We start from the raw sequence: 55992 nt of genomic DNA, 5'->3' as shown, positions 1-55992 counted from the left end.
CGCGGATTGACGCACCAACGGCACCCCAAACTCTCGAAGGCAAAATGCGCAATACGATCGACAGCAAGAACTGGTGGACCCTGCCCACGGGGCCACGAAATACCATCTGCGATGTCGCGGGGGTTCGTGTGGGCAGCCAAGACCTACGCGGGGAGGGGCTTTGCTCCGGGGTGACGGCGGTTCTGCCGCATGAAGGTGATCTCTTTCGCAATCCGGTGCCTGCGGGCGTCGCCGTGTTGAACGGTTTCGGCAAAAGCGCGGGCCTGATGCAACTGGCCGAACTGGGTCAGATCGAGACGCCGATCCTGCTGACCAACACCTTTGGTGTCGGCCCCTGTAGCACGGCGCTGATCCGGCGGGCGATTGCAGAAAATCCGGAGATCGGGCGGGGCCTTTGCACGGTCAACCCGCTGGTTTTGGAATGCAACGACGGCACGGTGAACGACATTCAGGCGCTGGCGGTGACCGAGGATCACGCGCAGGCGGCGATGGCGGCTTGCGGGCCAGCGTTTGCGCAGGGCACGGTCGGGGCCGGCAGCGGGATGAAGACCTTCGGCTATGCTGGTGGTCTCGGCTCCGCTTCGCGGCGGGTCACCCTGCCGGGCGGCGCGGGGTTCGACATTGGCGCGCTGGTCTTGTCGAACTTCGGCCAGCAAAGCGCGCTGCGGGTCTTTGGCCAACAGCTGCCGCCGCCGGGGCCGGGGGATGACCCCGACAAGGGCTCGATCATCATCATTCTGGCGACCGACGCGCCGATGGGGTCGCGGCAGTTGACCCGCATGGCCCGGCGCAGCGCCGCAGCCTTGGGCCGGTTGGGCAGCCATATTGGCCATCAAAGCGGCGACATCGCGCTGGCCTTTTCGACCGCCAACCGCATCACCCGTGGCGGGGCTGATACGCAGAGCGTCGAGCGGCTGAACGAAGACCGGATGGATGCCTTCTTCAACGCCGCGGTCGAAACGGTTGAGGAGGCGATCCTCAACGCGCTTTGGCATGGCGTCCCGCACCGGGGCTATGATGGCAGCCTTTTGCCCGCCTTCCGCGACCAGATGGCCGAGGTCTACCGCGATTAAGCCGCGCTCACCGGGTCCATGGGGGCGAGGTCGAGCCCCCCGACCTGCGCCAGATGGGCCAGCAGCGCGTCGATCCCCTCGCCGGACTTCAACGCACAGAAGACCGTCGGCAGGTCCGGGCGCATCCGCGCGCTGTCGCGCTGCATGACCTCGAGCGAGGCGCCGACATAGGGGGCGAGGTCGGTCTTGTTGATGACCAGAATGTCGGATTTGGTGATCGCCGGGCCGCCCTTTCGGGGGATCTCCTCCCCCGCCGCCACATCGATCACATAGAGCGTCACATCCGCCAGTTCAGGGCTGAAGGTGGCCGACAGGTTGTCGCCGCCGCTTTCGATCAAGACCACTTCCACATCCGGGTGCCGCGAAACCATCTCCGCCACGGCGGCAAGGTTGATCGAGGCATCCTCGCGAATTGCCGTATGCGGGCAGCCGCCGGTCTCGACCCCGATGATACGATCTTGCGGCAGCACCTGCATGCGCATCAGCGCCTCGGCATCCTCTTGGGTGTAGATGTCATTGGTGATCACGCCGATCGACAGCCGATCACGCAGCGCGCGGCTGAGCGCGGCGGTCAGAGTGGTCTTGCCCGCGCCCACCGGGCCGCCGATGCCGACGCGCAAAGGGCCGTTGTTGCGTTTCATGTGCGGAAAATCCTTGAATATTGGGTTTCGTGTTTCATCGCGGCGATGTCGCAGAGAAAGGCGGTGGAGGAGAGATCGTCGAGCGTGCCTTCCTCTGCCGCTGCGGCGACCTCAAGACAGAGCGGCGCGAGGTCGCGAATGACGATCTGCCCCTCGGTCTGCCCCAAGGGGATAAGGCGCATGCCCGCGGTGGCGAGGTTGGCGGTGAAGGCGTGCAAGAACATCTCAAGCGTTTGGCGCAGCGGCAGCCCTAGCAGCCGTGCGGCGCGTCCGACGGAGACGGGATAGCAAAGTGGCGGCATGTCGTGCTGCCAGATCGCGGCGCTGGCGCGGGCAAAGGCTTCGCCCTGTAGCACGGTCTCTTTCAACCGCTCGGCAGAGGCGGCAAAGGCGCGGGCCTGCGCGTCGATCTCCGACGGGTCATCCACGCGATAAGCCGCCGCAAGAAACAGCGCATCCGCCTGTCCCGCCCCATGCCGCAACACGCCGCCCAGCCAGTCGGCCAAGCTGTCTTGCCCCGTTACATCCCCGTTCTGCACCGCCCATTCCAGCCCATGGCTATAGGCGAAGGCCCCCACCGGGTAGGAGGGCGACAGCATCTGCACCAAGGTCAAAAGGGCGTCGGCCTGTAGGGTGTCAGCCATGCGCATGATCATGCGGGTGGTCGTGATCGTGAACGGCGTGGTGAACATGGCCGTGGTCATGCCCATGGGTGCGCCCATGGCCATAGGCACCGCCTTCGGGGCGGAAAGGGCCGGTGATCTCTCGCGTGGTGGCACCGATCTGGCCGAGCATCTTGGCGATCACATGGTCGCGCTGAATGACCAGCCGGTCGGCGTCGATCTGGCAGGGGGTATGGCGATTGCCGATGTGCCACGCGATGCGGGGCAGGTCGGGGCCGGTCACCTCCAGCAGAGCTTCGTCGGCGGCCACAACTTCGATGAGACGCCCGTCGGCCAGCACGAAGGCATCGCCGTGGTCGAGCGAGGTGGTCTGCGCCAGATCGACCAGGAACGCCAGCCCGTCCGCCGTGGTCAGCACCTTGCGGCGTAGAAAGCGCCCGTCATAGGTCAGCTCGACCCGGTCACTGGCATCGGACCACGCTCCGGCGCGGCGCATCTCTTGGCAAAGGATTGGGGTCATCTCGGTCTCTTCAAAACAGGAAATAGCGCTGCGCCATCGGCAGCACGGAGGCAGGTTCACAGGTCAGCAATTCACCATCCGCGCGGACCTCATAGGTTTCGGGGTTCACCTCGACCTCGGGCAGCGCGTCGTTCAACTTCAGGTCGCGCTTGCCGATCTCGCGGGTGTTGCGCACCGCAAGCGTCTGTTTGGCAAGGCCGAGGCTGCCGCCCACCCCCGCGGCCTCTGCCGCTTCGCTGACAAAGACCACGGCGGAATTCTCCACCGCCCGGCCATAGGCGCCGAACATGGGCCGCGAATAGACCGGCTGCGGCGTGGGGATGGAAGCGTTCGGGTCGCCCATCTGCGCGCAAACGATGCTGCCGCCAAGCAGGACCATCTCGGGCTTCACGCCGAAAAAGGCGGGGTTCCAGAGCACCAGATCGGCGCGCTTGCCCTCTTCGATGCTGCCGATATGGGTCGAGATGCCATGAGCGATGGCGGGGTTAATGGTGTATTTCGCGATGTAGCGGCGCACACGGAAATTGTCGTTGTCGCCCGTGTCTTCGGGCAGCCGCCCGCGCTGCTTTTTCATCTTGTCGGCAGTCTGCCATGTGCGGATCAAGACCTCTCCGACCCGGCCCATGGCCTGACTGTCAGAGGCGATGATCGAGAACGCCCCCATGTCATGCAGAATGTCTTCGGCGGCGATGGTCTCTCGCCGGATGCGGCTTTCGGCAAAGGCCACATCCTCGGGGATCGATTTGTCGAGGTGGTGACAGACCATGAGCATATCCAGATGCTCTTCCAACGTGTTGACCGTGAAGGGCCGCGTGGGGTTGGTCGAGGAGGGCAGCACATGCTCTTCGCCGCAAATCTTGATGATATCCGGCGCATGACCCCCGCCCGCGCCTTCGGTGTGGAAGGCATGGATCGTGCGGCCCTTCATGGCTTTCACGGTATGTTCGACAAAGCCGCTTTCGTTCAGCGTGTCGGTGTGGATCATCACCTGCACGTCCATCGCATCGGCCACGCCAAGGCAGCAGTCGATGGCCGCCGGGGTGGTGCCCCAATCCTCATGCAGTTTCAGCGCGCAGGCGCCTGCGTTAATCTGCTCTTCCAGTGCGGCGGGTTGCGAGGCATTGCCTTTCCCCGCGAAGGCAAGGTTCATCGGAAAGGCATCGGCGGCCTGCATCATGCGCCCGATATGCCAGCCGCCCGGCGTGCAGGTGGTGGCCAATGTGCCATGCGCAGGGCCAGTGCCGCCGCCGAGCATGGTGGTCAGCCCCGAATGCAGCGCGTCTTCGATCTGTTGCGGGCAGATGAAATGGATATGGCTATCAAAGCCCCCGGCGGTGAGGATGCGCCCCTCGCCCGCAATCACCTCGGTCCCCGGCCCGATGATGATATTGACCCCCGGCTGCGTATCGGGGTTGCCTGCCTTGCCGATCTTGGCGATGCGCCCGTCTTTCAGCCCGACATCGGCCTTGTAGATGCCGGCATGATCGACGATCAGCGCATTGGTGATGACCGTGTCCACGGCGCCGCCCGCGCGGGTGACCTGCGACTGGCCCATGCCGTCGCGGATCACCTTGCCGCCGCCGAATTTGACCTCTTCGCCGTAGGCCCGGCCCTCGCCGGTGGTCAGGTCACGCTCGACTTCGATAATAAGGTCCGTATCGGCCAGCCGCACCCGGTCGCCCACCGTGGGGCCGAACATGGCGGCATAGTCACCGCGTTTGATCTGTGCAGGCATCAGAGGTCTCCCATCACCGCGCTGTTAAAGCCAAAGACCCGCCGCGCCCCGCTGATCGGGATGAGCGAGACCTCGCGCCGTTGGCCCGGCTCAAAACGCACCGCAGTCCCCGCCGCGATGTCGAGGCGCAGGCCCCGCGCGGCGGCGCGGTCGAACTCAAGCGCGGGGTTGCTCTCGGCAAAATGGTAGTGGCTGCCGACCTGCACCGGGCGGTCGCCGGTATTGGCGACCATCAGCGTGATCGCCGTGCTGTCGGCATTGAGGGTCAACAGGCCCTCCGCCGGAATGATCTCTCCCGGGATCATGCTTTGGCGGTCTTCAGACGCCGCAGGACGAGGATCCCCCCCGACAGCGCAAAGGCCGAGGCGGCGATCAGGTAGACGGCGAGCGATCCATCACCCTCTCCGCCGTGGCTGTGGGGGAGCGGCGCGCTATGGGCGAAGGCCGCCATGGCGAGCGACATAAGCGGCAGGGCAAGAAGGGGGGCAAAACGCGGCATGGGATATCCTATCTGATGGGGTTGTGCACGGTGACCAATTTGGTCCCGTCGGGAAAAGTGGCTTCGACCTGCACCTCGGGGATCATCTCGGCCACCCCCTCCATACAGTCGTCGCGGGTGATGACATGGGCACCGGCCTGCATCATATCGGCCACGCTGCGGCCATCCCGCGCGCCTTCGACCACGGTGTCGGTAATGAGGGCGATGGCCTCCGGGTGGTTCAGCTTGACCCCCCGCGCAAGGCGCTTGCGGGCGACCTCGGCAGCCGTGGAGATCAGCAGTTTGTCTTTTTCTCGCGGAGTCAGTTGCACGTCAGGTCATCCATGATCGGGGAAGGGTGTCACCGCTCAACGTGCCCAAAATCGGGACGAGCGATTGGCGAAGGTCGAAACTATCTGCGGCGAGGATCCGGGCAACCAGCAGGTCAGGGCCGATCAGGCTGGCCCCGGCGCTGTCGGGCAATTGGGCGCGGAGCCGGGGCAGCCGCGCTTCGGCATCGGGGGCCACATAGATCAGCGTGGCAAGGGCGCCCGCGCCCGCCGCGATATGAGGGGCCGCCAGATGGGCGGTGACATCGCCGCTGAGTGTCATCGCGTCGTGAAAAAGCGGCTGGCCCGCGCGGTTGATCTCGATCCGGTCGCGGAAATACGCATGACGCAGGGTTTCGCCCATAGCGGCGCGGCCAAAGACCAGCGGCTCCACCAGCAGGAGAGAGGCGTCTTGCGCCAGGTCGACCGTCAGATGCCGCCGCAGGGCGCATCCGTCGTAGAGAATGGTCTCTTGGGGCAGCCAATGCAGCGTCGCGCCGGAGTCGACGGTGAGGGTGTTGCGCAGCGCCGCCACTTGCCCCGGTTGCGCGCGATAGGCGCGTTCGGCGGCCTGCGTGGTGAGGCTGAGCGCCGCTTGCGCTTCGGCACGGGCGGTCAGGGAAAAACTATCGCCGCCCGTGATGCCGCCTGCGGAATTGATGACGATTGCCTGCAACAGCGCGGGGTCGGGGCGGGGGAAGAGCAGCTTCATCGCGCCCGACTGGCGCAATTCGCCGATTGTCGAACCGCCCCGCGCAGCCTTGGCCGAGACCATCGCAGCACCAATAGCGCGCGGCTGCACCGGGGTCGCTTGGGGGCTGTTTATGCTGCTGTCGATGAGAATGAGGAACGCTCCGCCCAGTAAAGTCTGATGATTTTTTAATCACCATAGAGACGGGGGAGAGTCATCGCCGAGGCGGTTCGGAGCCGCATACACGGCGGATTTGCCTGAAAAATGGGCAGCAATTCGCAGTGCTGTCCGAAACTTGGGCACTCCGCGCTTGGGGCGGCGGCCCCGGGGAGGGAGGGCCGCCGCTGTCGTCAAATCCCGATCACGGGCGCAGCATGACCTTGCCACCACGGCCCGTGGTGAGCGCGGCTTTCATCGCCTCGGTCACCTCGGCCAGCGGGTAGATGCCGCCGGTGTCGAGGGGCAGTTGGCCCTTCGCGGCCAGTTGCACCAATTCGCCAATCAGGCGGCCCCGCGTCTCAGCCGCCATCTCGCCGCTGACGCGCGAGCCCCAGAAACCTTTGACGGTGATGTGTTTCATGATCAATTCACCCGAAGACATGGAGAGCGGCTGGCCCGTCGCCGTGCCGAAGACGATCAATTCACCGTCCTTGCCCAGCAGTTCGACCAGCTGGCCGCCCAACTCGCCACCGACGGAATCGATGGCCGAGACCGCGCCCTCTTTGCCGATCAACTCACGCGCTTTGCTTTGCCAATCCGCATCTTCGGTGGAGAGGACATGTTCCGCGCCGGTGTCGCGCATCTCTTCGGCGGCGCCTTCGCGGCGGACGAGGTTCAGCAGGTTGACACCGCGCGCCTTGGCCAGCCCGACCATGATTTTGCCGACCGCGCCATTGGCGGCGGTTTGGATCAGCCAATCGCCTTCGCCGACCTTGAGGGTCTCCAACAAAGACAGGGCGCTGAAGGGCATGGCAATCAACTGCGCGCCCGCTTCGTCCGAGATTGCCTCGGGCAGGGGCAGCAGGCCCGCGGCAGGGGCGGTGAAATACTCGGCCCATGCGCCGTGGAACCCGGCAGCCGTGACGCGTTTGCCGATCAGCGCCTCATCAACACCTTCGCCCACGGCTTCGACAATGCCAAGCGCTTCGGAGCCGCCGATGGCGCCGGGCAGGTCGGGCTTGTAGCCATAGTTGCCGCGCACGGTCCAAAGGTCGTGGTTGTGGATGGGCGAGAGCACCATGCGCAGCAGCGCTTCGCCTGCGGCGGGCGCGGGCTTGTTAGTTTCGCGGGTGGTCAGAACCTCGGCGGGCTCGCCGAATGTGTCGTGGATGGCAGCGAACATGCTGTTTCCTTTCAGGTTGGGAATTGGCCCCCGGTGGGGGAGAGTTGGGCAGAGGTTTCAGCGCGCGCCATGCGCAGGGGCGCATCGCTGCGCGCCAGTTTGGCCAGCACCGCAGCGCCGAGCCATTTCGCATAGAGCATGCGGGCTGTGGTCTCAGGGTCTTCGAGCACACGAACGGTCCCATCCTCTGCGGCTTGACGCAGCAATTGGGCAATCCGGGCGACCAAAGCATCGACACCCTGATCCAGCGTTTCGCGCATCGTCTCCGACAGGTCGGCGACTTCGGATCCGAGTTTCACCACCAAACAAGCGCTGGCGATCCCCGGGGCGCTGGATTGGCTGAGCCATGCATCCCAGAAACTGTCGAGCTTGTCGCCCGCCGTTCCCGGAGCCGCGATCAGCGCATCGACGCGGTCGAGATAGGCCTCGACGTAATCGGCCAGCATCGCGGTGCCAAAAGCCTCTTTCGACGCGAAGTAATAGTAGAAAGAGCCCTTGGGCACGCCGCTTTCGCTCAGAATGCGCGACAGGCCAACGCCAGAGAACCCGTGCCGCAGCACGAGGCTGCGCCCTATGTCCAAGATACGTTGCCGCGTCTGATCTGATTTCTTTGCCTCTGTCATACCCGGGCATCTAAGAAATAATAGACCGGTCGTCTAGTGTGCTCGCGCGAATGTGAGGCGGGCAAGTTGAACGACGCGCCAAACCAGAAAATAGCGAAAAAACCTATTCTTGCGCGATCATATATATTAGATTCCACACAACGGCCCGGAGGGCGATGACAGGGATGGAATGAGAAGATGGATCAAAAGATTGCTCTGATAACAGGGGCCGGAAGCGGGGTGGGCCTTGCCTGTGCGCAGCGTTTGGCGAAGGACGGTTTCACCCTCGTGCTGACGGGGCGGCAGCAGGATAAGATCGACGCAGCCTGCGCGACCCTCGACGGGCAGGGGCATATCGCCGTGGCTGCCGATGTTGGGATCGAGGCGGAGGTCGATGCGCTTTTCGAGCGGGTGGAGACGACCTTTGGGCGGCTGGATTTGCTGTTCAACAATGCCGGGCGCAATGGCTCGGCAGTTGGGGTAGACGGCTTAAGCGTGGCGGAGTGGAACGACATCGTCGCGACCAATCTGACCGGGTCATTCCTCTGCGCCCGCGCGGCTTTTGCCCTGATGAAACGGCAGAGCCCCAAGGGCGGGCGGATCATCAACAACGGTTCAATCAGCGCCCATGTGCCGCGCCCTCTGTCGGTGCCCTATACGGCGACGAAACACGCGATCACCGGGTTGACCCGCGCGCTGTCGCTCGACGGGCGGGCGCATGACATTGCCTGCGGGCAGATCGACATCGGCAATGCGGCCAGCGAGATGACCGAGCGGATGAAGGAGGGCATTCTGCAACCAAATGGCAGCCGCATGTCCGAGCCGCGCATGGATGTGAACGATGTGGCCGAAACGCTGTCATATATGGCGAAGCTGTCACTCGACTCCAACGCCATGTTCGTCACCGTGATGGCCACCAAAATGCCCTTCGCGGGGCGCGGTTAAGCGGTCAAAGCACCTTGCCCGGGTTCATCAAATGGCCCGGGTCGAGGGTGGCCTTGATCTGCGCCATCAACTCCAGCGCGACCGGGTCTTTATATCGGCGCAGCTCGGCGCGTTTGAAGGTGCCGATGCCATGCTCGGCTGAGAAAGAGCCGCCCATCTGGTGCACGATATCATGCACGATCCGGTTAAAGGCCCCGTATTCGGCAAGGAACGCCGCATCCGCCATATCCACCGGGCGCGACAGGTTGAAATGCAGGTTGCCGTCACCGAAATGGCCAAAGGGGCAGGGGCGCAGGCCGGGCATGTGATCCATACAGGCTTGGATCGCCTCACGGATGAAATCCGCCACGCGCGACACCGGGACCGAAACGTCATGTTTGATCGACGCGCCTTCGGGTTTCTGCGCCTCTGACAGGTTCTCTCGCAGCGCCCAAAGCGCGTCTTTTTGTGCCTCCGAGGCGCCGATCACGGCATCGATGATCTCCTCCGCCTCGAACGCCGCTTCCAATGCGGTTTCCAGCCGGGCGTCGAGGTCTGTCGGCGCGCCATTGCCGGTGAGTTCGATCAGGCAATAGGCGGGATGCGCCTCGGCCATCGGATCGCTACAGCCGGGCGCGTGGTCGATCACCATTTGCAGGCCCAGCCGGTCGATATACTCGAATGTCGAAAGCGTGTCGGCGGTCTGGCCGCGCATCCGCGCATAGAGCGCGAGCGCCGGATCGGGGCCGGTGCAGGCCACCAGCGCGGTGGCCCGGGCGGTGGGTTTGGGAAAGAGTTTGATCACCGCCGCCGTGATGATGCCAAGCGTGCCTTCGGCCCCGATGAACAGGTGTTTGAGGTCAAAGCCGGTGTTGTTTTTCCGCAGGCCGTTCAGGTCATTCAGCACCCGGCCATCTGGCAGCACCGCTTCGATCCCCAGCACGAGGTCACGGGTATTGCCATAGCGCAGCACCGCCGTCCCGCCCGCGTTGGTCGAAAGATTGCCGCCGATCTGGCAGGACCCTTCAGAGGCGAGCGAGAGCGGGAAGAGCGCATCGACCTCATCCGCCGCGGCTTGGATATTGGCGAGGATGCAGCCTGCCTCAACCGTCATCGTGGCATTGGTCGGATCGACCGCGCGGATACGGTTCAGCCGGTCGGTCGTGAGGATAATGCCGCCATCGGGCACGCCGCCCCCCGCAAGGCCGGTGTTACCGCCCTGTGGTGTCACCGGCACCTGTGCCGCGTGGCACAGACGCATGCAGGCGGCGACCTCCTCGGTCGAGCCTGGGCGGATCAGCGCCAGCGCTGTGCCGCGCCGCAGTCCGCGATCTTCGATCAAACGCGCGTCGAAATCCTTGGCGTCGGTCACGACATTGGCGGCACCGATGGCGTCGCGCAGCGCGTCCAGCAGGGCGGCGTGGTCTTGCGCGTCCGTATCATCTGCGCGGGGCGGCGCGGTCAGGGTCGTCATCTGGGTCATCCTTCAGCGCTGGTCGGCGTCGACTTTTTTCGGAGCCGCGGCGCGCAGTTTGCTGATCGTGGTGCGGGTCGAGATCTGCTCGGGGTCGGTCACCAATTCGATCAGCGCCGGACGGCCACTCTCGCGGGCGCGGGTGAAGGCGGCGGCGAAATCCTCGGTCTTGGTCACCCGTTCGGCATGGGCGCCCAGACCTTCGGCCATCTTCACGAAGTCTTGGTTCTGCAAGGTGGTGCCCGAGATGCGTTCGGGGTGGTCGCGTTCCTGATGCATGCGGATGGTGCCGTAGATGCCGTTGTTGAACAGCAGCACGATGGGCCGCCCGCCATATTGCGCGGCGGTGGCGAGTTCATTGCCGCTCATCATAAAGCCACCGTCGCCGACGAAGGAGAGCGTCAGCCGCTTGGGGTCTGCAATCGACGCGGCCACGGCAGCAGGCACGGAATAGCCCATCGCGCCACAGGTGGAACCGACGATCCGGCCCGGGCGGCCAAAGCGGAGGAACCGCTGCGCCCAGCCGGTGTGGTTGCCCGCGTCGAGCGTGACCACCACATCGTCGGGCAGCTCATCGCGCAGTTGCGCAAGGGCCACCCCCATGTCGAGATCCCATTCCCCGCCATTGGGTGCTTCGGTATCGGTGAGGTAATCGGCATGCAGCTCGTCGCACCAATCGCCCCATGCCTCTGCCCGGCCCAGATCGACGCCATCCAAGGCAGCGGCCACAGCGACGGGCGCTGCCGCAATGCCCAAATCCGGCGAATAGACGCGGCCAATCTCATCCGCTTCGGGATAGAGATGCACCAGACGGGTCTCGGGGTTGGGCGATTGCATGGTGGTATAGGTCTTGGTCGTCATCTCACCCAAACGCGCACCGATCACAATGAGCAAATCCGCCTCACGTTGATGTGCGTAGAGGCTGGGCGCGGTAGAGGTGCCGAAATCGCCTGCATAGACGGGCGAGAGGTTGTTGACGATGTCTTGCCGCCGGAAAGAGGTGGTGACGGGGATCTTGTTGGCCTCGGCAAAGCGGGTGATGGCCGCCGCACTCTCATCCGACCAGCCAGAGCCGCCGAGCAGCAGCAGGGGCCGTTCGGCCTGCGCGATCTCGCTCTTGAGCATATCGAGGCTATCGGGCGACAGGCCGGCATGGGTGGCCGTAAAGGGCCGGGCATCGGCCACGGAAACCACCTCGGTCAGCATGTCTTCGGGCAGGGAGATCACCACCGGGCCGGGGCGGCCCGAGGTCGCCACGCGGAAGGCGCGGGCCATATATTCCGGCACCCGCGCCGGGTCATCGATCTGGGTGGCCCATTTGGCGATGGGGCCGAACATGGCGCGGTAGTCGACTTCCTGAAAGGCTTCGCGGTCGGTCGTGTCCCGGGCGATTTGGCCCACGAGCAGGATCATCGGCGTGCTGTCTTGCTGCGCGATATGCACCCCGATGGCCGCGTGGCAGGCACCGGGGCCGCGGGTGACCATGCAGATGCCGGGCTTGCCGGTGAGCTTGCCATAGGTCTCGGCCATATTCGCGGCCCCGGCTTCGTGCCGCGCGTTGATCAGGTTGAAACGGTCCTGCACGTCATGCAGCGCATCCAGCACCTCAAGGTAGCTTTCGCCGGGCACGCAATAGGCGGTGTCGGCACCGTGGATCAGCAGTTGATCCACAAGGACCTGTCCGCCGGTCCGCGCCTTGAGGGAAGTTTTTTGCAGCATGGAGAAGGCTCCGTTTCGTTCGTTCAAAGAGTTAAGTATGTGTGGCCGCTTGGCTCTCGGGGCTGGGGTTCCTGGCCTTTTGGAAGGCCAGGATCACGCCCGCGATGACCAGCCCCGAAGCGGTGAGCCGTAGATCGGGATAGATCAGCAAGAGCGACGCCCCGAACAGCACCACCGACAGCGGGTTGGACAGTCTACCGAAGTAGTAGCGCTGCAAGGCGGCGGCCAGCAAGATCACCCCGGTGGTTGCTTGCAACAGAACCAGCGTGATCTGCGTGACGGAGCCCTGCATCAGGATCGCCGGTTCATAGACGAACATGAAGGGCACGATAAAGCCGGTGGCGCCGAGTTTCACCGCAGCCCAGCTCGCCTCGACGATCTTGGCGTGCGATAGGGTGTTGGCCGCATAGACCGCCATGGCCACGGGGGGTGTGATGGCAGACAGGATGGCGAAGTAGAAGACGAAGAGATGCGCCGCTTCGACCTGCACGCCCAGTTTCACCAGTGCCGGCACCAGTAGGGCGACCTGCACGATATAGGCCGGTGTGGTCGGCATCCCCATGCCAAGGATGATGCCCGCAATCATCGACAGGAAGAGCGCGATGACCAGCGTGTCTTGGGCCGCTTCGATCACGAAGTTCGAGAAGGTCAGGCCAAGGCCGGTGATGTCGATCACGCCGACGACGATGCCCGCACAAGCACAGGCCGCGGCAATCGCCAGCACGTTACGCGCACCGCCTTCGAGCGCTTCGAGGATGTTGTCGACGGTGACGTAATGCCGTGTCGTCTTGCGCAGCGCCGCCACGGGCACGACCGACACGATACCGCAAAGCGCCGCATAGGGGGCCGAATAGCCCAGCATCAGCACGCCCACGATGATCGCCAGCGGCAGGAACAGATGGCCCCGCTCGACAAGAACGGTTTTCAGCGGCACTTGATCCTCTTTCGGGACCGAACCGATGCCCTTGCGCTTGGCCTCGAAATGGACCGCGGCGAAAAGGGCCACATAGAACAGGATCGCGGGCGCCAGCGCGTATTTCGCAACCGTGAGGTATCCCACGCCGAGGTATTCGGCCATGACAAAGGCCGCAGCCCCCATGACGGGCGGCATGATCTGCCCCCCGGTCGAGGCCACGGCCTCGACTGCGCCGGAGAAGGCGGGTTTAAACCCCATGCGTTTCATCAGCGGGATAGAGAAGGTGCCGGTCGTCATCACATTGGCCACGGCAGAGCCGGACACCGACCCGAAGAGGCCCGAGGTCACACAGGCCACCTTGGCCGGACCGCCGACCTGACGCCCGGTAAGCGCCACCGCGAAATCCATGAAGAGCTGGCCCACGCCCATCCGCTCGACCAAGGAACCGAAGAGGATGAAAAGCACCATATAGGTCGCGGAAACCGCGATCGGGATGCCGAAGATGCCTTCGGGCGTCATGAACAACTGTTCAAGGATCACCGAGGGCAGGGTCGAGGTGAAGGCGAGGCCGTAGCCGAGAAACAGCAGCGCCGTGATCGGCAGCATCGGCCCCAGCATCCGGCGCGTGGCCTCAAGCAACAGGACGACCAGCGTGATCCCCACCACGATGTCCATCGGCATCAGCGGGTCGACATAGAGGAAGCGTTGCGTGATGTAATTGAGGTTGAAGGACGGATAGAGCGCCGCGCCCAAGGCGACCAACCCGAGCACCACGTCATACCAGCGCGGCACATCATTGCGCAGCCCCTTGCGGTTGACGGTCAGGAAGATCAGCAAAAGCGCCAGAGCGACGTGCACGCCGCGCATGATATAGGGGTTGGGCGGGCCGACGAAGGCGACGTAGAGATGCCACACAGCCATACCGACCAGGATCAGCCTTGCTATGCGGGTAATCAGGGGCATCTTATCCAGAAGGATCGACAGTTGCATGGGGGTTCTCGCGTCTAGAGTGGAAGGCAGCCCTCGCGCGGCGGCGCGGGTGATGCGCGGGCGGCGGGGCCTATGGGGATGTGGGCCGGGCGGAGCGCAGGGCTCCGGCCGACCCGTTTCGCGTCAGGGGTGGATTACATCCCCGAGACGCCACGCTCTGCGTAGAACTCTTTCGCGGCGGGGTGGAAGGGCACGCCGATGTCGGTGGCCATTTCCTCTACCGTCAGGTTCGCCATGGACTTGCTGATCGCGGCAAAGCTGTCGTTGTTATCGGCAATCGCGCCGAGCACGGATTTGACGATCTCACCGTCATAGTCGCAGGGCGCGACCATATGGGTGTCATAGCTGATCGCGTGCACGGTTTCATCGAACCCGGGGTAGGCGCCCGCCTTGACTTCGCGGCGCTGGAAGGCGGCGTTTTTGTCTTTGAAGTGGGCAAAGGTCTCCTCATCCACGTCGATCAGGCGGATTTTGCGCGAGGAGGCCAGATCCATGACCGAGCCGGTTGGCAGGGACGACCCCAGTGTGAAGAAATCGGCCTGACCGTCTTTCATCTGCGAAGCAGAGTCGGAATAGGACGTGTTGGCGACGCTGTCGAGGTCGTCAAAGGTCATGTCCGCAGTCGACAAAAGCTCGCGCGTCAGGAATTCGCCGGTGTTGCCAAGCTGCTGTGTGGTCAGGCGTTTGCCCGTCATGTCGGCAATGGTCTTGATGCCGGAATCTTCAAGCGCGACGATCTGGAAATACTGCGGATAAAGGATGCCAAGGTTGCAGACATTGGTCGTGGGCTTGCGGAACGGCTCTTTGCCCGACAGGCTGTCCACGGTCGAGATCGAGTTGGCGAAGGCGATGCCGAAGCGGCCCGCGTCTACACCAACCACATTCGACACGCCCGCACCCGGCGTGACGGTGATGTCCATATCGGGGTTCTCACGCTCCACAATCGCCTTGATCGCGCCGCCTACGGGATACCACGAGCCGCCCTGCTGGCCGGTCGCCATGACAAAGCTCTGCGCATGGGCGGCGGCGCCTGCGACGGCGAAAAGGATGGTGGCCGCTGTGGTGCGACGGATCGATTTGAAGATGGGTGACATAGAAACTCCTCCCGAGTTTTGACTGTGTGTCGGCAGCTACTGGATGGGTTCCGGGCTCCCCCCTGACATCCTCTTGCCGTGATCCGCAGACTGCGGGGGAATCTTTAGCCTGTCAATTAAAAATACAAATTTACGGGTATTTCATCTTACTTGTAATGTTGTATTCTGCTTGTAACGTAACGGTAGGCCCTACCTTCTGATTATTGACAGCTTGTCATACAGGTGGTCCAATCGGCGAAAGGAAGTTGTTATTATGGCTGCAAATCTTCAGGCGACCGCGCCCCTCGTCGATGGTGCCACGCTAAGCGATCAGGTGACCGAGGTGCTGCGCCACAACGTCGTCAATGGCGTGTGGAACGTGGGCGATGTGCTGCCCTCCGAAACCACATTGGCCAGCGATTTCGACGTGAGCCGCACGGTGATCCGCGAAGCGGTCTCGCGCCTCAAGGCCGAAGGCATGTTGTCGAGCCGTCAGGGTCGGGGGGCCTTCGTCGCCAGCGATCGGCCCCGTCAGGGCTTTGCCATTCCTGAGCGCGATATGGAAAGCCAGCGCAAGCTTGAGCAGATCCTAGAGCTGCGCATGGGGCTTGAGATCGAAGCCGCTGCCATCGCCGCCGCCCGCGCCACCCCCGAGGCCCGCGCAGAGATTGAGCGTGCCGCCGCCGCCTATGATCAAAGCAACAAGATCGGCGGCCCGGCAGTGGCGGCAGGGGTCACTGCCGACCTTGATTTTCACCGCGCGGTTTGCGAGGCGACGGGGAACAGCTATTACCTCAGCCTGTTCAACTACCTTGTCGCCAGTCTGCGCGAGACCATGTTGGCCGGGCGGCTGCAAGCGTTGAAACGCGGTGGCGAAAGCCGGGATGCGATACAAGAGCACTACGACATCGCCGCCTCTATCGCCGAGGGTGACGCGGAACGCGCCCGCCAGCGGATGCGCGACCACCTCCAGATGTCGAGCGGGCGGCTCTTGGCACAGCTCAAGACTGAGGACGGGCTGGCAGAGTGACCATTCCTGCCGCCCTCCACGCCGCCCTTGCGCGGCCCAGCTCCCTGACCATCGCGCTCAGCGGGGGGATCGACAGCCTGACGCTCTCGGCTGCTGCGGCCAAGGTGCGCGGCGCGGCGGGCGTGACGCTTTGCCATGCGGTCTCACCCGCCGTTCCAGCGGCGGCGACCGCGCGGGTGAAGGATTTCGCCACCACTTGGGACCTGCGGCTGAAGCTGGTCGACGCGGGGGAGTTCGCCGATCCCGCCTATCGCGCGAACCCGGTCAATCGCTGTTATTTCTGCAAGTCGAACCTCTATGGCACTTTGGCGCGCATGGGGCCGCTGGTGGCGGCGGGCACCAATACCGATGATCTGTCGGACTACCGTCCCGGCCTACAAGCCGCGGCGGAGCACGGCGTGCTGCACCCTTTCGTCGAGGCGCAAATGTCCAAGTCGGATGTACGCACCTTGGCCCGCGCGCTCGGGCTGGGGGATCTGGCGGAACTGCCAGCCGCCCCCTGTTTGGCCAGCCGGATCGAGACCGGTCTGCGGGTGGAGCCTGCGGATCTGGCGGTGATCGACCGGGTAGAGACCCTGCTGCGTGAGGTCATGGGCAATATCACCCTGCGCTGTCGACGCCTGCGCGGGGGCTGGGTGATCGAGATTGATCCGCTTGCCTATGAAGACCTCTCTGCCCAGAAACGTGCAGCGATATTGACGCAGGTTCGGCAGGCCACGGATGACGGGCGCGCGGTCGATCTGCGGGCCTATTCAAGAGGAAGTGCATTTGTCCATCTCTAAGACCGGCCCCGACGGGCATCCAGACGTGACCTTTGACCGGGGCCGCGGGGGGCGTATCGGCATCGAAGAGGCCGTGCTTTGCGAGCATAAATCCGTGGCGCAGATCGCCGCCATCATCGGCGATGCGGCGGCAGAGGAACGGCGGCTGCTGCTGACCCGGCTGACGGCAGAGCAGTTCGCCGCGCTGTCCGCCGACTTGGCGCAACGGGTCGATTACTGCACCGCCTCGCGCACCGCCATTTTGGGAGAGATCGGGCCCTTGGCCAGCGCGCCGCGCATCGCCCTCGTCAGTGCGGGCACCTCTGATTACGCCCCCATGGCCGAGGCGCGGCGCACGCTGGCCTATGGCGGAATGGCGGCGACCGAGGTTTCGGACGTGGGCGTCGCCGGGCTGTGGCGTCTGCTCGCGCGGGAGGAGTTGCTGCGCGAGATGGATGTGGTGATCGTCTTTGCCGGGATGGACGCGGCGCTGCCCTCGGTCGTGGCCGGGCTGGTGCCGGGGGTGGTCATTGGTGTGCCGACCTCGGTGGGCTATGGTGTCGCCCGCGGCGGGAGGGTCGCGCTCGATTCGATACTCGCCAGCTGCGCGCCGGGGGTGACGGTGGTGAACATCGACAACGGCTATGGGGCTGCGACATCGGCTCTGCGGCTGGCCAATATGATGCGCCGCGCCGCGGCGGGAGGGTAGCCGGTGACAGCACCGAAACTGAAGATCAAGAAACGCCAGACATTGGCCGACCAGCTCTACGGGCAGGTTCTTGAGCAGATCGTGTCGAACAAGCTGGTGCAGGGGGAAAAGCTGCCGTCGGAGAACCAGATCGCCACCGCCTTTGGCGTGTCGCGCCCCGTGGTGCGTGAGGCGCTGCGCAAGCTGCAAGAGGACGGTCTGGTCGAGGCGCGGCGCGGCGTGGGCACCTTCGTGCGGCGGCGGCCTTCGGAAAAGCTGATCGAATATGCAACGGCGGGTTCCGTCGCCGGGCTGATGCGCGCGATGGAGGCGCGGATCACGATCGAAAAGGCCACCGCCCACATGGCCGCACAGCGCGCCAGCCCCAAGGATATCGCCCGGATCGAGGCAGCCTTGCAGACGCTGGAGGCATCGATGCAGGCGCGCGATCCGTCCTTTGACGCCGATTACCAATTCCACCGCGCCATCGCGGCGGCCTCGGGCAATGAGGTCTTCGTGCAGATGCTCGATTGCGCCCGCGGTTCGATCGAACAGGGGATCGACGTGGCGCAAAAGCTGACCCGCCAAGGATCTCAGGCGCGGATCGACGTGGTGATCAGCGAACATCGGGAAATTCTCGAAGCGATCCGCGCGGGCGACAGCGAAGTCGCGGGCGTGTCGATGGCCTATCACCTTTTGCAGGCGCGGGCCCGGATCACCGACCACGCCGGTATCGCATGACCCAAGCAAGCAGAAAGACCACCCCATGATCTACGACCACCGCACCTATTGCTGCCGCCCCGGCACGATCAAGAAACACCTCGCGCTCTATGCCGAATTCGGCTTCCCGGCGCAGCGCCGCATCCTAGGCGAGCCGGTGATCTATGCGCAGGTCGAGACGGGGGACGTGAATTCCTTCGTGCATATCTGGGCCTATAAGGACGCCGCCGACCGTGTCGCACGCCGGGCGCAGATGGCGGCGGACCCTGAGTGGCAGGCCTATCTCAAGAAAAGCGCCGAGGCGGGGTATTTGGTGAGCCAGACCAATAAGATCCTGATGCCCGTGCCGCTAGAGGGTTAAGCCGCGCCCCGGCCTGAGAGGTCAGGCCGGGGCAGCCTTCAGGTCACGAGGCAGGCCTCGTCGATGCCGCGCCCTTCGTGGAAGGCGCGGATGTTGCCCGCCCAATGGCCGACCATGCGCCGGAGGTTGTCCTCGCTATGGCCACCGATATGCGGCAGCGGCAGGACATTATCGAGGCGCAGCAGCGGGTTGTCCGGCTCCACCGGTTCTTGGGTAAAGACATCCAATGCCGCCCCGGCGATGCGCTTGTGGGTCAGCGTGTCGATCAGGGCCGCTTCGTCGATCAGCCCGCCGCGCCCGGTGTTCACCAAAAGCGCATCCGATTTCATCCGCGCCAGTGCCGCCGCGTCAATGGTGTGGTGTGACGCATCGGTCAGCGGCATGTGCAGGCTGACGATATCGCAGGTCTCAAGGATTTCATCGCGCTCGGCATAGTGCGCGCTGGTGCCTTCGGCTGGCCCCGACCGGCGGTAGTAGAGCACCTCGCAGTCAAAGCCCGTCAGCCGTTTCGCGACCAGTTGCCCAATGGCGCCAAAGCCGATCAGCCCGACCTTCTGACTGCTGAGATCACGCGCCCCGGGGACGATCTCGGGCACGATCCATTTGCCCGCGCGGGTGTTGTTGTAATGCAGCGGGATGCGGCGCAGCGCGGCGATCATCATGCCGATGGTCAGATCGGCGATGGTGGGCGCGTTGACCCCGGGGCTGCGCGCGACCGGCACACCCATCTCGCGCGCGACATCCAAGGGGATTTTGTCATACCCGGTGCCCCATTGATGCACGAGGCGCACGCTATCGGCCCCGCGCAGAACCGAGGCCGGAAGCCCCCGCCCGCGCGGAACGATATAGGCGGCACCTTTCACCGTCTTGGCGAAATCCTCTTCGGAATAGGACGCCGCAAAGCGCAGGTCGAGCCCTTCGGCATAGCCGCGCACCTTGTCTTGCATGTCCTGCGGCATCGCGTCGAGCACGGCGACGGGGCCGATCAACCCGCCGCTCATGCCGAAGCCCCGCGCAGGTCTTCGGGCAATAGCGCCTCAGGCAGGTTTTGGTAGGACACGGGCCGCAGGAAGCGGCGGATCGCCATTGTGCCCACTGACGTCGCGCCAAAGTTTGTGGAGGCCGGATAGGGGCCGCCATGCACCATGGCGTCACAAACCTCGACCCCGGTGGGGAAACCGTTCACCAGCACCCGGCCCGCTTTCCGTTCAAGGATGGGCATCAGCGCTTTGGCGGCATCGGTGTCGCCGTCGTCCATCTGAAGCGTCGCGGTCAATTGCCCCTCGAACCCTTTGGCGAGCTCTTGCATCTCATCGCCCGAGGACACCCGCAGCACCAGACCCAAGGGGCCAAAGACCTCCTCCCCAAGCGCGTGGTCTTGCAGGTAGGTATCGGCGTCGGTTTCAAACAGGTTCGGCTGGGCGGCGCGGCCTTCGCTGTCGTTGCTGACCAGCGCGCGGACGGCGTTGCGCCCGGTGAAACGTTCCTTGCCATCGCGGTAGGCTTTGGCAATGCCGTCGGTCAGCATGACCTGCGGGCCGACCCGCTCAAGCGCCTCTTTCGCGGCGGCGACGAATGCGTCGCCTTCGGCCCCTTTGGCCACGACCGCGATGCCGGGGTTGGTGCAGAACTGCCCCGCGCCCATGGTCAGCGACCCGGCCCAGCCCGCGCCGATCTCAGCGCCCCGATTGCGGGCGGCATCGGCCAAAACGAACATCGGGTTCACCGATCCCAACTCGCCAAAGAAGGGGATCGGCTCGGGGCGTTGGGCGCAGAGATCAAAGAGCGCGCGCCCCCCGCCGAGCGATCCGGTAAAGCCCACGGCCTTGATCAACGGATGCTGCACCAGCGTCTGCCCCACCTCGCGGCTGTTGGCGTGGATCAGGGAGAAGACGCCGGGGTGGATGTCGCATTTCTGGATCGCCGCGTGGATCGCTTCGGCCACAATCTCCCCCGTGCCGGGGTGGGCGGAGTGGCCCTTGACCACGACCGGACAGCCCGCCGCCAGCGCCGCGGCGGTGTCGCCGCCCGCGGTGGAGAAGGCCAGCGGGAAGTTCGACGCGCCGAAGACCGCGACCGGCCCGATGGGGCGCTGGATCATGCGGATATCCGGGCGCGGCATCGGCTGGCGTTCGGGCAGGGCGCCGTCAACGCGCCGGTCCAGATGCGCGCCTTTGCGGATGTGATCTGCAAAGAGGCGAAGCTGCCCGGTTGTCCGCCCCCGCTCTCCCTGAAGACGGGCTTCGGGCAGACCGGATTCGCGGGTGCCGATCTCGGTAATGGTCTCGGCACGGGCCTCCATCTCATCCGCGATGGTGTCGAGGAAGGCGGCGCGGGTCTCGCGGCTGGCATAGGCGTAGGACCAAAAGGCCTCCTCCGCCGCTTGGCAGGCACGGTCCACATGCGCCGGGGTGCCGCTTTGGAATTCGTCGCTTTCGCCGGTGGCGGGGGAATTGGCGAAGGTCTCTCCGCCGCCGACCCATTCGCCGGCGATCAGATGCTTGCCGTGGGGGTGAAATTTCGTGCTGTCCGCGGTCATGATCAATCCTTATGGGTTTGCTGTGTCAAAGTGGGGGAGGGCTGCGCCATGGTCTGCACCAGCGCATCCATCTGCCGGGTGAGCAGCCAAGCGTCGCCAGCAATGGCGACGAACTCGATACCCTCATCGAAATACTGTTGTGCAAGGTCAGCACCATAGCCGAGGATGCCCGCAGGCAGCCCGGCGGCATGGATGGCCGCTACCGCCTCGCGGATCTTCTCTTGGACATCGGGGTGCATCGGGTTGCCGGTATGGCCCATCGCGGAGGAGAGATCTCCCGGCCCGATAAAGATCGCATCGACCCCCGGCACGGCGGCGATTGCGGGGATTTCGGCCACCGCTTCGGGGGTTTCGACCTGCACGATCACGCATTGCGCCTCTGCATAGGTGCTGAGGTAATCGGTTTGCCGCGCGTAATCATTGGCGCGGATCGTGGCCGAGATGCCGCGCAGCCCTTCGGGCGGGTAGCGGGTCCATGATACGGCTTGGCGGGCGGCCTCGGCGGTCTGGATCATCGGGAACATCAGATTGCGCACGCCGATATCCAGCAGCCGCTTGGTCATCGTTTGGTCCGAGGATGGCATGCGCACAATCATCTGCGCATCGGGATTGGCACTGCCTGCCGCGCGCAGATGGTCGGTAATTTGGCTCAGGTCGTTGGGCGCATGCTCCATATCCAACAACAACCAGTCGATCCCGCTGCCCGCCGCAATCTCGGTCACCGTAGGAGAGCAAAGCGAGAGCCAAAAGCCCGACAGGCGGCTGCCGGGGCGGAGCGTTTGTTTCAGTGGTTTTGCCGACATTTTCGCGGCTCCTCCCTCAAATGGTATCGACAATTGGGGTGATACGGTAATATATCAGTTCGAGCAAGATGTGTTTTCCAACCTTTTTGTGATGATGTTTTAGCTGGCGAGGAAACCATGACCGAGACCAAGAAAACCGCCGATCAGCTGCGCAGCGCGCGCTGGTTCGCCCCCGACGATCTGCGCAGCTTTGGGCATCGGTCGCGTATGATGCAAATGGGTCTGGGCCCCGAAGATTGGGAGGGCCGTCCGGTGATCGGCATCCTGAACACTTGGTCCGAGATGAACCCCTGCCACCTTCATTTTCGTGACCGTGCGGAGGACGTGAAGAAGGGAATCGCGCAGGCCGGGGGGCTGGGGCTTGAGATCCCGACGATCTCGATCGACGAGAGTTTCACCAAGCCGACTTCGATGCTCTACCGCAACATGATCGCGATGGAGACCGAGGAGACGATCCGCTCGCACCCGCTCGATGGTGTGGTGCTTATGGGCGGCTGTGACAAATCCACGCCCGGTCTGACCATGGGGGCGATCAGCGCAGGCGTGCCGTTCATCTTCTTGCCCGCGGGGCCGATGCTGCGGGGCAATTACGCGGGCCGGGCGCTTGGCTCTGGCTCGGACGCGTGGAAGTTCTGGGATGAGCGTCGCGCGGGCACGATCTCGGCCGAGGAATGGGTCGGCGTCGAAGGCGGCATTGCGCGGTCCTACGGGCATTGCATGACGATGGGCACCGCCTCCACCATGACCGCGATTGCCGAGGCGATGGGGCTGACCCTGCCGGGGGCGACCTCGATCCCCGCTGCGGATGCGGGGCACAAACGGATGAGCGCCTCTTGCGGGCGGCGCATTGTCGATATGGTTTGGGAAGACCTGACGCCCGACAAGATCATCACGCCTGCCGCCGTGCAAAACGCGGCGACGGTGGCCATGGCGACGGGCTGTTCGACCAATGCGGTGGTGCATCTCTTGGCCATGGCGCGCCGCGCCGGGGTGGCGCTGGAGTTGAGCGGTCTCGACGCTCTGGGCCGCATCACGCCGCTGATCGCCAATATCCGCCCCTTGGGCAGCAGCGAATATCTGATGGAGGATTTCTATTTCGCGGGCGGGCTGCGGGCGCTGATGGACCAGTTGGGCGACAAGCTCGACCGGTCGGCCATCACCTGCACCGGCAAACCGCTGGAGGAGGGGATTGCGAATGCGCCTGTCTATAATGACGACGTGATCCGGCCCCTGTCGAACCCAGTCTATAAAGAAGGCTCGCTTGCCGTGCTCAAAGGCAACCTTTGCCCCAATGGCGCGGTGATCAAACCGGCGGCCTGCGATCCGAAGTTCCACCATCACGAAGGCCCGGCGCTGGTCTTTGACAGCTACCCCGAGATGAAAGCCGCCATCGACGACGAGAATCTCGATGTGACGCCCGACCATGTGCTGGTGCTGCGCAACGCAGGGCCGCAGGGCGGGCCGGGGATGCCTGAATGGGGGATGCTGCCGATGCCCAAGGCGCTGCTGAAACAGGGGCACCGCGACATGCTGCGGATCTCGGATGCGCGGATGTCGGGCACCTCTTACGGCGCTTGCATCCTGCATGTCGCGCCGGAGTCTTTCGTGGGCGGGCCGTTGGCGCTGCTGAAAACGGGCGACATCGTGCGCATGGATCTTGAGGCGCGCACCCTCGACATGCTGGTGGATGAGGACGAACTCGCCGCCCGCCGCGCCGCGTGGAAAGCGCCCGAGCCGCGGTTCGAGCGGGGGTGGGGCTATATGTTCCAGCGCCATGTGGGGCAGGCCGATCAGGGCTGCGACTTCGACTACCTTACCGCGGCCTTCGGCCAAGCGGCGGGCGAGCCGGATATCTTCTGAGAGGGGCTGGCAATGACACATGATCTATCGAAAGCGCTTACCGGCATCTCGGGCATCCTTGTGACGCCCTATGACGCAGGCGGAGAGATCGCGCCGCGCAAGCTGGCACCGATCATCGACCGCGCACTTGCCGCCGGGGTGCATATCCCGGTGGTGAACGGCAATACCGGCGAATATTACGCGCTGACCAATGATGAGGCCTGCACCATGGTGCGCGAGGTGGCGCAGATGGTCGATGGGCGCGCGCCGCTGCTTGCGGGGGTCGGGCGCGGCATTCGCGATGCCTGTGCACTGGCCAAGGCAAGCGCTGAGGCGGGGGCGGATGCGCTGATGATCCATCAGCCGCCCGATCCCTTCGTCTCCCCCCGTGGTACGGTCGATTATGTGCGCGCAGTGCGGGATGCCTCGGGCGGGCTGCCGGTAATGCTGTACCTGCGCAATGACGCGATGGGGCCCGAGGGCATCGCGCGGCTGTGCGAGGTCGACGGGGTGAAGGGCGTCAAATGGGCCACGCCGAACCCCTTGAACCTTGCCCGCGCGATCGAAGCGGCGCCGAAAGACATCGTCTGGGTCGGCGGTCTGGCCGAGGTCTGGGCGCCGCCGCTCTATGCCGTGGGGGCGCGGGGCTTCACCTCGGGCCTGATCAACGTCTGGCCCGAGCGCTCGGTCGCCATCCACGCGGCACTCGACGCAGGCGACTACGGCGAAGCGAACCGCCTCATCGCCGGGATGCGCGCCTTTGAGGACATCCGCGCGGAAGAGCATAACGGCACCAATGTCACCGGCGTCAAAGCCGCCCTTATGGCCATCGGACAGGATTGCGGCCCCACGCGCCCGCCTTCCGCATGGCCGCTGACGGAACAGCAGCAGGCGGTGTTGGATCAATTCGTGAAAGACAATCAACTGAAGGGAGAGGCGGCATGAGCCCCGAACTAAGCGAGAAACTCCAAGCGGTCTCGGTCGCGACATTGGCGACGGCGCTGTATAAGCGCGGGCTGCGCAATCAGGTGGTGCAGGGGGTCGGTCCGGTTGCCGCCAAGGGGCGCAACATGGTCGGACCGGCCTTCACCCTGCGCTATATGCCCGCCCGCGAAGACCGCAACCAACTGGTCGAATTCCGCAATCCCGAACATCCGCAGCGCGTCGCGATCGAGACCTGCCCGGAGGGCCATGTGTTGGTGATGGACAGCCGCAAGGATGCCCGCGCCGCCAGCGCCGGTGACATCCTGATCACCCGGCTGATGATGCGCGGCGCGGCGGGTGTGGTGACCGACGGGGGCCTGCGCGATGCGGCGACCATCGGCGCGCTTGAGATCCCCGCCTATCACGCGCGGCCCTCCAGCCCCACGAACCTGACGCTGCATGAGGCGATTGAGATCAACTGCCCCGTGGGCTGCGGCGATGCCCCGGTCTTTCCCGGTGATATCGTGGTGGGCGACGACGACTGCGTGATCATCATCCCCGCGGATATCGCCGAAGAGGTGGCCGAAGAGGCTGTCGAGATGACCGCCTATGAAGATTTCGTCGTGGAACAAGTTAAAGGCGGCGCGGGGATCATCGGGCTTTATCCGGGCACCAAGCAAGAAAACCTCGATAAATTCGCGGAATGGCGCAAGGCCAACAACCGCTGAATCAAGGCTTTTCCGGGGTGAAATACTCCGGGAAAGCCGCCCGCTTCTCGGTCATGCGGTCAACGGTGCGTTGTAGGTGCTGGCGCAGCGCCTCCATCGCGGCAGGGGCATCGCCCGCTTCGATCCCGTCGAGGATCCGGCTGTGGCCGCCGATCACGTCCTTGTTGTTCAGAATGCGGCCCGCCTCATCGATGTCGTCCAGATGCAGGCGGCGCAGGCGTTCCAAATGGCCCGCATGGCTGCGCATGATGCGCTGGCTTTGCACATGGCCCGCCGCCACGAAGAGGGTCTGGTGAAACACCTCGTCCAACTCCTGAAAGGTCGGCACATCGCCGGGTTGGTCCGAGATGCTGCTTTGCAAAGCGACGATGCTGCGCAGACGGGTGAGGGCTTCGGGCGCGATCTCGGCGGCCAAACGGCGCACGACTTCGGTCTCAAGCGCGATGCGCATGAATTGCGCCTCGCGGATTGCCGACATGTCGATCGGCGTGACCAGCGTGCGCGATTGCGGGTAGATCTTGACCAGCCCTTCTTTGGCCAACTGTTGCAGCGCATCGCGCAGCGGCGTCAGGCTGACGCCATGGGTCTCGGCCAGTTCGGCGCGCAGCAGCGGCGTACCGGGCGGCAGGTCGAGCCTTACGATCTGATCGCGCAGCGTGGCGTAAACCCCGCGCCCCGTGGGCCCGCCCTCAAACAGACCCAAGTCGGCCCCACCGCCAAGGATGCTTTTGGCAAGGGTCTGTGCGCTCTGCGCGGCGGGTTTCTTCGATGCGGTCATGCGGGCTCTTCCATAGCTTTTAAATCTAATATATCAGTTAATGACATCTTACCGAAGCGGTTTTTTCGACACCCGAGGGAGGGGAGCTTCCAATGGACAGCCAGACCATGCAAGAGGACAGACGCGCAAAGGTGATGCTGCTGTCACCGACGGATAACGTGGTCGTGGCAACCGCGGCGGTTCCCCGTGGCGCGGTATTGCCGCAAGACGGGCTGCGTGCCAACCATGATACGCCCCAAGGTCACAAGATCGCGATCCGCCCAATCCAACGCGGCGCGCCGATCCTAAAATTCGACACGGTGATCGGCTATGCGGCAGAAGAGATCGCCGCAGGCGATTGGTTGCACAGCCATAACATCAAGTTCGACGCGGTCGACAAAGACTATGCCTTTGCCCGCGATTATACCCCGACCAAGCTGCTGCCACCGCAAGATCGCGCGCAGTTCATGGGCATCCGCCGCGCGAATGGCCGGGTGGGCACGCGCAACTACATCGGGCTTTTCGTCACGGTGAACTGCTCAGCCACCGTGGCGCGCAAGATCGCCAATTACTTCGACGAAGAGCGGATGGAGACATGGGAGAACGTCGACGGGGTGATCCCCTTCATCCACGAATCCGGCTGCGGAATGGAGCTCACGGGCGAGCCGATGGACCTGCTGCGCCGCACACTCTCGGGCTATATCCGCCACCCCAATCTGGCCGGGGCCGTGGTGCTGTCGCTGGGTTGTGAGCGCAACAACCTCGCCCAATTCTTTGAAGAGGAGGGGTTGGCCGAAGGCAAGATGCTGCGCTGCGTCACCATGCAACATGTCGGCGGCACGGCCCGCGCGATTGCCGAAGGCAAAGAAGCGGTGCGCGAAATGCTGGATCAGGCCAACGCCGTCCGGCGTGCGCCCTGTTCGGCGAAACATATCACCATCGGGATGCAATGCGGCGGGTCGGACGGGCTTTCGGGGCTCTCGGCCAACCCCGGTCTGGGGGCGGCGGCGGATATCCTCGTGCGCAACGGCGGCACGGCGATCCTTTCGGAAACGCCCGAGATTTTTGGCGTCGAACACCTGCTGACCCGGCGCGCCTGCAGTGAAGCGGTGGGGCGCAAGCTGGTCGAACGCATGGATTGGTGGCTGGACTATACCAAGGGCCGCGACACGCAGATCAACGGCGTGGTCAGCCCCGGCAATCAGGCAGGCGGGCTGGCAAATGTGCTAGAAAAATCGCTCGGCGGGGCCAAGAAAAGCGGCAGCACGGGGCTGATGGAGGTCTACCGCTATGCCGAACCCGTGACGCAAAAGGGGCTGGTCTTCATGGATACGCCCGGCTTCGATCCCGTCTCGGCCACCGGGCAGATCGCGGGGGGTGCGAACCTGATCTGCTTTACCACCGGGCGCGGGTCTTGCTTTGGCTCTTACCCCTCACCGACGATCAAACTCGCCTCCAACACGCCGATGTTCACCAAGATGCAGGACGATATGGACATCAACTGTGGCACCGTGATCGACGGGGAGCAGAGCCTAGAGGAGCTGGGCCAAACGATCTTCGAGCGCATCCTTGCCATCGCCTCGGGCGAGCAAAGCAAATCCGAAGCGCTCGGCGTGGGCGAAGAGGAATTCGCGCCTTGGCCGATTGGGGTCACGGGGTAACAGATGTCGAAGGGGACAGCGCAGATGAAACCGAACTATGTGAAACTGGTCGAGGATACGCCGCTGCCGCGCATGGCGCTTTGCCGTCAGACTTTTGCCGCGACCCAGATCGACGACCCGCGCGCCGCCGTGGCAGAGGCGATGCAGGCCGATTGCGCGGGCAAGATCAAGCCGGGCATGTCCATCGCCATCACCGCAGGCAGCCGCGGGCTGGCGAACCTGCCGGAACTGCTGGCCGCCATCGTGGCCGAGGTCCGCGCGCGCGGGGCGCATCCCTTCGTCGTGCCCGCCATGGGCAGCCACGGCGGCGCCACCGCAGAGGGGCAGACCGCGCTGCTGGCGAAACTGGGCGTGACCGAAGAGAGCCTCGGTTGCGAAATCCGCTCTTCGATGGAAACCGATGAGATCGGCGTGCTCGACAACGGCATGTCGGTGCGGATGGACCGCCACGCCAATGCCGCCGATGGGATCATCCTGTTCAACCGGATCAAGCCGCATACCTCTTTCCGCGCGCCAAACGAAAGCGGGCTGGCCAAAATGCTCTCGATCGGGTTGGGCAAGCAATCGGGGGCCGAAACCTGCCATTCCCGTGGCATCGATAACGTCGGCATCTTCGTGGCCAAAATGGCGCGGATGAAGCTGGCGCGCTGCAAGGTGCTGTTTGGCATCGGCACGATTGAGAATGCCTATGACGGGCTGGCGCAGGTCGTGGCGCTTGACAGCGACGGGATGCTGGAGGCCGAAGCGCCCTATCTGCAAGAGGCTATGCGCAACATGCCCCGCCTGCCGCTGGGGCCGCTGGACGCGCCTTCGGCCTCGGGCGATCTGGATGTGCTGGTGGTGGATGAGATCGGCAAGGAGTTCTCTGGCACCGGGATGGACCCCAATATCACCCATCGGTTTTCGAGCGAGAAGATGCAGGTCCATCTGCATATCTCGCGGCTGGTGGCGCTTGGCCTGTCGCCGCGCAGCAATGGCAACGGCAATGGCGCGGCGCGGGCGGATGTGATCACGCAGCGGTTGGAACAGGACTTCGACCGCGAGGCGGTCTATGCCAATGCCATCACCTCGCAGGTGTTGAAACAGTCGAAAATCCCGATGGTCATGCCCTGCGACCGCACCGCGATCCAGACAGCGGTCAAGACCTGCGGGGCCGAGGATATCACCAAGGTCCGGCTTCTCCGCATTCCCAACACGCTGAAGCTTGAGTATCTCTATGCCTCTGAGGCGATGCTGCCGGAACTGCGCGACCGTCCGGGGCTTGAGGTGATTGGCGATCTGCAAGAGATGCAGTTCGACGGCGGCCTGCTGCGCAACCCTTGGCCGGAGGGGCATTGATGCGGGGGCAGGGGCTTCACCTACACCTCGACCCCGTTGGCGGGGCGGCGGGGGATATGTTCATCGCGGCGATGTTGCATGCCTTCCCCGATCTGGCCGAACGCGCCTTGGCCGATGTCGCCGCCGTGCTTCCGGCCGAGGTGGGCCATGCGGAACTGAGCGAACATGTGGCTTCGGGCATCACCGCGCGGCGGTTCGAATTGGTGCTGGCCGCACCCGATGCAGCCAGACGCCACGGGGCCGAGACGACCTACCGCGCGATGCGCGAACTTTTGGAAAACGCGCCGCTGTCCGAGGGCACGGCTCAGGCCGCCTGCGCGATCCTCCGCCGGATTGCCGAGGCCGAAGCGCAGGTGCACGACATCCCCATCGACCGGGTGCACTTTCACGAGATCGCGGATTGGGACGCGCTGATGGACGTGACCGCCGCGGGCAGCATCTGCGCCGCGCTGTCGGGGGCGACCGTCTCGCTCGCCCCACTGCCTCTGGGCGGCGGGCTGGTGGAAACGGCGCATGGCAAACTGCCCGTTCCCGCACCGGCGACCGCGCTGATTTTGCAGGGCTACGACTGGCATGACGATGGCGTTGCGGGTGAAAGGGTCACCCCCACGGGTGCTGCGATCCTTGCGCATGTCACTGGCGGCAGCCCCACCGCCAGCCGCCCACCGGGGCGGCTGCGCTGTACCGGGTCGGGCGCGGGTATGCGGGTGATGAAGGGCCTGCCGAATATCCTGCGGGTCAGCGTTTTTGACACCGCCTCGGGCGGTATCGCCCAAGACAGTCTGGTGCAATTCGCCTGTGATATCGACGACATGACGGGCGAAGAACTCGGCGCGGCGGTGGACCGTCTACGGGCGATGGACGGCGCGGTCGATCTGCTGATGCTGAACGGGCAGGGCAAGAAATCCCGCCCGGTGACGCGCCTTGAGGTGTTGGTGCAGCCGCAGGCTGCCGACCGGATCGCGGCGCGGGTCTTTGATCTGACCTCGACGCTCGGCCTGCGCCGGACACGGGTGGAGCGTTTGATCCTCCCGCGGGAGAGTGATGACAGCGGGCCGCTCCGCCGCAAGCGTGCGCAGCGGCCAAGTGGGCAGGAAACCACCAAGGTCGAAAGCGATGATTTGGCCGATGCCGAGACCCTGCACGACCGCCGCAAACGTGCCCGCGCCGCCGAAGTCTAGGTGCCGCCGCCCGGTGATCTAACTTGCTTATCACCGGGCCGCGTGTGAAAATCCTCTGATACCAGTTCAGAGGACCGCATGGAAAAGCAACTCAGCGCAACGCTGCGCCAATATGAGGTCTTTGTCGCCATCGCCGAAACGCTGCATTTTGGCCAAGCGGCGGCCAATCTTGGCGTGGCGCAGCCCGCACTGACGCAACAGTTAAAACACCTTGAGACCGTTTTTGGCGGCGCGCTGCTGTTTGACCGCAATCGCCGCCGGGTGATGCTGACCGACTTCGGCAAGGCGCTGTTGCCCGAAGCCCGCGCGCTGTTGCAACAAGCGCAGCGGGTCGAGGCGGTGGCCGAGGCCGCTCGGATCGGCCAGCGCGGGCGGATTGAACTGGCCTATGTCGGCTCGGCCTCTTACGCGGGCATTCTGGGGCGGCTTTTGCGCGAGTTGCGCGCGGGCGCTGCGGATGTGGACCTGATCCTGCGCGAGTTGGACATGGACCTGCAAATCGCCGAGATCGTGGCGGGCAGGCTCGACGCGGGTTTTGTGCGCCTGCCGCTTTCCGGCGTGCCAGAGGATTTGGCCACCCGCGCGGTTCATACCGAGGATATCCTGCTGGCCGTGCCGCCCGATCACCGCCTTGCCGAGGTGCCTTCCGTTGCCATGGCGGCGCTGCGCGAGGAGAGTTTCATCTTCAGCCACCTTGGCCCCGACATGGGCTTTGCCGCCTGCGCCTATCAACTCTGCGCCGATGCCGGTTTCGCCCCCCGCGTGACCCATCGCGCGCCGCAGTTCACCGCCATCGTAAACTTCGTCTCGGCGGGTCTGGGGGTGGCTTTCGTCCCCGCCTCCGCCGCGCGGATGAAGGATGCGGGCGTGTCCTTCCTGCCGATCCGCGACGCCAAAGTGCAAAGCCGGATCGGGCTGGCCTATCTGCGCGATGCGCGCAATCCGGTCCTGCGCAGGTTGCTTGCGGCCCTAGAGCCCGAGGGCTGATTACCCGACCGCCGTGCCGCCACAGACAAAGACCGTCTGCCCGGTGATAAAGCCACTGCGCGGATCGGCAAAGAAGGACACCGCCTGCGCCACATCTTCAGGTGTTCCCATTCGGCCCATCGGCACCGCGTCGACGATGGCGCGGGTTTCCGGCGCGTCTTCCGGGTTGTTCTCCCAAAAGGCGGTGGTGGCGATGGGGCCGGGGGCGACGCAGTTCACGGTGATCCCGTCGCGCGCCAGTTCCAGCGCCCAAGTCCGCGCCATCGACTGGATCGCGCCCTTGCTTGCGGAATAGAGCGTGCGGTCGATCTTGCCCTTGGTCACGCGGCTGGTGTTCATCACGATCCGCCCAGCCCCCGCCGCGCGCATTCCCGGCACGACCAGTTTCGCCGCCAGAATGCTGGGGCGCAGGTTCAGATGCATGATGGGGTCGAAATCGTCGAGGTCGACGGTGTCGAAGGATGCGGGCTTCACGATACCGACGTTATTGACCAGACAGGTCACCGGCCCCTGCGCGAGGATGTGTCGGAGGGCAGCCGTGGTCGCCGCGATGTCCGTCAGATCCACCCGCTGCGCATCCGCCCGAAGCGCGGGGTCTTCGGGGGCTTCGATATCCAGCACGAAGACACGCCAGCCGTCCTCACGCAGCCTGCGCGCGATGCCGAGGCCGATGTTGCGCGCCCCGCCGGTGACGAGCGCATGGCGCGGAGAGGGGTCTTGGGTCACGGGGCGGCATCCTTTTTCCTATTTGCTGTTTACTTATCACTACGCTCTGGTGATAAGTAAACAACTGATATCCGGGAGGGGGATTACATGGCCAAAGGCATCATCATCGTGGGGGCGGGCACGATGGGCCAATCCATCGGCAGGCTCTTTGGCCAGCACGGCTGGACGGTCCAAGCGGTCGACCCGACCGAGGCCGCCCGTGAGGCATTTTTGGCCACGGTGCCGGGGTCGACCGCTTGCGCCGCGTTGGAGAAGGCAGGGCAGGCCGATCTCGCGCTGGAATGCGTACCGGAAGACCTCGCGCTGAAACGCCGCGTGCTCGCCGCTTTGGAAGGGGCCGTGCCGGAGGGTGCGCCGATCTTGTCCAACACCTCAGGCCTGAGGTTGGAAGCGATGACGGGGGAAATGGCCCGACCGGAACGCGCCTTGATCACGCATTTCTTCAACCCCGGCGATGTGATCCCCGCCGTCGAAGTCGTCGCAGCACAAGACGCGCCCGAAGGGCTTTGCGCCGAGGTCATGACCCTGCTGCGCGGGTTGGACCGGCGGCCCGTGCGGCTCGATCACGCGCCGCCCGGTTTCGTGGCCAATCGCATTCAGCATGCCATCATGCGCGAATGCCTGCATTTGGTGGACCAAGGGGTCGCCAGCCCGGCGGAGATCGACGAGATCGTGCAATGGTCCGTCGGCGTGCGCATGGCGCTTTCCGGCCCGTTCCGCCAGCGCGATCTGAACGGGCTGGGCACCCATCTGAGCATCGCCGAATACCTCTACCCAGACCTTTGCGACCGGCACGACCCTTCGTCCAGTCTCACCGCATTGGTCGAGCGGGGGCATCTTGGCAAGCGCAGCGGTAAGGGGTTCTACGACTGGCCCGAGGGGGAGAGCTCAGGCCCGACGGAGGGAGCCCTCCGCCGTGTCATCGCCCTTGCCCGCGACAGCGCCGATTGATTTTCCAGAAAGCCGAGGACACCCATGACCGATACTCCTGCCATCATCTGCGTGGCCATCACCGGATCGCTGCCGACCAAGGCCGACAACCCGGCGGTGCCGATCGACATTAGCGAACAGATCGAAAGCACCCATGCCGCGTTCGAGGCCGGGGCGACGATCTGCCATGCCCATGTGCGCACCGCCGATGGCACCCCCACGGCGGACCCCGACCGTTTTGCGCGGCTGCAAGAAGGGCTGCGGGAACATTGCCCCGGCATGATCGTGCAATTCTCAACCGGTGGGCGTTCGGGCGCGGGCAAGAACCGGGGCGGGATGCTGCCGCTGCGGCCCGATATGGCCTCGCTTTCGGTGGGGTCGAACAACTTTCCCAACCGCGTCTATGAGAACCCGCCCGAGCTTGTCGATTGGCTGGCGGAAGAGATGAGGACCTATAGCGTGCTGCCCGAGATCGAAGTCTTTGACCTCAGCCACATCCTACAGGCCAAGGCGATGGCGGAGGCGGGCAAGATCCCCGCCCGGCCCTATATCCAATTCGTCATGGGCGTGAAAAACGCCATGCCAGCGGATCGGGAGGTTTTTGATTTCTATATCAAAACCGTCAAACGGCTCTTCGGCGATATCCCGTGGTGCGCCGCCGGGATCGGGCGGCATCAGGCCGAGTTGAACGCATGGTGCGCCGCCGCGGGGGGCCATCTGCGGACGGGGCTGGAGGACAACATCCGGCTGGACAAACAGACCCTCGCCCCCTCCAATGCCGCCCTCGTGACCCGCGCGGCCGAGATCTGCGCAGAGGCCTGTCGCCCTGTCGCCACCGCGCAGCAGGCGCGTGAGATTCTGGGGCTGGCCTGAGGCCGCCCGGTCCACCGTGATAGATCAAGGAGATTGAGATGAAGAAACTGACATTCGCCCTCGCCACCTTTGCCGCACCGCTGGCGGCGCATGAGGGCGCGCATGTGCATCCCCATGGCAACGATCCATTCTGGGCGGTGGCGATGCTGTCGCTGGCGATCGTGATCCTTGCCGCGGCGGTGCTGCGCCGCAAGTAAGGCGTCAGCGCCGATCAGCCACCAAAGCCGCGCGATCCGCCAGCCCGGCCAAAGCCGCCGCGCGATGCCGCGGTGGCACGGGTCATCGGGGTTTTGCCGATGGTGGTGCTGGGGCGGGTAAATTGCGAGGTGCTGAGCTTGGCCGCGCCGCGATTTGTCGAATAGGTGCTGGAGCGCGCGGCATTGGTAAAGCGCCCATCGGAGGTTTTGTAAAGCGGCTGCGCCACCGCCATGCCGGCGCGGTTGCTCATCATATTGCCGATCAGATAGCCCGCTAGCAGGGGCATGAAGATGCCGCCCGATCCGCCTTGGGTCGCTGCCTCTTCCGAGCCGCAGGCGCCTTCGCCATGCTGCTCTTCGCAGACCTCAAGGCTATCGTAGCGCGGGGCGGATTCCACATGAAGGGTTTGCGCCGCGTCAAAGGCGGTTTCGCATTCCTGCTCGCTGTACATCCCGCCGCGCGCGGCGTCGGCAAGACAGCTTTGCAGGTCGGGGAAGGCGGCGGCGTCGACCTTTTCCTCCTCACAGCCGGCAAGGGTGAAGGCGGCGGCGCCGACGATGGCGATGGAAACCCGTTTCGAGCGTTTGGTCATGATGGTCGTCTTTCTGCCAAGGGGCGGCGGAGCGGTGGGCTATGCCAGAATGTAGTGCGGTTTGAAGCGTGACAAATCCTGCGTGATGCGCGATCGGTCTTCGCGGATGCCGATGCCCGCGCAGGTCTCGCCCACGATCCACGAGCCGATCACCGGGCGGAAGCCGTCGAAGGTGGGCAGCGGGGCATAGGCCTGCACGATGCGCGGATGTTCGGCGTAGTCGGCGTTTTGCGACTGTTCGATCACCTTGCCAGATTGGTGGATCGTGACCGACGCCCCCTCGCGCGAAAGGATCGGCTTGCGCACATGCGCCTCGGCCAGTTCCGCCGCGGCACGGTCAAAGGCGTCGGCGCAGGCGGGGGCGGCGGGGCCGCGTCCGGCGAGCGCATCGGCCACATCGGCCTCGAAAAACGCGGGCAGCAGATTGGGGTGGCCTTCGAACATCTGCCATAGCACGGGCAGAAGGCCCTTGTTGGACAAAAGCGCTTTCCACGCAGGCTCCAGAAACAGACAGCCCGAGCCTTGGATATGGGCGGCGTAGTCGTCGCGCAGCATGTCTTCCCAAGGGTAGAGTTTGAACAGAACGGCAATGCGGCGGTCTTGATCATCAAGGAAGTGGCCATCGTCGCTCAGCCCGATCTTGTCGAGATCGCAGAAATGCGCGCCCAGCCCAGCCTCGCGTGCGGCCCAGCCCATGGCTTCGACGGTGCCGTAGTCTTCGGGGTTGTCGGCCACGGCGGTGAAATGCAGATCGCTGTCCTGCTCGAAGACATCGCTAAAACGGGCGACCAGCGCCTCATGAATGCCGTTGAACTGATCCGTGCCCTCGAGCAACACGCCTGCTTTCAACTGGTCCTCAAGCCACTGCCACTGGAAGGCCGCGCTTTCGTAAAGCGAGGTCGGTGTATCTGCGTTATATTCCAACAGTTTGGCCGGGTTTGTGCCGTCATAGGCCAGATCGAAACGGCCATAGATCTCAGGATCGCCCCGGCGCCAGCTGTCGGCCACGAGGTCACGGTGGGCCTCTGGAATGGCGAGCCGGGACATCAACTCTTCGCTGGCGATGATCTTGGCCACGGCCTCGCGGCACATGGCGTGAAGCTCGGTCGAAGGGTCTTCGATGTCATTCTCGATCTGGGTGAGGGTGAATGCATAGCCCGAGGTTTCGTCCCAATAGGGTTCGCCATGCATATCGGCAAAGGTAAAGCCGGCCTCTTGCGCATGGGCGCGCCAATCGGGTCTTTCGGGCAATGTGATCTTTTGCAACGGTTCGCTCCCCCGGTTTCGACCTCGCTTCTAATCGGCTTTGCGCCAAGCGGCCAGAGGGAGGATGGTTGGACGCGCCGCTGCGCAGCCACAAGCCTCGTAATCATGATTATGTTATAGAATTGCACTGCCCGAACCCCACCAGCCACACCCGCTTGCCGCTCATCCACGCCGCCCTACGTCCCGAAGCAGCCGATAGCCGGAGGGGGCCGCTCCTCCGCCCCCATTTAGCCAAAGGAAATTGCCGTGGAAACGAATCTGACCATCAATGGCACGAAGCAGCGGCTGGATCTCGATCCCCGCACGACGCTGCTGGATGCGCTGCGCCACCATCTTGGACTGACCGGCAGCAAGAAGGGCTGCGATCACGGGCAATGCGGCGCTTGCACGGTCATGGTGAATGGCCGCCGGATCAACGCCTGCCTGACATTGGCCTGTATGCATGACGGCGATGAGGTGACCACCATCGAAGGCATCGGAGCGCCCGGGAACCTCAGCCCGCTGCAAGAAGCCTTTGTCAGCGAAGACGGGTTCCAATGCGGCTATTGCACGCCAGGGCAAATCTGCTCGGCCACCGCGATGCTGGAAGAGATCGCAGAGGGCTGGCCTAGCCATGTGACCGATGACCTGAGCGGCAAGCCTGCGCTGACGACGGAAGAGATCTCGGAACGGATGAGCGGCAACCTCTGCCGGTGTTCGGCCTATCCCAACATCGTCGAGGCGATCCGAAAAGCGGCGGGAGAAAACGCATGAGACCATTCGACTATACCCGCGCCGAAAATACCGAAGCCGCCGCGCGGCAAGCAGCCAGCGGTGGCACCTTCATCGCCGGGGGCACCAACCTTCTCGATCTGATGAAGCTGGAGGTCATGACCCCCGAGGCGCTGATCGACATCAACCGGCTCGACCTTGGCGAGATCGAAGAGACCGAAGATGGCGGGCTGCGCATCGGGGCCTTAGTGACCAACAGCGATCTGGCCAATGACGCCCGCCTGCGCAAGGGTTGGCCGGTGCTAAGCCGCGCGTTGCTGGCCGGGGCCAGCGGGCAGTTGCGCAACAAGGCGACGACTGGCGGCAATTTGCTGCAACGCACGCGCTGCCTGTATTTCTACGACCGCGCCATGCCCTGCAACAAACGCGAGCCGGGCACGGGCTGTTCGGCGAAGGAGGGGTTTAACCGCATCCTCGCCGTCTTGGGCACCTCGGAGCATTGCATCGCCACCCATCCCAGCGACATGGCCGTGGCCATGCGGGCGCTCGGGGCCGAGGTGGAGACGCTGAAAGAAGGCGGCGGCACGCGCCGGCTGACGCTTGATGAGCTTTACCTGCTGCCCGGAGAGCGGCCTGATCAAGAGACCGTTCTAGAGCCGGGCGAATTGATCACCGCCGTGGTGCTGCCTGCGCCGGTGACGGGAAAACAGACCTATCGCAAGGTGCGGGACCGGGCTTCTTATGCCTTTGCTCTCGTCTCGGTCGCCGGGATCGTCGAGATGGAAGACGGACGGATCACCCGCGCCGATCTGGCCTTTGGCGGGCTGGCGCCGAAACCGTGGCGCAATGCCGAGGTGGAGGATCTGCTGACGGGCGAAGCGCCGTCGGACGACCTGTTCAACAAAGCCGCCGATCTGCTGCTGGCCGAGGCCAAGGGCTATGGCGCGAATGATTTCAAAATCCCCCTCGCCCGCCGCACGCTGGTGTCGGTGCTGAACGAACTTACTGCGGAGGCCCAGCAATGACCGAGCAATTCAAGATGGACGCGCCCGCCACCGCCCGCAGGCTCGATGATATGGCACAGGGTCTTGTCGGTGCGCCGCTAGACCGCCCCGAGGGTCCGCTGAAAGTGACCGGCACGGCGACCTATGCCAACGAATGGCAGGTCGAAGGCATGGTGCATGGCGTCATGGTCCGCGCGCCGGGCAATAGTGGCCGCGTGGTCTTGGCCAACCGCGATGCCGTGGCGAATATGCCGGGCGTGCTGGCCGTGATCCAAGACGCGCGCCTGCTGCGCAACCCGGCCCAAGGCACTGCGAACCAAGCGCCGATTCAAGGGCCGGAACAGGCCGCCTACCTCGGTCAGTTGATCGCCGTGGTCGTCGCCGAGGAATTCGAACAGGCCCGACATGCGGCGCAATCGCTGAAGGTCGAGCTGGAGAACGGCGAGGTCATGCCGGTCGATCCCGCAACGGCGGCGGTTGAACCGCAAGAGGCGAAAACGCTGGATCAGGGCGATCTGGAGGGCGCGATGGCTCAGGCCGCTTTCTCGGTCGATGTGACCTACACCACCCCGTCGCATTCCAGCACCCCGATGGAGCCGCATGCCTCCATCGCCTCATGGGATGGGGAAGACCTGACCCTGCGCGGCAGCTATCAGATGCTGAAATACAACCGCAATGAACTGTCCGATGCCTTGGGCATCCACCCCGACCGGCTGCGCATCCTGTCGCCCTATGTCGGCGGCGGCTTCGGGTCGAAACTCGGCATCGCGCCCGAGGCCGTCGCGGCGGCGATTGCCGCGAAAGAGGTGGGCCGCCCGGTCTCTGTCGCGCTGCATCGCCAGCAGGTCTATGAGGCGACGATGCGCCGGTCCGAGACCACGCAGCGGGTGCGCCTTGCCGCTGATGCCGAAGGTCGGCTGACCGGTCTGGGCCATGACGCGCGGGTGTCCAACCTGCCCGGAGAGAGCTTTGCCGAGCCGGTCTTGCAGGCGTCGCATTTCCTCTATGCCGGGGCGAACCGCAAGATGTCGATGGATTTGGCGCGGGTGCACCGGCTTTGCGCAGGCTCCGTCCGCGCGCCGGGCGAGGCGGTGGGCGTCACCGTTTTCGAGGGCGCGATGGATGAGCTGGCCGATAAGATCGGCATGGACCCTGTCGAGCTTCGCCGCCGCAACATCCCCGAGAAGGACCCCGAAAGCGGCAAGGAATTCTCCTCTCGCCGTTTCCGAGAGGCCCTCGACAGCGGGGCCGAGACATTCGGCTGGGCCGACCGCCCCGGCGTCAAGGAGCGGCGCGAGGGGGAATGGCTGATCGGCTATGGCATGGCCTCCGCCGCGCGGGTGAACGTGTTGATGGAGAGCCAAGCCCGCGTGACGCTGATGCCCGATGGCCGCCTGCGGGTCGAAACGGATATGACCGATATCGGCACCGGCACCTATGCGATCTTGGGCCAAATCGCAGGCGATATGATGGGTCTGCCGCGCGATGCGGTCGACGTGGTCTTGGGCGATACCACCCTGCCCCCGGCCTCAGGCTCGGGCGGGTCGTGGGGCGCGTCGTCGAGCGGCACCTCGGTCTATCTGGCCTGCGAGGCGATACGCAAACAACTTGCCGCAAGGCTGGAGGTGGAGGAAGGCGACCTCACGCTAAAAGACGGCATGGCGACGTTTGATAACCAGACCCGCAGCCTGAGCGATATCCTGAACGGGGATGAGATTGCCAAAGTGGGTCACGTCCAGCCCGGCGATACTTCTGAGGCAGTGCGGCAGGCCACCTTCGGGGCCTATTTCGCCGAGGTCGCGGTGCATGCCGCGTCGGGCGAGACGCGGGTGCGGCGGATGCATGGCACCTTTGCTGCCGGGCGGATCCTGAACGCCAAGACGGCACGGTCACAATGTCTGGGGGGCATGACCTTTGGCATCGGCATCGCACTGACCGAGGAGCTGGCCTTTGACCCGCGCGACGGCCATGTGGCCAACCACAACCTTGCGGAATACCACATCCCGGTGAACGCGGATGTGCCGCAGCTGACCGTCGATCTGCTGGAAGAGCGGGACGATTGGGCCAACCCGCTACAGGCCAAAGGGATCGGCGAATTGGGCATCTGTGGCGCGGCGGCAGCGATCACCAATGCAATCTACAACGCCACCGGCGTGCGGGTGCGCGACTATCCCGCCACTTTGGACAAGGTGATTGCCGGGATGTGATGAGAGGGGGCGGCCTGATGGCCGCCCCTTTTCTTGCCGGTCTTGCGCTTGATGCCTACTGCGCCAGCCGCTGTTCCCAAGCCGCACGGAAGTCGGCATAGCGCTCCGCATAGGCCGAGGTGAGCGCGGGGTTGGGCGCGATGCTTTTGCGTATCTTCGGGGGGCGGATCACCTTGGCCTCCGCCGCCCCGCCACCGCCCAGCATCGCCAGCCGCGCCGCACCGAGCGCCGCGCCCTGCGCACCGCTTTCGGGCACATCAAGGGTCAGGCCGGTGATGTCGGCAATCATCTGCAACCATATCTCCGACTGGCTGCCGCCGCCCGCCACGCAGACCCGTTCGGGCAGGGAACCACAGTGATCGAGGGCGCGACAGCAGTCGGCAAAGGCGAAGCCTACCCCCTCCATCACCGCCTGCACCATATCCGGCAACCCATGCGCGCGGCGCAGCCCGTGAAAGGCCCCGGCGGCATCGGGGGCGTTATGCGGCGTCCGCTCGCCCGAGAGGTATGGCAGGAAGGTGATCGCGGAGGGCTGTTGCAGGTCCTGAACCATGCCCGCCAGCGCCGCCGGGCTTTGCCCCGTGATCTGGCCCAGCCATGCCAAGGCGTCGGTTGCCGATAGGATCACCCCCATCTGGTGCCAGGTCTTCGGCACCGCGTGGCAAAAACTATGCACCGCGCTTGCGGTGTTGCTGGCGAAACGGTCGGTCACGGTGAAAAGCACGCCAGAGGTGCCGAGCGACAGAAACCCCTGCCCCGGCTGCACCAGCCCCAGCCCCACGGCGGTAGCGGCATTGTCCCCCGCGCCGCCCGCGACGGTGACGTTGCCGACACCCCACTGAGCGGCAAGCCCGGCCCGAAGCCCGCCCGCCCGCGTGCTGCCTTCGACCAATCGCGGCATGTGATCGCGGCTAAGCTCCGTGGCGGCGAGCAGTTCATCCGACCAATCGCGTTTTTCCACATCGAGCCAGAGCGTCCCCGCCGCGTCTGACATTTCCGAGACATGCTCTCCCGTCAGCCATAGGCCGACATAGTCCTTGGGCAGCAGGACCTTGCGGACCTGCGCGAAAATCTCCGGCTCATGTTTTTGCACCCATCGCAGCTTGGGCGCGGTGAAGCCTGCCATGACGATATTGCCACCCAGCCCGCGAAAATCGGCGCGCTCTTCCAGTTCCGCGCATTCGGCATGGGCGCGGCCATCGTTCCACAGGATCGCCGGGCGCAGGGGCTGGTCATTGGCATCCAGCAGCGTGGCGCCATGCATCTGGCCCGAGACGGCAATGCCGCGCAGCGCCGCGAATGCCTCCGGGGCCGCGGCGCGGACCTCGGCGATGGCGCTCTCGCAGGCGGTGATCCATGAATGGGGGTCTTGCTCGCTCCACATCGGGTGCGGGCGCTGAACCTCCAATGGGGCATGACCCTCGGCCAAGGGCCGTTGGCCTTCGTCAATCAAAAGCGCTTTGACGCCCGAGGTGCCAAGGTCCAAGCCGAGATAGGTCATGCGGTACTCGTTACTTCACAAATGAGAGGGAGCCACCGGCAGGCTGCCGGTGGCCTTGGCCATTAGAACGGGCTGTCGGGATAGTAGAAATCCATCGCGTTCTCTTGCGTCACCAGCACCGAGCCGATCACGAAAGTGCCCGAGACCGGCGCGTTGGAGGTGAGGCCCACGGCGGTCAGCTCAATCGCGGTGGCGATCATCGACGGCGGGTAGGTCACATTTGCCGGGATCATTTCATCGCCATCGGCAGTACGCTTGATCATCTCTTTCATGCCGGCCCCGCCGAGCACGAATTTCACATCGTCACGCCCTGCCGCTTCGATCGCCGCCAGCACGCCAATCGCCATATCGTCGTCCGAGGCCCAAACCGCGTCGATATTGGGGTATTTCGACAGGAAATCCTGCATCACGGTAAAGCTGTCGTCGCGGTTCCAGTTGCCATGCTCCATGTCGAGCACATTGATGCCGGAGCCTTCGATCGCCGCGTTGAAACCCTCGACACGCTCGTTGTCGATGGTGGTGGGGATGCCGCGCAGCACGACGATGTCGCCGCCATAGGGCATTTGCTGGGCCATGAACTCACCCGACACCTTGCCAAAGCCGCTGTTGTCGCCCGCAACGTAAAGGTCTTGGATGCCCTCAACGGAAAGGCCACGGTCCACCACGGTGACCCATGCACCGCTGTCGGCCACGGCTTGCACCGGCGGGGTCAGCGGGTCGGATTCAAAGGGCAGTACCACCAGCGCGTCGATGTTGCGCGTGGCGACCATGTCTTCGATGTCGTTCACCTGTTTGCCGGGGTCCGACGCGGTGGCGAGAACGAAGTCGAGATCGGAATAGACCTCTTCCAGACGTTCGACGGTTTCCTTGGCGTGGAAGTTCATGCCCCCCGCCCAGCCGTGGGTCGCCGCCGGGATCGACACGCCGATGACTTTGGTGTCTTGGGCAAAGGCGGCGGTGCCAACAGCCGTGGCCAGCGCGGTGGCAATAAATGTTTTGGTAAATGTCATATTTGCTCCTCCCATGAAGCGTTCAACTACGGCTTAAAGCGCCGTCTTCCTTTCGCGCTGTAGGATTACAGCGAGAATGATGATAATCCCTTGGATCGCGCCGTTGAGATAGGGCGATACGAAATCGGTCAGGTTCAGGATATTGCCGATCAGGCTGAGGATCAGCACGCCGATGACGGTGCCCCAGACCCGGCCAAAGCCGCCCTTGAGCACGGTGCCACCGATGATCACGGCGGCAATCGCCTCCAGCTCCCACAGCACCCCGGTCGACGCCGAAGCCGAGCCAAGGCGCGGCACATACATGATCGTGGCAATGCCCACCAAGATGCCCAAGGCGGCGTAGGAGATCAGCCGCGTGCGATTGACGTTCACGTTGGAATAATGCGCCACATGTTCGTTCGACCCGGTGGCGGCGCAGTGGCGGCCATAGACGCTGCGCGACATGATGATCTCACCAATAATGACCACCAGTGCGAAGACGATGATCGGCCAGCTGATCCCTAGGATGCCGTCGAAATAGACGGGCCGGTAAAAGCTGCGCAGACCAAAATCCAGCGACAGGGTGCCGCCATCCGCCAGCCAAGTCACCAGCGAGCGGTAAATGCCCATGGAGCCGAGCGTGACGATGAAGGCTTCGATGCCGAGGGCGGTGATCAAAAAGCCGTTCAACAGCCCCGCCAGCAGCCCCGCGACGATGGCCGTGAACATGCCCAAGAGGATGATCGGCACGCCGACACCGAGGCTCGGTAAAGCGGCGTTCATCACCAAGATCATCAACCCCGCGATAAAGGCCGCCATCGACCCCACTGACAGGTCAAGCCCGCCCGCGGTGATGACAAAGGTCATGCCCACCGCGATGATCCCGATAAAGGCCGAGCGGGCGAGGACATTGGTGATATTCGCCGCACTCAGGAAGTTGGAGTTCAGCGCCGTGCCGATCAGCAGCAGAACGATCAGCGCGATGATCGGCCCGAGGACAGACATCGACGGCATCCGGAAGCTTTTGGTTTGAGGTGTGGTTACATCTGTCATCTTCGGTTTCCTTAGGCCGTCATCGGCATTTGTTCGGCGCTCAGCCCCATGGAGAGGCGGACAATCGCGTCTTCCGTGATCTCGCCCGCGTTCAGCGTGCCACTAACCTCGCCCAAACGCATGACCATCACGCGGTCGGCAAGGCCGATGAGTTCGGGCATCTCGGAGGTGATCACGATAATGGCGTGGCCCTGATCGGCCAATTTGCGCAGGAAGGCATAGATTTGCTGCTTGGTGCCGATGTCGATGCCGCGGGTGGGTTCATCGACGATCAGGATGCGCGGCTCGGAGAGCATGATCTTGGCCAGCAGCAGTTTCTGCTGGTTGCCGCCCGACATATTGCCGACGCGCACATCACGGCTGCCCGCGCGAATGTCGAATTCGCCAATGGCCTCGGTCAGGGCGGTTTCCTCTGCGTTGCGGTCGATCAGGAAGCCGCCGAATTTATGCAGGTTTTGCAGGGTCAGGTTCTCACGCATGCCGCGTTCCAGCAGCAGACCGCGCAGCTTGCGGTCTTCGGTCAGATAGCACAGCCCGGCCTGTTGCGCGTCGCTTGGCCGCTTGAACTGTACCGGCTCCCCAAAAAGGGTGACACGTTCGGCACTTGCCGGGCGCAGCGCGGCCAGGCCCTCCATCACCTCGGTCCGGCCAGAGCCGATCAGCCCGCCCAGCCCGAGGATCTCCCCCTGTCGCAGCGAGAAGGACACATTGCTGGCAAAGCCCGGCACGCTGAGGTTTTCGACCGAGAGCACCTCTGGCGCGTCCTCCTCCACACCGGGTTTGGCGGGGTAGAGGTCAGAGACATCGCGGCCCACCATGGCGGTGGCCATTTCGTCTTCGGTGATCTCAGAGGTCGGGCTGGATTGCACCACCGCGCCATCGCGCATGATGGTGACATGGTCCGAGATCTCGGCCACTTCGTCCAGCTTATGCGAGGTGAACAAGACCGCCGTCCCCGCTGCGCGCAGGGCCGCGACCTGTTTGAACAGCACATCGGTCTCGCGTTTGGTCAACACCGCCGTCGGCTCATCCATGATCAACACCCGCGCATCGCGCGACAGGGCCTTGGCGATCTCGACCATCTGTTTGTCGGAATTCGACAGGCGCGAGACCAGCGCATCCGGAGAGACGTTGCAGGCCACCCGATCAAGATAGTCCCGCGTGCGCCGCCGCATCTCGGCCTTGTCGAGCAGCGGCCCGCGTTTCAACTCGCGGCCCAGAAAGATGTTCTGCTCAACGGTGAGCTGTTCGGCCAAGTTGAACTCTTGGTGGATCATCACGATCCCGGCCATCTCGCCCTCGTGCAGACTGTCGAAACGGATCGCCGCACCGTCAAGTTCGACAGCACCTTTCGAGGGCAGTTGATAGCCCGCCATGATCTTCATCGTCGTCGATTTGCCCGCCCCGTTCTCACCGATCAGCGCATGAACGGTCCCCGGCTCTAGCGCGAGGGTCACGCCGTGCAGCACTTCGATCGAGCCGAAGCTCTTGCTCACGTCGCGCAGGGCAAGAACGGGGGTGGCACTCATAGCTTGGTCCACGCCGCATCATTGGCCGAGGAAGTGACACAAGCATTGATGAAACGCATCCCCGCCATGCCCGCCGTGATGTCCGGCAGCACGCCCATGGCGCTTTCGCGGCTCGCCCCACCCTGCACCGCGCGGATCGCATCGGCGGCCTCGTTATAGATCGTGGCGAACCCTTCGAGATAACCTTCGGGGTGGCCGCCGGGAATGCGGCTTACCGATTGCGACGCCTCAGACGCCCCTGCCCCGTTGCGGGTGATCAGGCGCTTCGGCTCTCCCAAGGGCGTGAACCACAGGTAATTGGGATCCTCTTGCGACCATTCCAAACCGCCCTTGTCGCCATAGATACGCAGCTTCAGCGCGTTCTCATTGCCCGGGGCAACTTGGCTTGACCACAGCATGCCGCGCGCCCCACCGGCGAAACGCAGCATCATATGGGCGTTGTCATCCAGCTTGCGCCCCGCGCCCCAGCTTTGCAGGTCGGCGGCAAGGCTTTCGACCTCCAGACCGCTGACAAAACAGGCGAGGTTATGGGCATGGGTGCCGATGTCGCCCACCGAGCCGCCCGCGCCCGAGCGTGCGGGATCGGTGCGCCATTCGGCCTGTTTGACGCCTTCGTTCTCCATCGGAGCGGTCAGCCAGTCCTGCGGGTATTCCGCCTGAACGATCCGGATCTCGCCCAGATCACCCGCCGCCACCATGGCCCGCGCTTGGCGGATCATCGGATAGCCGGTGTAATTATGGGTGAGGATGAAAAGCGGCTCGGCCTCCGCGACGCTGGCCGCCAACGCCTCCGCATCCTCCAGCGTAGAGGTCAGGGGCTTGTCGCAGATCACATGGATGCCCTTGGCCAAGAAGGCCTTTGCGGCAGCGGCATGAACGTGGTTGGGCGTGACGATTGAGACCGCCTCAATCCCGTCCTCGCGGGCGGCTTCGGCCTCGGCCATCTCCTCGAAACTGCCGTAGGAGCGCGGGATGCCCAAGGCCTCCGCACTGGCGGCGGATTTCTCGGGGGTCGAAGACAGCGCGCCTGCCATCAAATCAAACCGGTCGTCGATGCGCGAGGCGATGCGGTGGACCCCGCCGATAAAGGCGTCATTGCCGCCGCCCACCATGCCAAGTCGAATACGTGCCATCAGTCGATCCCCAGCATCTTGCGGTTTGCCGCCTCATCGGTGCCGCCATCGGCGAAATCGTCAAAGGCTTTGTCGGTCACGCGAATGATGTGATCGGAGACGAACTGCGCCCCTTCGCGCGCGCCGTCTTCGGGGTGCTTGAGGCAACATTCCCATTCCACCACGGCCCAACCATCGAAATCATTCGCCGCCATTTTGGAAAAGACAGCGCCGAAATCAACCTGCCCGTCACCCAACGACCGGAACCGCCCGGCGCGGTCCGTCCAGCTTTGATAGCCCGAATAGACCCCCTGACGCCCGGTCGGATTGAACTCGGCATCCTTGACGTGGAACATCTTGATCCGGTCTTTGTAGATGTCGATGTTATCAATGTAATCAAGACATTGCAGGACGTAGTGGCTAGGGTCATAGAGCATGTTGGCCCGCGCGTGATTGCCCGTGCGCTCCAGAAACATCTCATAGGTGATGCCGTCATGCAGGTCTTCGCCGGGGTGGATCTCATAGCAGACATCGACACCGCAATCCTCGGCATGGTTCAAGATCGGCAGCCAACGCGCGGCGAGTTCGTCAAAGGCCGTCTCAATCAGCCCCGCCGGGCGCTGCGGCCAAGGGTAGACATAGGGCCAAGCCAAAGCGCCCGAGAAGGTCGCATGCGCCCCGATCCCCATGTTCTTGGACGCCGAAAGCGCCAGTTTCACCTGCTCGACCGCCCATTCCTGCCGCGCCCTGGGATTGCCACGCACTTCTTCGACGGCGAAGCCGTCAAAGGCGGTGTCATAGGCCGGATGCACGGCGACCAACTGGCCCTGAAGGTGGGTCGAAAGCTCGGTCACCTCCACGCCGTTTTCGACCGCCTTGCCCTTGAACTCATCGCAGTAATCCTTGCTCGACGCGGCCTTGGCCAAGTCGATCAGCCGCGCGTCCCAACTGGGCACCTGCACGCCTTTGTAGCCACAATCGGCGGCCCATTTGGTGATGCTGTCCCAAGAGTTGAAGGGCGCGTCATCGCCCGCGAATTGCGCCAGAAACAGCGCCGGTCCCTTGATCGTCTTCATAATGTTCCTCCCTTTCCCCGGCTCAAACGAACCGGTTCACGATGTTCTCCAGAATTTCCTGCCGGCCCGAGCGGGGCTGCGGGTTGATGCCGTCTTGGACGACCTGCGCAGCGATTGAGGCCAGATCCCCCTCCAGCATCGCCTTGGCCTTGGGCGTCTCCCACCCCGCGTAGCGCTCGGCGCGCATGGCCTCAATCGTGCCATCCTCCAGCATGGCTGCGGCGGCTTTGAAGCCCCGCGCGCAGACATCCATCGCGCCCGCATGGGCCGCGACCAGATCGACCGGATCGAGCGATTGCCGACGCAGCTTGGCGTCGAAATTGGTGCCGCCGGTGGTGAAACCACCCGCCTTCAGCACCTCGTAATAGGCCAGCGCCACTTCGGGCACGTTGTTGGGGAATTGATCCGTGTCCCAGCCCGATTGATAGTCGTTTCGGTTCATGTCGATCGAGCCGAAAATCCCCAAGGACGCGGCGAGCGCCAGTTCATGCTCGAACGAATGGCCTGCAAGGATCGCATGGCCCTGTTCGATGTTCATCTGAACTTCGTTCTCCAGCCCGAACTCCTTGAGGAAACCATAGACCGTGGCCACATCGAAATCATACTGATGTTTGGTCGGCTCCTGCGGCTTGGGCTCCACCAGAATGGCGCCTTTGAAGCCGATCTTGTGTTTGTATTCCACCGCCATCTGCAAAAAGCGCCCGGCCTGCTGGCGTTCGCGTTTCAGGTCGGTGTTGAGCAGCGTCTCATAGCCCTCGCGCCCGCCCCAGAGGACGTAGTTCTGACCGCCCAACTTATGGGTCGCATCCATGCAGGCTTTGACCGTGGCGGCGGACCAAGCGAAAATCTCAGGGTCGGGATTGGTGGCCGCGCCCGACATGAAACGCCGGTGACCAAAGAGGTTCGCCGTGCCCCAAAGCAGCTTGGTTTTGGAGCCTTCCATCTTGGTGCCGAGATAATCAATGATCTCTTCGAAATTGCGCAGGCTTTCGGCGAATGTATCACCCTCGGGGCGGATGTCGGCATCGTGCCAGCAGAAGAAAGGCGCGTTCAGCAGGTCGAACATCTCAAAGGCCACATCGGCCTTGAGCTTTGCCAGATCCATCGTGTCACCGAACCACGGGCGATCAAACGTCTGCCCGCCAAAGGGATCGCCGCCCGGCCATGCGAAGGAATGCCAATAGGCCACGGCGAAACGCAGGTGATCTTCCATGCGTTTGCCCATGACGATCTCGTCAGGGTTGTAGTGGCGAAAGGCCAGATCGGCCCCCTCGGGATCATAGGTGAGGGGCTTTATATCTTTAAAGAAATCAGTCATCTATCTTGGCCTTCATCTTATCGGTCAATGTGTCGGCGGGCAGATTGTCCCGCACGTAAATCGTCGGCACGAGGTCCGGCATCGGCGGCAATTCCTTTTGGTCGATCAGCGCGCGCAAGACGGTGAAGGCGCGGTTGATCTCGACATCCGGGCGCTGGTCGATCACCAGATCAATGTGCCGATCAAGCAGCGCCTGACGTGAATGGGCCACCAGTTCATGCACCACGCAGAAGGGCCGCTCTCCCTTCCCCTCTTTCAGGGCGGCGATCAACCCGCTGTTGCCCGCGCCCACGTTGTAAAGTGCTGTCAGCTCCGTCTGGCCGAGCGCCTGACGCGTCTGCGCGTTCAGCACCTGCGCGTCGTCCTTCGTCATGATCGGATCCAGCAATTCAACCTGTGGGAAATCGGCCTGCAACACTTCGCGAAAGCCGGTCAGACGCTCCGCGTGGTCGCGCGCGTCAAGCGAGCCTGCAAAGGTCTGCACCCGCCCCCCCTGCCCGCCATGGGCAAGCCCCACCATGCGGCCCGCCGTGCGCCCGGCGGCGATGTTGTCGATCCCGATATAGGCGGCGCGGGCGGCCTGCGGCAGGTCGGAGACGAGGCCCACCACGGCCACCCCCTTATCCCGCAGGGCGGCCAAAGGTGCCTCAAGCGCCGCGCTTTGCAAGCCGACGATGGCGACACCGTCGAAATCCCGTTCCAGCAGGTCCGAGATGCTGTCTTGCAGCCCTTCGACGGCAAAGGCCGCGACCTCGATCACCTCGGCGGAGACGCGTTCGGTGGCCTGATGGGCGGCAGTATGGTCGATGTGTTGACGGATGCGGTTGAAAAAGGCGTTGGAGCCGCGGGGGATCAGGAAAGCGAGCCGGTAGACCCGCCCGCGTGACAGGTTCGCCGCCGCGACATTGCGCACATAGCCAAGTGCTGCGACCGCTTCGCGCACCTTGGCGATGGACTTTTCCGCCACGTTGCCGCGGTTGTTGATCACCCGGTCCGCGGTGGCATAGCTCACCCCAGCAGCGCGTGCGACATCGCTTAACGTCGGACTTGTCATGGCCCCTCCCCCGCGCGCTGGCCCTCCCAGCCTGCGCATCTCGGGGCTTATCTAGAGGGATATTTTGATATACGTCAATCATTTTTGATAGACGTATATCATTTTTCGGGAATTGGGCGGGGTAGCGGCGAACGCACGCCGCCCCTAAGAGGCTGATTATCTGGGGATTTTACGCAAAAACCGACTGAAGTTTCACTCCGCGGTCTCGCTGGCTTGCAGCGGGCCGGGGTGAATGCACGCGACCTGATGCAGCGACTCGCCCGGTTGCGGCACCACCTGCGCGCAATCGGCCTGCGCCCGCGGGCAGCGGCCACGGAAGACACAGCCCGAGGGCGGGTTCATCGGCGAGGGCATGTCGCCGCTCATCGGCACGATCTGCTTGGCGCGTTCGGCAATCGGATCGGGGATCGGCACAGCGGAAAGCAGAGCTTGCGTGTAGGGATGCTGCGGGTCGTCGTAGAGCTGCGCCTTCGGCGCCTTCTCCATCACGCGGCCCAAATAGAGCACCATGACCTCGTCCGAGATGTTCTTCACCACGCTGAGGTCATGGGCGATGAAGATCATCGCCAACCCCAGATCGCGCTGAAGCTCTTTCAGAAGTTCGATCACCTGCGCTTGGATTGAGACATCGAGCGCCGAAACCGGCTCGTCGCAGATCAGCAACTTCGGCTCCACGATCAGCGCCCGCGCGATGCCGATGCGCTGGCACTGGCCGCCGGAGAACTCATGTGGGTAGCGGTTGATCATCTGCGGCAGCAGACCGACGCGCTCCATCATCTGGGCCACCCGGGCGCGGCGCTCGCGGGCGGGCACGTCGGGGCGGTGGGTCTTGAGCGGCTCGGCGATGATCTGGCCCAGCGTCATGCGCGGGTTGAGCGAGGCGAGCGGGTCCTGAAACACCATCTGGATTTCGGAACGGTAAGGCTTCATCCGGCGCGGGGAGAGCGACAACAGATCGGTCTCGCCCTGCCACATGACCTGCCCCTCGGACGGGACCATTTGGATCAGCCCGCGCGCGAGGGTGGATTTGCCGCAGCCGGATTCGCCCACAACGCCGAGGGTCTTGCCGGACTCCAGATCGAAGCTGACGCCGTTCACCGCATGCAGCAGGCGCGGCTTCGTCCAAGGCATGTCGCCCGCGCGGGTGATCGGGAATTGGACGTGCAGGTCGCGGACCGAAAGAAGCGGGCTCATGCGGTGACCTCCGCGATGGGACGGTGGCAGGCGCGGGCGCGGCCCGCGTCGAAGGGTGCGAGCGGCGGCATCACGCGGCAATCCTCTCCGGCGTAATTGCAGCGCGGGCGGAAGGGGCAGCCCTCGGGCGGGGCGGCCATATTGGGCGGGTTGCCGGGGATCGCCTTCATGGTGGCGTCCTCGTCATCGACGCGCGGCACGGCGGCCAAAAGGCCGCGGGTGTAGGGATGCGTGGGCTCGGCAAAGAGCGGCTCGGTCGGCCCCTGCTCCATCACCCGGCCACCATACATCACCAGCACCCGCTCGCAGAAGCCCGCCACGACGCCGAGGTCATGGGTGATGAGGATCGTGGCCATGCCGAAATCCTTTTGCAGATCGCCCAGAAGCTCCATGATCTGCGCTTGTACGGTAACGTCGAGCGCGGTGGTCGGCTCGTCCGCGATCAACAGGTCCGGCTTGCACAGCAGCGACATGGCGATCATCACCCGCTGGCGCATGCCGCCTGAGAACTCATGCGGGAAGAGGCGAATGCGCTCCTTGGCCGCCGGGATTTTCACCGCGTCCAGCATCCGCACCGATTCCGCGAGCGCATCGCGTTTGGACAGGCCTTGGTGCAGGGTCAGCACCTCGGTCATCTGGTCGCTGATCCGCATGTAGGGGTTGAGCGAGGTCATCGGGTCCTGAAAGATCATCGCGATGCGCTCGGCCCGGATCTTGTTCAGCACCTTGGGCTTGGCGCCGAGGATCTCCTGCCCGTCGAAGCGGATAGATCCGCCGGTGCGCCCGTTCGGCGCCAGAAGGCCCATTATCGAGAAGGCGGTCTGGCTTTTGCCCGAGCCGCTTTCGCCGACAATGCCGAGGGTCTCGCCCCGGTTGATCGAGAGCGACAGGTCGTTGACCGCATGCACGGGGCCGTCTTCGCCGTCGAAGGTGACGGAGAGCTTGCGGATTTCCAACAGAGACATCAGCGATCCTTGGGGTCGAGGGCGTCACGCAGTCCGTCGCCGATAAAGAACAGGCCAAACAGCGTGAGACAGAAGAACAGCAGCGGGAAGCCCAACTGCCAGGTGGTGCCATAGGCGATGGTGCCCGCCCCTTCGGAGATCAGCGCTCCGAGGGAGGTGAGCGGCTCTTGCACGCCGAGGCCGAGGAAGGAAATGAAGCTTTCGGTCAGGATCATCAGCGGGACCAGCAGCGTGGCATAGACGGCGATCACGCCCAGCAGGTTCGGCACGATATGGCGGAGGATAATGACCGGAGCCGAGACGCCAGTGGCGCGGGCGGCCTCGACGAATTCGCGGCCCTTGATGGTCAGGGTCTGGCCGCGCACGATGCGGGCCATCTCCATCCACGAAATCAGGCCGACACCGGCGAAAAGGATGGTGATCGAGCGGCCATACATGACCAAAAGCAGGATCAGGACGAACATGTAAGGCACGGCCATGAAGATATCGACGAGCCGCATCATGATGCTGTCGGTGCGTCCGCCGAAATAGCCTGCAACCGCACCGTAGAGCGTGCCGACCACGCAGGCGATCAGCGCGCCGACGAGGCCGACGGCGAGGCTGATCTGCGTGCCCTGCACGGTACGGGCATAGAGGTCGCGGCCCAGATCATCGGTGCCGAAGTAATGGCCGCTCTCGATCGACGGGCCGCCGAGTTCCACGATCTGGCCCATGACGTTGTAGTCGAGTTCCTCGTTCGACCACTGCGCAAGGCTGTTGCCAAACAGCGCGAAGGCCACGACGAAGCCGAGGATCACGAGCCCCATCAGCGCCGCCTTGTTGCGAAAGAACCGCCGCCGCGCGTCGGCCCAAGGGGAGCGCCCTTTGGCCGCGATCTCGGTGGCCCCGACCCGTTGTTCGGATGTCATCACCATGTCAGTACCGGATCTTGGGGTCGATCCAGCCGTAGAGGATATCGACCACGAGGTTGAAGAAGATGGTCAGCGCGCCCACGAGGATCGTTACCCCCATCATCACCGCGTAATCGCGGTTGAGCGCGCTGTCGACGAAGGCCTTCCCGATGCCGCCGGTGGAGAAATAAATGTCGACCACCACGGAGCCGGTGATCATCGCCACGAAGGCCGGCCCGAGGTAGGAGATCACGGGCAACATCGCGGGCTTCAGCGCGTGACGGAGGATGACACGGCGCTCGGGCAGCCCCTTGGCGCGGGCGGTGCGAATATGGTTGGAGGTCAGCACTTCCAGCATCGAAGAGCGGGTAATCCGCGCAATCGAGGCCATGAAGGACGTGGACAGGGCGATCACCGGCATGATCCAATATTCCGGCCCCTGCCAGCCGCCACCGGGCAGCCAACCGAGCCAAAGCGTGAAGACCAGCACCAGAATCGGCGCCATGACGAAGTTCGGCAGCACCTGCGCCCCGATGGAGACGCCCACGGCGGCATAGTCCAATGCCGAGTTGTGCCGCACGGCGGCAGCGACACCAAGGCTCACGCCTACGATGACCGCCACGGCGAAGGACAAAAGGCCGTAGGTCAGCGTGATCGGGAAACCTTGGGCGATGATCTCGTTCACCGAACGGTCCTTGTAGACAAAGCTCGGGCCGAAATCGAACTCGGTGACGATGCCCCAGACATAGGTCGTGATCTGCTTCCACAGCGGATCGTCCAGCCCATATTTCGCGTTGAGATTCGCCAGCACCTGAGGCGGCAATTCACGCTCGGAGGTGAAAGGCCCGCCCGGGGCGGAATGCATCAGCAGGAAGGAAATCACGATCAAGAGCAGAAGCGTCGGAATCGCGATGGCAAGGCGCTTTAGAATGTAGCTGAGCAAGGCGCGGGTGCTCCGGTTACGGGTTAAGGGGGTACAAAGAATCGGGCAGCCCCGCATAAACGCAGGGCTGCCCGGATGTCGAGAGGTTACTCAGCGACGCGATAGAGGTCTTTGCCGTACCACGTGTTGTTCACGTTGTTCTCGGGCAGGCCCTCGATATCCGCGGCGATCATGTCGACGTTGGCATAGTGGTAAATCGGGATGATCGGCATTTCCTCGGCGAGGATCTTCTCGGCCTCTTGATAAAGGGGCTGCGGATCCTCGGCGGTTTTGCTGTCCTTCATGAGCTTGTCATAGGCGTCGTTGTAGAACTCGCCGTTGTTGTGCCCCGAATAGGAGGTCAGCAGGTCGAGGTAGGTCGAGGCCTCGTTGTAGTCGCCGCACCAGGCATAGCGCGCCATGTCGTATTCCTGGTTCTGCATCCGGTCGGTGTGGACCTTCCACTCATAGTTGTCGAGCGTGAGGTTCACGCCGATCTGCTTGAGCATCTGCGAGGCTGCGATGGCGATCTTCTTGTGATCTTCCGAGGTGTTGTACTGCAGCGTCAGATCCAGCGGGTTGTCGGGCCCGTAGCCTGCCTCGGTCAGCAGTTCCTTGGCCTTCTCCACGCGCTGCGCCTGATCCATGTTGTCGGCCCAGTCGAGCTCGGGACGCTCGAAATCGGCGATCGCCCAGTGGGTCCAGTTGTACGAAGGTTTCTGGCCGCCTTGCAGGATGCGGTCGACGATGATGTCGCGGTCGATGGCATAGGCCAGCGCCTTGCGCACATTGACGTTTTTCAGCGCCTCCGGCCCCTTGTCGCCCACGTTCAGCATGTAGATGTAGGAGCAGTTATAGGGGGTCGAGACCGCCTGTTCGGGGTACTCTTTCTTCAGGCGCGGATACTGCCCGGCGGGGATGTCCACGCGGTCCAGCTCACCGGCCAGATAGCGGGTCAGGGCTTGGTTCACGTCGTTGATCGTCAGCGCGATGATCTCTTCCATCACCACGTTCTCGGCGTCCCAATAGGTGTCGTTCTTCTCCATCACGACGCGCTCGCCCAGCTGATGCTCGACCAGCGTATAGGCGCCGTTGCCGACAAGCGTGCCTGCATCGGTCCAGTCGTCGCCATGTTCCTCAACCACGCTTTGCAGCACGGGGAAGGTCGAGCCGTGCACCAGCATCTGCGGGAAATAGGGCAGCGGCGTGGTGATCTTGACCTCAAGCGTGTGGTCGTCGATGGCGCGGATGCCCAGCTCCTCGGGGGACTTGTCCCCGGCGATGATCTCGGGCGCGTTCTCGACCTGCATCAACTCCATGTACCAGGCGTATTCCGAGGCGGTCGCCGGGTCGGCCAGACGGCGCCATGAATAGACGAAGTCATTCGCGGTGACCGGCTCGCCGTTGGACCACTTGGCGTCGTCGCGCAGGTTGAAGGTGTAGGTCTTGCCGTCTTCCGAAACTTCGTGGTCGAGCGCCACACCGGGGACCAGCTCACCGTTGCCATCTTCGTTGTAGAGCCCTTCGAAGAGGTTGCGCAGCACGTCAGAGCCTTCGACGTCGGTATTGATCTGCGGGTCCATCGACTTGATCGCGTCGAGCAGCCAGAAAGTATAGGTCTGGTCTTCGGCAAGGTTCACGCCCTCGGGCACATCGGCGGCATGGGCTTGAAATGCAAGGCTCAGCGCCAATGCGGAGGATGCGAGTGTGGTGCGTAGCTTCATGGTGACTCTCCGTTGTTTGAAAGTTCGTGTTCTGATTGAAAAGCAATCAATCGAAAACGAAGAGCACATGCAAGATGTTGCCTCGCGTCAGCCAATGACGGCGGCTTCGCGCCGAGGCGGCGCGAGGTTGTGAAGATTGGCCCCCGCCCCCGGTCTGCCCCGGGCGGCGGGGTTCAACGTGGCAAAGGGCGTCTAGCCGCGCGCGCCCCATGTGTCGGACAGGCGGTAGCCGCCCGGCCAAGGGTCATCGGGGTCGAGCATATGTTGATGGATGCCCGTGACCCAGCCCCGGCCCGACAGTTCTGGCTGGATGGCCGTATGTTCGCCCACCCGCGTCTCGCCCAAGATGCGCCCCGTGAAGGTCGACCCGATCAGCGACACGGTGGTCAGACTGTCCTCCAGTCCCATTTCCCCCCGCGCGTGCAGCAGGGCCATTCGCGCGCAAAGGGCGGTGCCAGTGGGCGAACGGTCCACCTTGCCCGGCTGGATCGCCACCGCCGCCCCGGCGCGCAGGCCTGCCTCATCGCGGGTCACCGGACCGGCGAACAGGCAGAAAGAGAAATGCTGCCAATCAGGGTTCTCAGGGTGGTCGAACCGCATCGCCGCATTGGCCGCATCGGTGATCCGCACGCCAAGCCGCGCGATGTCATGGGCCTCATGCGCCTCTAGCGAAAACCCCATGGCGGCGGCATCGACGACCACAAAACTGTC

56 protein-coding genes (1 of these 56 only partly in view) are annotated in these 55992 nt (G+C 64.0%); 21 read left to right on the top strand and 35 right to left on the bottom strand.

The annotated features are described in order from the left end of the window. Window positions 1-10 carry the end of a nucleotide sugar dehydrogenase gene (locus ACGYK9_RS14615; protein WP_394411840.1) on the top strand. Its footprint begins 1166 nt before the window's first position, so 10 of the gene's 1176 nt are visible here — the last part of the coding sequence; its start codon lies beyond the left edge, outside the window; it ends in the stop codon at window positions 8-10. Between the two features lie 34 nt (window positions 11-44). Further along, window positions 45-1073 (top strand): P1 family peptidase, encoded by a 1029-nt coding sequence (locus ACGYK9_RS14610; RefSeq protein ID WP_394411843.1) that lies wholly within the window; start codon window positions 45-47, stop codon window positions 1071-1073. On the opposite strand, the gene ureG is transcribed toward ACGYK9_RS14610, so the two are convergent. From ureG to ACGYK9_RS14560, 10 genes are all read right to left on the bottom strand, one after another. Continuing rightward, window positions 1070-1714, bottom strand: coding sequence for an urease accessory protein UreG (gene ureG / locus ACGYK9_RS14605; protein WP_394411846.1), 645 nt, complete (start codon window positions 1712-1714; stop codon window positions 1070-1072). The genes ACGYK9_RS14610 and ureG overlap by 4 nt on opposite strands. Then, window positions 1711-2358: an urease accessory protein UreF gene (locus ACGYK9_RS14600; RefSeq protein ID WP_394411879.1), complete on the bottom strand. Its 648-nt coding sequence runs from the start codon at window positions 2356-2358 to the stop codon at window positions 1711-1713. The genes ureG and ACGYK9_RS14600 overlap by 4 nt, the downstream gene beginning before the upstream one ends. Beyond that, window positions 2351-2857 carry an urease accessory protein UreE gene (ureE, locus tag ACGYK9_RS14595; protein ID WP_394411849.1) on the bottom strand — a complete coding sequence of 169 codons (507 nt, stop codon included), beginning with the start codon at window positions 2855-2857 and terminating at the stop codon, window positions 2351-2353. The genes ACGYK9_RS14600 and ureE overlap by 8 nt, the downstream gene beginning before the upstream one ends. A gap of 10 nt (window positions 2858-2867) precedes the next feature. Further along, the gene (ureC, locus tag ACGYK9_RS14590) at window positions 2868-4592 is read right to left on the bottom strand and encodes an urease subunit alpha (RefSeq protein WP_394411852.1); all 1725 of its coding nucleotides are present in this window, start codon (window positions 4590-4592) and stop codon (window positions 2868-2870) included. After that, the gene (locus ACGYK9_RS14585) at window positions 4592-4897 is read right to left on the bottom strand and encodes an urease subunit beta (RefSeq protein ID WP_394411855.1); all 306 of its coding nucleotides are present in this window, start codon (window positions 4895-4897) and stop codon (window positions 4592-4594) included. Before ACGYK9_RS14585 ends, ureC begins: the two co-directional genes overlap by 1 nt. Continuing rightward, window positions 4894-5091, bottom strand: a complete 198-nt coding sequence (locus ACGYK9_RS14580; RefSeq protein ID WP_394411858.1) for a hypothetical protein — start codon at window positions 5089-5091, stop codon at window positions 4894-4896. Before ACGYK9_RS14580 ends, ACGYK9_RS14585 begins: the two co-directional genes overlap by 4 nt. A gap of 8 nt (window positions 5092-5099) precedes the next feature. Continuing rightward, window positions 5100-5402 (bottom strand): urease subunit gamma, encoded by a 303-nt coding sequence (locus ACGYK9_RS14575; protein ID WP_394411861.1) that lies wholly within the window; start codon window positions 5400-5402, stop codon window positions 5100-5102. 1 nt (window position 5403) lies between these two features. Beyond that, window positions 5404-6201, bottom strand: a complete 798-nt coding sequence (locus tag ACGYK9_RS14570) for an urease accessory protein UreD (RefSeq protein WP_394411864.1) — start codon at window positions 6199-6201, stop codon at window positions 5404-5406. Window positions 6202-6451: 250 nt separating this feature from the next. Then, entirely contained in the window at window positions 6452-7432 is a 981-nt protein-coding gene (locus ACGYK9_RS14565; RefSeq protein ID WP_394422575.1) for a zinc-binding dehydrogenase, read from the bottom strand. Window positions 7433-7443: 11 nt separating this feature from the next. Then, a complete protein-coding gene (locus tag ACGYK9_RS14560; protein WP_394411409.1) occupies window positions 7444-8055 on the bottom strand; it encodes a TetR/AcrR family transcriptional regulator in 612 nt (203 codons plus the stop codon). Window positions 8056-8232: 177 nt separating this feature from the next. Between ACGYK9_RS14560 and ACGYK9_RS14555 the strand changes: the two genes are divergently transcribed. Further along, window positions 8233-8979, top strand: a complete 747-nt coding sequence (locus ACGYK9_RS14555; RefSeq protein ID WP_394411412.1) for an SDR family oxidoreductase — start codon at window positions 8233-8235, stop codon at window positions 8977-8979. A 4-nt stretch (window positions 8980-8983) separates the two neighbouring features. Here the strand turns inward: ACGYK9_RS14555 and ACGYK9_RS14550 are convergent, their stop codons facing one another. From ACGYK9_RS14550 to ACGYK9_RS14535, 4 genes are all read right to left on the bottom strand, one after another. Next, window positions 8984-10432 carry an FAD-binding oxidoreductase gene (locus ACGYK9_RS14550; RefSeq protein ID WP_394411415.1) on the bottom strand — a complete coding sequence of 483 codons (1449 nt, stop codon included), beginning with the start codon at window positions 10430-10432 and terminating at the stop codon, window positions 8984-8986. A 12-nt stretch (window positions 10433-10444) separates the two neighbouring features. Beyond that, window positions 10445-12151 (bottom strand): thiamine pyrophosphate-binding protein, encoded by a 1707-nt coding sequence (locus ACGYK9_RS14545; RefSeq protein ID WP_394411418.1) that lies wholly within the window; start codon window positions 12149-12151, stop codon window positions 10445-10447. A 31-nt stretch (window positions 12152-12182) separates the two neighbouring features. Next, entirely contained in the window at window positions 12183-14057 is a 1875-nt protein-coding gene (locus ACGYK9_RS14540; protein ID WP_394411421.1) for a TRAP transporter permease, read from the bottom strand. A gap of 134 nt (window positions 14058-14191) precedes the next feature. Beyond that, window positions 14192-15151, bottom strand: coding sequence for a TAXI family TRAP transporter solute-binding subunit (locus ACGYK9_RS14535; protein WP_394411424.1), 960 nt, complete (start codon window positions 15149-15151; stop codon window positions 14192-14194). 253 nt (window positions 15152-15404) lie between these two features. On the opposite strand from ACGYK9_RS14535, the gene ACGYK9_RS14530 reads away from it, so the two are divergent. Genes ACGYK9_RS14530 through ACGYK9_RS14510 form a run of 5 tightly spaced genes read left to right on the top strand, consistent with a single transcriptional unit; the run spans window position 15405 to window position 18690 of the window. Next, complete coding sequence (locus ACGYK9_RS14530; protein ID WP_073037919.1) at window positions 15405-16160, top strand: FadR/GntR family transcriptional regulator; 756 nt, start codon at window positions 15405-15407, stop codon at window positions 16158-16160. After that, window positions 16157-16942, top strand: coding sequence for an adenine nucleotide alpha hydrolase (locus tag ACGYK9_RS14525; protein ID WP_394411427.1), 786 nt, complete (start codon window positions 16157-16159; stop codon window positions 16940-16942). The genes ACGYK9_RS14530 and ACGYK9_RS14525 overlap by 4 nt, the downstream gene beginning before the upstream one ends. Next, complete coding sequence (gene larB, locus ACGYK9_RS14520) at window positions 16929-17630, top strand: nickel pincer cofactor biosynthesis protein LarB (RefSeq protein WP_394411430.1); 702 nt, start codon at window positions 16929-16931, stop codon at window positions 17628-17630. The genes ACGYK9_RS14525 and larB overlap by 14 nt, the downstream gene beginning before the upstream one ends. A gap of 3 nt (window positions 17631-17633) precedes the next feature. Further along, window positions 17634-18350 carry a FadR/GntR family transcriptional regulator gene (locus tag ACGYK9_RS14515; protein WP_394411433.1) on the top strand — a complete coding sequence of 239 codons (717 nt, stop codon included), beginning with the start codon at window positions 17634-17636 and terminating at the stop codon, window positions 18348-18350. A 25-nt stretch (window positions 18351-18375) separates the two neighbouring features. Next, window positions 18376-18690 (top strand): NIPSNAP family protein, encoded by a 315-nt coding sequence (locus tag ACGYK9_RS14510; protein ID WP_394411436.1) that lies wholly within the window; start codon window positions 18376-18378, stop codon window positions 18688-18690. A gap of 38 nt (window positions 18691-18728) precedes the next feature. Here ACGYK9_RS14510 and ACGYK9_RS14505 read toward each other — a convergent pair whose 3' ends face one another. From ACGYK9_RS14505 to ACGYK9_RS14495, 3 genes are read right to left on the bottom strand one after another with little or no spacing between them, the layout of a single operon-like run. Continuing rightward, complete coding sequence (locus tag ACGYK9_RS14505; protein WP_394411439.1) at window positions 18729-19691, bottom strand: 2-hydroxyacid dehydrogenase; 963 nt, start codon at window positions 19689-19691, stop codon at window positions 18729-18731. Beyond that, window positions 19688-21229 carry an aldehyde dehydrogenase (NADP(+)) gene (locus ACGYK9_RS14500; protein ID WP_394411442.1) on the bottom strand — a complete coding sequence of 514 codons (1542 nt, stop codon included), beginning with the start codon at window positions 21227-21229 and terminating at the stop codon, window positions 19688-19690. Before ACGYK9_RS14500 ends, ACGYK9_RS14505 begins: the two co-directional genes overlap by 4 nt. A 2-nt stretch (window positions 21230-21231) precedes the next feature. Continuing rightward, complete coding sequence (locus ACGYK9_RS14495; protein ID WP_394411445.1) at window positions 21232-22032, bottom strand: HpcH/HpaI aldolase/citrate lyase family protein; 801 nt, start codon at window positions 22030-22032, stop codon at window positions 21232-21234. A gap of 117 nt (window positions 22033-22149) precedes the next feature. Here ACGYK9_RS14495 and araD point away from each other — a divergent pair, with 117 nt between their 5' ends. The 3 genes from araD to ACGYK9_RS14480 are packed head-to-tail and all read left to right on the top strand — an operon-like array spanning window position 22150 to window position 25523. Next, a complete protein-coding gene (gene araD, locus ACGYK9_RS14490) occupies window positions 22150-23892 on the top strand; it encodes an L-arabinonate dehydratase (RefSeq protein WP_394411448.1) in 1743 nt (580 codons plus the stop codon). Between the two features lie 12 nt (window positions 23893-23904). Beyond that, window positions 23905-24816, top strand: coding sequence for a dihydrodipicolinate synthase family protein (locus ACGYK9_RS14485; RefSeq protein WP_073037906.1), 912 nt, complete (start codon window positions 23905-23907; stop codon window positions 24814-24816). Further along, a complete protein-coding gene (locus tag ACGYK9_RS14480) occupies window positions 24813-25523 on the top strand; it encodes a ribonuclease activity regulator RraA (RefSeq protein WP_394411451.1) in 711 nt (236 codons plus the stop codon). The genes ACGYK9_RS14485 and ACGYK9_RS14480 overlap by 4 nt, the downstream gene beginning before the upstream one ends. Before the next feature lies 1 nt (window position 25524). Here the strand turns inward: ACGYK9_RS14480 and ACGYK9_RS14475 are convergent, their stop codons facing one another. Further along, a complete protein-coding gene (locus tag ACGYK9_RS14475) occupies window positions 25525-26301 on the bottom strand; it encodes a GntR family transcriptional regulator (protein WP_394402883.1) in 777 nt (258 codons plus the stop codon). A gap of 92 nt (window positions 26302-26393) precedes the next feature. Between ACGYK9_RS14475 and ACGYK9_RS14470 the strand changes: the two genes are divergently transcribed. From ACGYK9_RS14470 to ACGYK9_RS14455, 4 genes are all read left to right on the top strand, one after another. Further along, a complete protein-coding gene (locus tag ACGYK9_RS14470; RefSeq protein WP_394411454.1) occupies window positions 26394-27941 on the top strand; it encodes a UxaA family hydrolase in 1548 nt (515 codons plus the stop codon). Between the two features lie 24 nt (window positions 27942-27965). Beyond that, complete coding sequence (locus ACGYK9_RS14465) at window positions 27966-29279, top strand: lactate racemase domain-containing protein (RefSeq protein WP_394411457.1); 1314 nt, start codon at window positions 27966-27968, stop codon at window positions 29277-29279. Next, complete coding sequence (locus ACGYK9_RS14460) at window positions 29279-30460, top strand: LarC family nickel insertion protein (RefSeq protein ID WP_394411460.1); 1182 nt, start codon at window positions 29279-29281, stop codon at window positions 30458-30460. Before ACGYK9_RS14465 ends, ACGYK9_RS14460 begins: the two co-directional genes overlap by 1 nt. Window positions 30461-30538: 78 nt before the next feature. Continuing rightward, complete coding sequence (locus tag ACGYK9_RS14455) at window positions 30539-31447, top strand: LysR family transcriptional regulator (RefSeq protein WP_394411463.1); 909 nt, start codon at window positions 30539-30541, stop codon at window positions 31445-31447. Here the strand turns inward: ACGYK9_RS14455 and ACGYK9_RS14450 are convergent, their stop codons facing one another. Further along, the gene (locus ACGYK9_RS14450; RefSeq protein WP_394411466.1) at window positions 31448-32173 is read right to left on the bottom strand and encodes an SDR family NAD(P)-dependent oxidoreductase; all 726 of its coding nucleotides are present in this window, start codon (window positions 32171-32173) and stop codon (window positions 31448-31450) included. Between the two features lie 87 nt (window positions 32174-32260). Here ACGYK9_RS14450 and ACGYK9_RS14445 point away from each other — a divergent pair, with 87 nt between their 5' ends. From ACGYK9_RS14445 to ACGYK9_RS14435, 3 genes are read left to right on the top strand one after another with little or no spacing between them, the layout of a single operon-like run. Next, entirely contained in the window at window positions 32261-33124 is an 864-nt protein-coding gene (locus ACGYK9_RS14445) for a 3-hydroxyacyl-CoA dehydrogenase NAD-binding domain-containing protein (protein ID WP_394411469.1), read from the top strand. 24 nt (window positions 33125-33148) lie between these two features. After that, window positions 33149-33976: a 3-keto-5-aminohexanoate cleavage protein gene (locus ACGYK9_RS14440; protein ID WP_394411471.1), complete on the top strand. Its 828-nt coding sequence runs from the start codon at window positions 33149-33151 to the stop codon at window positions 33974-33976. A gap of 38 nt (window positions 33977-34014) precedes the next feature. Then, window positions 34015-34173, top strand: a complete 159-nt coding sequence (locus tag ACGYK9_RS14435) for a peptidase M23 (protein WP_073037890.1) — start codon at window positions 34015-34017, stop codon at window positions 34171-34173. A 14-nt stretch (window positions 34174-34187) separates the two neighbouring features. Here ACGYK9_RS14435 and ACGYK9_RS14430 read toward each other — a convergent pair whose 3' ends face one another. Together ACGYK9_RS14430 and ACGYK9_RS14425 are read right to left on the bottom strand one after the other, a co-directional pair. Next, window positions 34188-34766 carry a DUF1190 domain-containing protein gene (locus tag ACGYK9_RS14430; protein ID WP_394411474.1) on the bottom strand — a complete coding sequence of 193 codons (579 nt, stop codon included), beginning with the start codon at window positions 34764-34766 and terminating at the stop codon, window positions 34188-34190. 39 nt (window positions 34767-34805) lie between these two features. Then, window positions 34806-36032: a glutathionylspermidine synthase family protein gene (locus ACGYK9_RS14425; protein ID WP_394411477.1), complete on the bottom strand. Its 1227-nt coding sequence runs from the start codon at window positions 36030-36032 to the stop codon at window positions 34806-34808. 246 nt (window positions 36033-36278) lie between these two features. Here ACGYK9_RS14425 and ACGYK9_RS14420 point away from each other — a divergent pair, with 246 nt between their 5' ends. From ACGYK9_RS14420 to ACGYK9_RS14410, 3 genes are read left to right on the top strand one after another with little or no spacing between them, the layout of a single operon-like run. Then, entirely contained in the window at window positions 36279-36785 is a 507-nt protein-coding gene (locus tag ACGYK9_RS14420; RefSeq protein WP_394411480.1) for a 2Fe-2S iron-sulfur cluster-binding protein, read from the top strand. Then, window positions 36782-37768: an FAD binding domain-containing protein gene (locus ACGYK9_RS14415; protein ID WP_394411483.1), complete on the top strand. Its 987-nt coding sequence runs from the start codon at window positions 36782-36784 to the stop codon at window positions 37766-37768. The genes ACGYK9_RS14420 and ACGYK9_RS14415 overlap by 4 nt, the downstream gene beginning before the upstream one ends. Beyond that, window positions 37765-39954, top strand: coding sequence for a molybdopterin cofactor-binding domain-containing protein (locus ACGYK9_RS14410; RefSeq protein ID WP_394411486.1), 2190 nt, complete (start codon window positions 37765-37767; stop codon window positions 39952-39954). The genes ACGYK9_RS14415 and ACGYK9_RS14410 overlap by 4 nt, the downstream gene beginning before the upstream one ends. A 55-nt stretch (window positions 39955-40009) precedes the next feature. Here ACGYK9_RS14410 and xylB read toward each other — a convergent pair whose 3' ends face one another. The 14 genes from xylB to ACGYK9_RS14340 all read right to left on the bottom strand — a co-directional run. After that, window positions 40010-41455: a xylulokinase gene (gene xylB, locus ACGYK9_RS14405; protein WP_394411489.1), complete on the bottom strand. Its 1446-nt coding sequence runs from the start codon at window positions 41453-41455 to the stop codon at window positions 40010-40012. A gap of 62 nt (window positions 41456-41517) precedes the next feature. Next, window positions 41518-42465, bottom strand: a complete 948-nt coding sequence (locus ACGYK9_RS14400) for an ABC transporter substrate-binding protein (protein ID WP_394411492.1) — start codon at window positions 42463-42465, stop codon at window positions 41518-41520. A gap of 33 nt (window positions 42466-42498) precedes the next feature. Next, entirely contained in the window at window positions 42499-43497 is a 999-nt protein-coding gene (locus ACGYK9_RS14395; protein WP_067263827.1) for an ABC transporter permease, read from the bottom strand. A gap of 11 nt (window positions 43498-43508) precedes the next feature. Further along, window positions 43509-45026: a sugar ABC transporter ATP-binding protein gene (locus ACGYK9_RS14390; protein ID WP_394411495.1), complete on the bottom strand. Its 1518-nt coding sequence runs from the start codon at window positions 45024-45026 to the stop codon at window positions 43509-43511. After that, the gene (locus tag ACGYK9_RS14385) at window positions 45023-46159 is read right to left on the bottom strand and encodes a Gfo/Idh/MocA family protein (protein WP_394411498.1); all 1137 of its coding nucleotides are present in this window, start codon (window positions 46157-46159) and stop codon (window positions 45023-45025) included. Before ACGYK9_RS14385 ends, ACGYK9_RS14390 begins: the two co-directional genes overlap by 4 nt. Beyond that, window positions 46159-47214: a sugar phosphate isomerase/epimerase family protein gene (locus ACGYK9_RS14380; protein ID WP_394411501.1), complete on the bottom strand. Its 1056-nt coding sequence runs from the start codon at window positions 47212-47214 to the stop codon at window positions 46159-46161. The genes ACGYK9_RS14385 and ACGYK9_RS14380 overlap by 1 nt, the downstream gene beginning before the upstream one ends. A gap of 22 nt (window positions 47215-47236) precedes the next feature. Next, window positions 47237-48532 carry a xylose isomerase gene (gene xylA / locus ACGYK9_RS14375; protein WP_271694012.1) on the bottom strand — a complete coding sequence of 432 codons (1296 nt, stop codon included), beginning with the start codon at window positions 48530-48532 and terminating at the stop codon, window positions 47237-47239. Next, a complete protein-coding gene (locus tag ACGYK9_RS14370; RefSeq protein WP_394411505.1) occupies window positions 48525-49586 on the bottom strand; it encodes a LacI family DNA-binding transcriptional regulator in 1062 nt (353 codons plus the stop codon). The genes xylA and ACGYK9_RS14370 overlap by 8 nt, the downstream gene beginning before the upstream one ends. A gap of 192 nt (window positions 49587-49778) precedes the next feature. Beyond that, window positions 49779-50780: an ABC transporter ATP-binding protein gene (locus tag ACGYK9_RS14365; RefSeq protein WP_394411508.1), complete on the bottom strand. Its 1002-nt coding sequence runs from the start codon at window positions 50778-50780 to the stop codon at window positions 49779-49781. Further along, the gene (locus ACGYK9_RS14360; protein ID WP_394411511.1) at window positions 50777-51745 is read right to left on the bottom strand and encodes an oligopeptide/dipeptide ABC transporter ATP-binding protein; all 969 of its coding nucleotides are present in this window, start codon (window positions 51743-51745) and stop codon (window positions 50777-50779) included. Before ACGYK9_RS14360 ends, ACGYK9_RS14365 begins: the two co-directional genes overlap by 4 nt. Continuing rightward, on the bottom strand, window positions 51745-52659 hold the full coding sequence (locus tag ACGYK9_RS14355) for an ABC transporter permease subunit (RefSeq protein ID WP_394411514.1): 915 nt from the start codon (window positions 52657-52659) through the stop codon (window positions 51745-51747). The genes ACGYK9_RS14360 and ACGYK9_RS14355 overlap by 1 nt, the downstream gene beginning before the upstream one ends. A 1-nt stretch (window position 52660) precedes the next feature. After that, window positions 52661-53578 carry an oligopeptide ABC transporter permease OppB gene (gene oppB / locus ACGYK9_RS14350; protein ID WP_394411517.1) on the bottom strand — a complete coding sequence of 306 codons (918 nt, stop codon included), beginning with the start codon at window positions 53576-53578 and terminating at the stop codon, window positions 52661-52663. An 86-nt stretch (window positions 53579-53664) separates the two neighbouring features. Beyond that, window positions 53665-55281, bottom strand: coding sequence for a peptide ABC transporter substrate-binding protein (locus ACGYK9_RS14345; RefSeq protein WP_394411520.1), 1617 nt, complete (start codon window positions 55279-55281; stop codon window positions 53665-53667). 192 nt (window positions 55282-55473) lie between these two features. Beyond that, window positions 55474-55992 (bottom strand): proline racemase family protein (locus ACGYK9_RS14340; protein WP_394422572.1); only part of this gene is annotated, 519 nt, incomplete at its 5' end.

The sequence above is a fragment of the Sulfitobacter sp. 1A15258 genome (assembly GCF_043557045.1).
Lineage (GTDB): Bacteria > Pseudomonadota > Alphaproteobacteria > Rhodobacterales > Rhodobacteraceae > Sulfitobacter > Sulfitobacter faviae.
The sequence above is the reverse complement of the archived record's forward strand: the minus strand, read 5'-3'. Positions and strand labels throughout refer to the sequence as shown.

Bases quoted from the DNA above. Each gene is read 5' to 3' on its own strand.
- ACGYK9_RS14610 (WP_394411843.1), top strand. From the start codon at position 45: ATGCGCAATACGATCGACAGCAAGAACTGGTGGACCCTGCCCACGGGG.
- ureG (WP_394411846.1), bottom strand. From the start codon at position 1,714: ATGAAACGCAACAACGGCCCTTTGCGCGTCGGCATCGGCGGCCCGGTG.
- ACGYK9_RS14600 (WP_394411879.1), bottom strand. From the start codon at position 2,358: ATGGCTGACACCCTACAGGCCGACGCCCTTTTGACCTTGGTGCAGATG.
- ureE (WP_394411849.1), bottom strand. From the start codon at position 2,857: ATGACCCCAATCCTTTGCCAAGAGATGCGCCGCGCCGGAGCGTGGTCC.
- ureC (WP_394411852.1), bottom strand. From the start codon at position 4,592: ATGCCTGCACAGATCAAACGCGGTGACTATGCCGCCATGTTCGGCCCC.
- ACGYK9_RS14585 (WP_394411855.1), bottom strand. From the start codon at position 4,897: ATGATCCCGGGAGAGATCATTCCGGCGGAGGGCCTGTTGACCCTCAAT.
- ACGYK9_RS14580 (WP_394411858.1), bottom strand. From the start codon at position 5,091: ATGCCGCGTTTTGCCCCCCTTCTTGCCCTGCCGCTTATGTCGCTCGCC.
- ACGYK9_RS14565 (WP_394422575.1), bottom strand. From the start codon at position 7,432: ATGTTCGCTGCCATCCACGACACATTCGGCGAGCCCGCCGAGGTTCTG.
- ACGYK9_RS14560 (WP_394411409.1), bottom strand. From the start codon at position 8,055: ATGACAGAGGCAAAGAAATCAGATCAGACGCGGCAACGTATCTTGGAC.
- ACGYK9_RS14555 (WP_394411412.1), top strand. From the start codon at position 8,233: ATGGATCAAAAGATTGCTCTGATAACAGGGGCCGGAAGCGGGGTGGGC.
- ACGYK9_RS14550 (WP_394411415.1), bottom strand. From the start codon at position 10,432: ATGACGACCCTGACCGCGCCGCCCCGCGCAGATGATACGGACGCGCAA.
- ACGYK9_RS14545 (WP_394411418.1), bottom strand. From the start codon at position 12,151: ATGCTGCAAAAAACTTCCCTCAAGGCGCGGACCGGCGGACAGGTCCTT.
- ACGYK9_RS14540 (WP_394411421.1), bottom strand. From the start codon at position 14,057: ATGCAACTGTCGATCCTTCTGGATAAGATGCCCCTGATTACCCGCATA.
- ACGYK9_RS14535 (WP_394411424.1), bottom strand. From the start codon at position 15,151: ATGTCACCCATCTTCAAATCGATCCGTCGCACCACAGCGGCCACCATC.
- ACGYK9_RS14530 (WP_073037919.1), top strand. From the start codon at position 15,405: ATGGCTGCAAATCTTCAGGCGACCGCGCCCCTCGTCGATGGTGCCACG.
- ACGYK9_RS14510 (WP_394411436.1), top strand. From the start codon at position 18,376: ATGATCTACGACCACCGCACCTATTGCTGCCGCCCCGGCACGATCAAG.
- ACGYK9_RS14505 (WP_394411439.1), bottom strand. From the start codon at position 19,691: ATGAGCGGCGGGTTGATCGGCCCCGTCGCCGTGCTCGACGCGATGCCG.
- ACGYK9_RS14500 (WP_394411442.1), bottom strand. From the start codon at position 21,229: ATGACCGCGGACAGCACGAAATTTCACCCCCACGGCAAGCATCTGATC.
- ACGYK9_RS14495 (WP_394411445.1), bottom strand. From the start codon at position 22,032: ATGTCGGCAAAACCACTGAAACAAACGCTCCGCCCCGGCAGCCGCCTG.
- araD (WP_394411448.1), top strand. From the start codon at position 22,150: ATGACCGAGACCAAGAAAACCGCCGATCAGCTGCGCAGCGCGCGCTGG.
- ACGYK9_RS14485 (WP_073037906.1), top strand. From the start codon at position 23,905: ATGACACATGATCTATCGAAAGCGCTTACCGGCATCTCGGGCATCCTT.
- ACGYK9_RS14480 (WP_394411451.1), top strand. From the start codon at position 24,813: ATGAGCCCCGAACTAAGCGAGAAACTCCAAGCGGTCTCGGTCGCGACA.
- ACGYK9_RS14475 (WP_394402883.1), bottom strand. From the start codon at position 26,301: ATGACCGCATCGAAGAAACCCGCCGCGCAGAGCGCACAGACCCTTGCC.
- ACGYK9_RS14470 (WP_394411454.1), top strand. From the start codon at position 26,394: ATGGACAGCCAGACCATGCAAGAGGACAGACGCGCAAAGGTGATGCTG.
- ACGYK9_RS14465 (WP_394411457.1), top strand. From the start codon at position 27,966: ATGAAACCGAACTATGTGAAACTGGTCGAGGATACGCCGCTGCCGCGC.
- ACGYK9_RS14460 (WP_394411460.1), top strand. From the start codon at position 29,279: ATGCGGGGGCAGGGGCTTCACCTACACCTCGACCCCGTTGGCGGGGCG.
- ACGYK9_RS14455 (WP_394411463.1), top strand. From the start codon at position 30,539: ATGGAAAAGCAACTCAGCGCAACGCTGCGCCAATATGAGGTCTTTGTC.
- ACGYK9_RS14445 (WP_394411469.1), top strand. From the start codon at position 32,261: ATGGCCAAAGGCATCATCATCGTGGGGGCGGGCACGATGGGCCAATCC.
- ACGYK9_RS14440 (WP_394411471.1), top strand. From the start codon at position 33,149: ATGACCGATACTCCTGCCATCATCTGCGTGGCCATCACCGGATCGCTG.
- ACGYK9_RS14435 (WP_073037890.1), top strand. From the start codon at position 34,015: ATGAAGAAACTGACATTCGCCCTCGCCACCTTTGCCGCACCGCTGGCG.
- ACGYK9_RS14430 (WP_394411474.1), bottom strand. From the start codon at position 34,766: ATGACCAAACGCTCGAAACGGGTTTCCATCGCCATCGTCGGCGCCGCC.
- ACGYK9_RS14415 (WP_394411483.1), top strand. From the start codon at position 36,782: ATGAGACCATTCGACTATACCCGCGCCGAAAATACCGAAGCCGCCGCG.
- ACGYK9_RS14410 (WP_394411486.1), top strand. From the start codon at position 37,765: ATGACCGAGCAATTCAAGATGGACGCGCCCGCCACCGCCCGCAGGCTC.
- xylB (WP_394411489.1), bottom strand. From the start codon at position 41,455: ATGACCTATCTCGGCTTGGACCTTGGCACCTCGGGCGTCAAAGCGCTT.
- ACGYK9_RS14400 (WP_394411492.1), bottom strand. From the start codon at position 42,465: ATGACATTTACCAAAACATTTATTGCCACCGCGCTGGCCACGGCTGTT.
- ACGYK9_RS14395 (WP_067263827.1), bottom strand. From the start codon at position 43,497: ATGACAGATGTAACCACACCTCAAACCAAAAGCTTCCGGATGCCGTCG.
- ACGYK9_RS14390 (WP_394411495.1), bottom strand. From the start codon at position 45,026: ATGAGTGCCACCCCCGTTCTTGCCCTGCGCGACGTGAGCAAGAGCTTC.
- ACGYK9_RS14385 (WP_394411498.1), bottom strand. From the start codon at position 46,159: ATGGCACGTATTCGACTTGGCATGGTGGGCGGCGGCAATGACGCCTTT.
- ACGYK9_RS14380 (WP_394411501.1), bottom strand. From the start codon at position 47,214: ATGAAGACGATCAAGGGACCGGCGCTGTTTCTGGCGCAATTCGCGGGC.
- xylA (WP_271694012.1), bottom strand. From the start codon at position 48,532: ATGACTGATTTCTTTAAAGATATAAAGCCCCTCACCTATGATCCCGAG.
- ACGYK9_RS14370 (WP_394411505.1), bottom strand. From the start codon at position 49,586: ATGACAAGTCCGACGTTAAGCGATGTCGCACGCGCTGCTGGGGTGAGC.
- ACGYK9_RS14365 (WP_394411508.1), bottom strand. From the start codon at position 50,780: ATGAGCCCGCTTCTTTCGGTCCGCGACCTGCACGTCCAATTCCCGATC.
- ACGYK9_RS14360 (WP_394411511.1), bottom strand. From the start codon at position 51,745: ATGTCTCTGTTGGAAATCCGCAAGCTCTCCGTCACCTTCGACGGCGAA.
- ACGYK9_RS14355 (WP_394411514.1), bottom strand. From the start codon at position 52,659: ATGGTGATGACATCCGAACAACGGGTCGGGGCCACCGAGATCGCGGCC.
- ACGYK9_RS14345 (WP_394411520.1), bottom strand. From the start codon at position 55,281: ATGAAGCTACGCACCACACTCGCATCCTCCGCATTGGCGCTGAGCCTT.